The sequence below is a fragment of the Nocardioides sp. NPDC127514 genome (assembly GCF_040302125.1).
GTDB lineage: Bacteria > Actinomycetota > Actinomycetes > Propionibacteriales > Nocardioidaceae > Nocardioides.
On sequence record NZ_JBEORF010000026.1, the window covers coordinates 1 to 56,769 of the forward strand.

52 protein-coding genes (1 of these 52 only partly in view) are annotated in these 56,769 nt (G+C 70.4%); 23 read left to right on the forward strand and 29 right to left on the reverse strand.

The genetic code is table 11. From position 1 onward, the window contains the following. Positions 1-167 precede the first annotated feature (167 nt). Both ABTX24_RS20290 and ABTX24_RS20295 read right to left on the reverse strand, forming a co-directional pair. A complete protein-coding gene (locus ABTX24_RS20290) occupies positions 168-1,379 on the reverse strand; it encodes a multidrug effflux MFS transporter (RefSeq protein WP_350842113.1) in 1,212 nt (403 codons plus the stop codon). Positions 1,380-1,449: 70 nt separating this feature from the next. Then, a complete protein-coding gene (locus ABTX24_RS20295; RefSeq protein ID WP_160021964.1) occupies positions 1,450-2,733 on the reverse strand; it encodes a hydroxyacid-oxoacid transhydrogenase in 1,284 nt (427 codons plus the stop codon). 140 nt (positions 2,734-2,873) lie between these two features. Here ABTX24_RS20295 and ABTX24_RS20300 point away from each other — a divergent pair, with 140 nt between their 5' ends. Continuing rightward, complete coding sequence (locus ABTX24_RS20300; protein WP_160021962.1) at positions 2,874-3,806, forward strand: TauD/TfdA dioxygenase family protein; 933 nt, start codon at positions 2,874-2,876, stop codon at positions 3,804-3,806. 19 nt (positions 3,807-3,825) lie between these two features. On the opposite strand, the gene ABTX24_RS20305 is transcribed toward ABTX24_RS20300, so the two are convergent. Then, positions 3,826-5,289, reverse strand: coding sequence for an RNB domain-containing ribonuclease (locus tag ABTX24_RS20305; protein ID WP_350842115.1), 1,464 nt, complete (start codon positions 5,287-5,289; stop codon positions 3,826-3,828). Between the two features lie 17 nt (positions 5,290-5,306). After that, complete coding sequence (locus ABTX24_RS20310; RefSeq protein WP_160021960.1) at positions 5,307-5,627, reverse strand: hypothetical protein; 321 nt, start codon at positions 5,625-5,627, stop codon at positions 5,307-5,309. A gap of 101 nt (positions 5,628-5,728) precedes the next feature. On the opposite strand from ABTX24_RS20310, the gene yaaA reads away from it, so the two are divergent. Next, entirely contained in the window at positions 5,729-6,505 is a 777-nt protein-coding gene (yaaA, locus tag ABTX24_RS20315; protein WP_350842117.1) for a peroxide stress protein YaaA, read from the forward strand. 103 nt (positions 6,506-6,608) lie between these two features. Here yaaA and ABTX24_RS20320 read toward each other — a convergent pair whose 3' ends face one another. Genes ABTX24_RS20320 through ABTX24_RS20330 form a run of 3 tightly spaced genes read right to left on the reverse strand, consistent with a single transcriptional unit; the run spans position 6,609 to position 8,846 of the window. Next, positions 6,609-7,295 (reverse strand): histidine phosphatase family protein, encoded by a 687-nt coding sequence (locus ABTX24_RS20320; RefSeq protein ID WP_350842119.1) that lies wholly within the window; start codon positions 7,293-7,295, stop codon positions 6,609-6,611. Beyond that, positions 7,292-8,008 (reverse strand): zinc ribbon domain-containing protein, encoded by a 717-nt coding sequence (locus ABTX24_RS20325; RefSeq protein ID WP_350721025.1) that lies wholly within the window; start codon positions 8,006-8,008, stop codon positions 7,292-7,294. Before ABTX24_RS20325 ends, ABTX24_RS20320 begins: the two co-directional genes overlap by 4 nt. Positions 8,009-8,042: 34 nt before the next feature. Next, positions 8,043-8,846: a Nif3-like dinuclear metal center hexameric protein gene (locus tag ABTX24_RS20330; protein ID WP_160021953.1), complete on the reverse strand. Its 804-nt coding sequence runs from the start codon at positions 8,844-8,846 to the stop codon at positions 8,043-8,045. Between the two features lie 155 nt (positions 8,847-9,001). On the opposite strand from ABTX24_RS20330, the gene ABTX24_RS20335 reads away from it, so the two are divergent. The 9 genes from ABTX24_RS20335 (at position 9,002) to ABTX24_RS20375 (ending at position 18,619) form a co-directional block, all read left to right on the forward strand. Then, the gene (locus ABTX24_RS20335; protein ID WP_350842121.1) at positions 9,002-10,144 is read left to right on the forward strand and encodes an ABC transporter ATP-binding protein; all 1,143 of its coding nucleotides are present in this window, start codon (positions 9,002-9,004) and stop codon (positions 10,142-10,144) included. Then, positions 10,141-11,349, forward strand: a complete 1,209-nt coding sequence (locus ABTX24_RS20340) for a polyamine ABC transporter substrate-binding protein (RefSeq protein ID WP_350721019.1) — start codon at positions 10,141-10,143, stop codon at positions 11,347-11,349. Before ABTX24_RS20335 ends, ABTX24_RS20340 begins: the two co-directional genes overlap by 4 nt. After that, on the forward strand, positions 11,342-12,286 hold the full coding sequence (locus ABTX24_RS20345) for an ABC transporter permease (RefSeq protein WP_350842123.1): 945 nt from the start codon (positions 11,342-11,344) through the stop codon (positions 12,284-12,286). Before ABTX24_RS20340 ends, ABTX24_RS20345 begins: the two co-directional genes overlap by 8 nt. Beyond that, positions 12,283-13,116, forward strand: a complete 834-nt coding sequence (locus ABTX24_RS20350; RefSeq protein WP_160021945.1) for an ABC transporter permease — start codon at positions 12,283-12,285, stop codon at positions 13,114-13,116. The genes ABTX24_RS20345 and ABTX24_RS20350 overlap by 4 nt, the downstream gene beginning before the upstream one ends. Then, on the forward strand, positions 13,116-14,759 hold the full coding sequence (locus ABTX24_RS20355; protein ID WP_350842125.1) for an amidohydrolase: 1,644 nt from the start codon (positions 13,116-13,118) through the stop codon (positions 14,757-14,759). The genes ABTX24_RS20350 and ABTX24_RS20355 overlap by 1 nt, the downstream gene beginning before the upstream one ends. 21 nt (positions 14,760-14,780) lie before the next feature. Continuing rightward, a complete protein-coding gene (locus ABTX24_RS20360; protein ID WP_160021941.1) occupies positions 14,781-15,029 on the forward strand; it encodes a zinc-ribbon domain-containing protein in 249 nt (82 codons plus the stop codon). Positions 15,030-15,132: 103 nt separating this feature from the next. Beyond that, positions 15,133-16,056 (forward strand): intradiol ring-cleavage dioxygenase, encoded by a 924-nt coding sequence (locus ABTX24_RS20365; RefSeq protein WP_350842127.1) that lies wholly within the window; start codon positions 15,133-15,135, stop codon positions 16,054-16,056. A gap of 120 nt (positions 16,057-16,176) precedes the next feature. Next, positions 16,177-16,839, forward strand: a complete 663-nt coding sequence (locus ABTX24_RS20370; RefSeq protein WP_350842129.1) for a TetR/AcrR family transcriptional regulator — start codon at positions 16,177-16,179, stop codon at positions 16,837-16,839. Positions 16,840-16,921: 82 nt separating this feature from the next. Further along, positions 16,922-18,619 carry a phytoene desaturase family protein gene (locus ABTX24_RS20375; RefSeq protein ID WP_350842131.1) on the forward strand — a complete coding sequence of 566 codons (1,698 nt, stop codon included), beginning with the start codon at positions 16,922-16,924 and terminating at the stop codon, positions 18,617-18,619. Between the two features lie 17 nt (positions 18,620-18,636). Here ABTX24_RS20375 and ABTX24_RS20380 read toward each other — a convergent pair whose 3' ends face one another. Then, a complete protein-coding gene (locus tag ABTX24_RS20380) occupies positions 18,637-20,178 on the reverse strand; it encodes an AMP-binding protein (protein WP_350842133.1) in 1,542 nt (513 codons plus the stop codon). A gap of 104 nt (positions 20,179-20,282) precedes the next feature. On the opposite strand from ABTX24_RS20380, the gene ABTX24_RS20385 reads away from it, so the two are divergent. Genes ABTX24_RS20385 through ABTX24_RS20395 form a run of 3 tightly spaced genes read left to right on the forward strand, consistent with a single transcriptional unit; the run spans position 20,283 to position 22,625 of the window. Next, a complete protein-coding gene (locus tag ABTX24_RS20385; protein ID WP_160021932.1) occupies positions 20,283-20,549 on the forward strand; it encodes a small secreted hydrophilic protein in 267 nt (88 codons plus the stop codon). After that, the gene (locus ABTX24_RS20390) at positions 20,518-21,975 is read left to right on the forward strand and encodes a sensor histidine kinase (protein WP_350842135.1); all 1,458 of its coding nucleotides are present in this window, start codon (positions 20,518-20,520) and stop codon (positions 21,973-21,975) included. Before ABTX24_RS20385 ends, ABTX24_RS20390 begins: the two co-directional genes overlap by 32 nt. After that, the gene (locus ABTX24_RS20395) at positions 21,960-22,625 is read left to right on the forward strand and encodes a response regulator transcription factor (protein ID WP_160021928.1); all 666 of its coding nucleotides are present in this window, start codon (positions 21,960-21,962) and stop codon (positions 22,623-22,625) included. Before ABTX24_RS20390 ends, ABTX24_RS20395 begins: the two co-directional genes overlap by 16 nt. 70 nt (positions 22,626-22,695) lie before the next feature. Here ABTX24_RS20395 and ABTX24_RS20400 read toward each other — a convergent pair whose 3' ends face one another. Continuing rightward, a complete protein-coding gene (locus tag ABTX24_RS20400; protein WP_350842137.1) occupies positions 22,696-23,568 on the reverse strand; it encodes a serine/threonine-protein kinase in 873 nt (290 codons plus the stop codon). Positions 23,569-23,575: 7 nt separating this feature from the next. Beyond that, positions 23,576-23,947, reverse strand: coding sequence for a hypothetical protein (locus ABTX24_RS20405; RefSeq protein WP_160021924.1), 372 nt, complete (start codon positions 23,945-23,947; stop codon positions 23,576-23,578). 150 nt (positions 23,948-24,097) lie between these two features. Here ABTX24_RS20405 and ABTX24_RS20410 point away from each other — a divergent pair, with 150 nt between their 5' ends. Together ABTX24_RS20410 and ABTX24_RS20415 are read left to right on the forward strand one after the other, a co-directional pair. After that, complete coding sequence (locus ABTX24_RS20410) at positions 24,098-24,532, forward strand: hypothetical protein (protein WP_350842139.1); 435 nt, start codon at positions 24,098-24,100, stop codon at positions 24,530-24,532. 43 nt (positions 24,533-24,575) lie between these two features. Continuing rightward, a complete protein-coding gene (locus tag ABTX24_RS20415) occupies positions 24,576-25,658 on the forward strand; it encodes a baeRF2 domain-containing protein (protein WP_160021920.1) in 1,083 nt (360 codons plus the stop codon). 3 nt (positions 25,659-25,661) lie between these two features. On the opposite strand, the gene ABTX24_RS20420 is transcribed toward ABTX24_RS20415, so the two are convergent. Genes ABTX24_RS20420 through ABTX24_RS20435 form a run of 4 tightly spaced genes read right to left on the reverse strand, consistent with a single transcriptional unit; the run spans position 25,662 to position 31,675 of the window. Then, positions 25,662-26,594 (reverse strand): lysophospholipid acyltransferase family protein, encoded by a 933-nt coding sequence (locus ABTX24_RS20420; RefSeq protein WP_350842141.1) that lies wholly within the window; start codon positions 26,592-26,594, stop codon positions 25,662-25,664. Then, a complete protein-coding gene (larAH, locus tag ABTX24_RS20425) occupies positions 26,591-28,171 on the reverse strand; it encodes an NPN-dependent hydroxyacid isomerase, LarAH14/15/16 family (RefSeq protein WP_350842143.1) in 1,581 nt (526 codons plus the stop codon). Before larAH ends, ABTX24_RS20420 begins: the two co-directional genes overlap by 4 nt. Positions 28,172-28,187: 16 nt before the next feature. Further along, positions 28,188-29,378: a zinc-dependent alcohol dehydrogenase gene (locus ABTX24_RS20430; protein WP_160021914.1), complete on the reverse strand. Its 1,191-nt coding sequence runs from the start codon at positions 29,376-29,378 to the stop codon at positions 28,188-28,190. Positions 29,379-29,389: 11 nt separating this feature from the next. Then, entirely contained in the window at positions 29,390-31,675 is a 2,286-nt protein-coding gene (locus tag ABTX24_RS20435) for an HAD-IB family hydrolase (protein ID WP_350842145.1), read from the reverse strand. 97 nt (positions 31,676-31,772) lie between these two features. On the opposite strand from ABTX24_RS20435, the gene ABTX24_RS20440 reads away from it, so the two are divergent. Continuing rightward, positions 31,773-32,267 (forward strand): hypothetical protein, encoded by a 495-nt coding sequence (locus ABTX24_RS20440; RefSeq protein ID WP_160021906.1) that lies wholly within the window; start codon positions 31,773-31,775, stop codon positions 32,265-32,267. A gap of 23 nt (positions 32,268-32,290) precedes the next feature. Here ABTX24_RS20440 and ABTX24_RS20445 read toward each other — a convergent pair whose 3' ends face one another. Beyond that, positions 32,291-32,623, reverse strand: a complete 333-nt coding sequence (locus ABTX24_RS20445) for a type II toxin-antitoxin system PemK/MazF family toxin (RefSeq protein WP_350842147.1) — start codon at positions 32,621-32,623, stop codon at positions 32,291-32,293. Between the two features lie 446 nt (positions 32,624-33,069). On the opposite strand from ABTX24_RS20445, the gene ABTX24_RS20450 reads away from it, so the two are divergent. Together ABTX24_RS20450 and ABTX24_RS20455 are read left to right on the forward strand one after the other, a co-directional pair. Beyond that, positions 33,070-34,365, forward strand: coding sequence for an HNH endonuclease (locus tag ABTX24_RS20450; RefSeq protein WP_350842149.1), 1,296 nt, complete (start codon positions 33,070-33,072; stop codon positions 34,363-34,365). Between the two features lie 142 nt (positions 34,366-34,507). Further along, on the forward strand, positions 34,508-34,843 hold the full coding sequence (locus tag ABTX24_RS20455) for a DUF1048 domain-containing protein (RefSeq protein ID WP_350842151.1): 336 nt from the start codon (positions 34,508-34,510) through the stop codon (positions 34,841-34,843). A gap of 1 nt (position 34,844) precedes the next feature. On the opposite strand, the gene ABTX24_RS20460 is transcribed toward ABTX24_RS20455, so the two are convergent. From ABTX24_RS20460 to ABTX24_RS20480, 5 genes are read right to left on the reverse strand one after another with little or no spacing between them, the layout of a single operon-like run. After that, a complete protein-coding gene (locus tag ABTX24_RS20460; RefSeq protein WP_350720871.1) occupies positions 34,845-35,342 on the reverse strand; it encodes a GNAT family N-acetyltransferase in 498 nt (165 codons plus the stop codon). Next, on the reverse strand, positions 35,333-37,321 hold the full coding sequence (locus ABTX24_RS20465) for a penicillin acylase family protein (protein ID WP_350842153.1): 1,989 nt from the start codon (positions 37,319-37,321) through the stop codon (positions 35,333-35,335). The genes ABTX24_RS20460 and ABTX24_RS20465 overlap by 10 nt, the downstream gene beginning before the upstream one ends. Beyond that, the gene (locus tag ABTX24_RS20470) at positions 37,318-39,570 is read right to left on the reverse strand and encodes a GNAT family N-acetyltransferase (RefSeq protein ID WP_350842155.1); all 2,253 of its coding nucleotides are present in this window, start codon (positions 39,568-39,570) and stop codon (positions 37,318-37,320) included. The genes ABTX24_RS20465 and ABTX24_RS20470 overlap by 4 nt, the downstream gene beginning before the upstream one ends. Beyond that, positions 39,567-40,913, reverse strand: a complete 1,347-nt coding sequence (locus tag ABTX24_RS20475; protein ID WP_350842157.1) for a lysine N(6)-hydroxylase/L-ornithine N(5)-oxygenase family protein — start codon at positions 40,911-40,913, stop codon at positions 39,567-39,569. The genes ABTX24_RS20470 and ABTX24_RS20475 overlap by 4 nt, the downstream gene beginning before the upstream one ends. Then, positions 40,910-42,349 (reverse strand): pyridoxal phosphate-dependent decarboxylase family protein, encoded by a 1,440-nt coding sequence (locus tag ABTX24_RS20480; RefSeq protein ID WP_350842159.1) that lies wholly within the window; start codon positions 42,347-42,349, stop codon positions 40,910-40,912. Before ABTX24_RS20480 ends, ABTX24_RS20475 begins: the two co-directional genes overlap by 4 nt. A gap of 104 nt (positions 42,350-42,453) precedes the next feature. On the opposite strand from ABTX24_RS20480, the gene ABTX24_RS20485 reads away from it, so the two are divergent. Then, complete coding sequence (locus ABTX24_RS20485) at positions 42,454-43,713, forward strand: MFS transporter (protein WP_350842160.1); 1,260 nt, start codon at positions 42,454-42,456, stop codon at positions 43,711-43,713. Here ABTX24_RS20485 and ABTX24_RS20490 read toward each other — a convergent pair. After that, positions 43,710-44,612: a CPBP family glutamic-type intramembrane protease gene (locus tag ABTX24_RS20490; RefSeq protein WP_350842162.1), complete on the reverse strand. Its 903-nt coding sequence runs from the start codon at positions 44,610-44,612 to the stop codon at positions 43,710-43,712. The genes ABTX24_RS20485 and ABTX24_RS20490 overlap by 4 nt on opposite strands. Positions 44,613-44,756: 144 nt before the next feature. Between ABTX24_RS20490 and ABTX24_RS20495 the strand changes: the two genes are divergently transcribed. Together ABTX24_RS20495 and ABTX24_RS20500 are read left to right on the forward strand one after the other, a co-directional pair. Then, entirely contained in the window at positions 44,757-46,004 is a 1,248-nt protein-coding gene (locus ABTX24_RS20495; protein WP_350842163.1) for a sensor histidine kinase, read from the forward strand. Further along, on the forward strand, positions 46,001-46,660 hold the full coding sequence (locus ABTX24_RS20500; protein WP_350842165.1) for a response regulator: 660 nt from the start codon (positions 46,001-46,003) through the stop codon (positions 46,658-46,660). The genes ABTX24_RS20495 and ABTX24_RS20500 overlap by 4 nt, the downstream gene beginning before the upstream one ends. 1 nt (position 46,661) lies before the next feature. On the opposite strand, the gene ABTX24_RS20505 is transcribed toward ABTX24_RS20500, so the two are convergent. The 7 genes from ABTX24_RS20505 to ABTX24_RS20535 form a co-directional block, all read right to left on the reverse strand. Then, positions 46,662-47,279, reverse strand: coding sequence for a response regulator (locus ABTX24_RS20505; RefSeq protein WP_160021882.1), 618 nt, complete (start codon positions 47,277-47,279; stop codon positions 46,662-46,664). After that, on the reverse strand, positions 47,276-48,526 hold the full coding sequence (locus tag ABTX24_RS20510) for a sensor histidine kinase (protein ID WP_350842167.1): 1,251 nt from the start codon (positions 48,524-48,526) through the stop codon (positions 47,276-47,278). The genes ABTX24_RS20505 and ABTX24_RS20510 overlap by 4 nt, the downstream gene beginning before the upstream one ends. Then, positions 48,523-50,529, reverse strand: a complete 2,007-nt coding sequence (locus tag ABTX24_RS20515; RefSeq protein ID WP_350842169.1) for an MMPL family transporter — start codon at positions 50,527-50,529, stop codon at positions 48,523-48,525. Before ABTX24_RS20515 ends, ABTX24_RS20510 begins: the two co-directional genes overlap by 4 nt. A gap of 175 nt (positions 50,530-50,704) precedes the next feature. Continuing rightward, positions 50,705-51,079 (reverse strand): universal stress protein, encoded by a 375-nt coding sequence (locus ABTX24_RS20520; RefSeq protein ID WP_350842171.1) that lies wholly within the window; start codon positions 51,077-51,079, stop codon positions 50,705-50,707. 43 nt (positions 51,080-51,122) lie between these two features. Then, the gene (locus ABTX24_RS20525; protein WP_350842173.1) at positions 51,123-53,186 is read right to left on the reverse strand and encodes a tripartite tricarboxylate transporter permease; all 2,064 of its coding nucleotides are present in this window, start codon (positions 53,184-53,186) and stop codon (positions 51,123-51,125) included. Positions 53,187-53,196: 10 nt separating this feature from the next. Next, positions 53,197-54,396 (reverse strand): Bug family tripartite tricarboxylate transporter substrate binding protein, encoded by a 1,200-nt coding sequence (locus ABTX24_RS20530; protein WP_350842175.1) that lies wholly within the window; start codon positions 54,394-54,396, stop codon positions 53,197-53,199. Between the two features lie 58 nt (positions 54,397-54,454). Further along, complete coding sequence (locus ABTX24_RS20535; RefSeq protein WP_350842177.1) at positions 54,455-55,564, reverse strand: PrpF domain-containing protein; 1,110 nt, start codon at positions 55,562-55,564, stop codon at positions 54,455-54,457. A gap of 207 nt (positions 55,565-55,771) precedes the next feature. On the opposite strand from ABTX24_RS20535, the gene ABTX24_RS20540 reads away from it, so the two are divergent. Further along, positions 55,772-56,689 carry a LysR family transcriptional regulator gene (locus ABTX24_RS20540; protein WP_350842179.1) on the forward strand — a complete coding sequence of 306 codons (918 nt, stop codon included), beginning with the start codon at positions 55,772-55,774 and terminating at the stop codon, positions 56,687-56,689. Here ABTX24_RS20540 and ABTX24_RS20545 read toward each other — a convergent pair whose 3' ends face one another. Next, positions 56,690-56,769, reverse strand: partial view of a LysR family transcriptional regulator gene (locus tag ABTX24_RS20545; protein WP_350842181.1) — the 3' portion only. 853 nt of this gene lie beyond the right edge of the window; the window shows 80 of its 933 coding nt (coding positions 854-933); the start codon falls outside the window, past its right edge; the stop codon is at positions 56,690-56,692. It lies immediately after the preceding gene.

The following is a 56,769-nucleotide window of genomic DNA, read 5'->3' on the forward strand; positions in this document are numbered from 1 at the left end:
ATCGCCGCCACCTGCCTGCGGATCTGCGACGTGCCGCAGGAGAAGATCGACGCCGCGGCACCCATCGCCATCGAGCTGCTCCCGCAGTTCATCGAGGGCACCCCCGTGCCCACTCGGCCGACCTGAGTGACGTTTCAGCCGACGGCGCCGACGCCTCGGCAGGGTTGCTAGGCGGCGGTCGCGAAGGCCGCCTCGGACTCCGGGTTGCGGGCTACGGAGCGGCGGGCGAGGGTGAACGCGACGGCGCCGAGGACCGAGGTGACGACCATGGTGATCGCCAGCGGAACCGCGGTGTGCTCGCCGGCGACGGCGCCGAGCGGGGAGGCGAGGCCGCCGCCGAGGAACATGATCCCGCCCATCAGCGCCGAGCCGGCGCCGACCGAGGGACGGGCCTGCTCGATGGCGAGAGCGCCGGTGTTGCCCATGATCAGGCCGACGCAGGTGGTGACGACCAGGATCGGCAGCAGGATGAGCGCCTTCGGCACCGGCAGCAGCGCGACGACGAGCACGAACAGTGCGCCGATGGCGAGCACCGGCTGCGCCGACCGGATGATCTGCGCCGGGTGCACCTGCCGCTTGGCCAACCGCGCCGAGAAGAGCCCGGCGACCGTCAGGAAAGCGGCGTTGACCGCGAACCCGATGCCGTAGACCGCCGCCGAGGTGCCGATCACCGATTGGTAGAGGAACGAGGAGGAGGAGACGTACGTCATCAGGGTGGCGAACGTGAGCGACTGCGTCAGCGTGTAGCCGAGGAAGGCGGGCTTGGCGAGGAGACGGCCGAGGTCGGCGTACTCGACCCGGCGGCTGCGGCGCTCGACGGGGAGCGACTCGCGGATCGCCAGCATCACGACGACGACCTGCGCGACGGCGATCGCGGCCACGATGCCGAGCACCCCGCGCCACGGCACGAACCCGGCGAGGGCGCCGCCGATCACCGGGGCCAGGATCGGCGCGATCCCGCTGATCGACATCATGATCGACATCGCCCGCGCGGCGGCAAAGCCGTGGAGTACGTCGGCCACGATCGCCCGTGCCATCACGATCCCCGCCGCGGCGGCGAGCGCCTGGATGAAGCGGGCCGTGATCAGCAGCTCGACGGTGGGTGCCAGGGCGGCCAGCACACCGGCCGCGGCGGCAACGACCGACCCGATCAGCAGCGGCTTGAGCCGTCCGAAGCGGTCGGAGATCGGCCCCCAGGCGATCTGTCCGAGCGCGAGCCCGATCAGGAAGGCGGTGAGGGTGAGCTGGACGTTGCTCGCCGCGGCCCCCAGATCGCTGCCGATCTGCGGGAAGGACGGTAGGTAGAAGTCGATCGCCAACGGCGCGGATGCCGAGAGCAGGGCGAGCGCGAGCAAGAGCCGCGGCGGGACTGACGTCACCGAGTGAACCTCCGGAGAGTTTGGTTGAAGAAGACAACCAACCGAACGCCGAAGTCCCGCCGGACATTCCTCACCAGAGCGTGATGGACCTCTCGAAGATCCCGGTCAGGTCCTCCGCCGACGGCTGCTTCGGCGCGGTGGCGAGCAGCCGCTGCTGCTTGAGCGCCCCTTCGACCAGGTCGGGGATATCGCCGGCGACGTAGCCGACCTCGCCGATCCCGGCCGGGATGCCGATGTCCCGCATCAGGTCGCTCAGCACCCGGGGCAGCAGGTCGCGCGGCTCCTCCTGAGACTCGTCGAAGCCGGGTGCCAGCAGCCGGGCCGCACGCAGGTGCCGCTCGGGGGCGGCGTCGAAGGTGTAGCGGAAGGCCTCCGGAGCGGTCAGCGAGACGGCCATCCCGTGCGGCACCAGCGCCTCGTCGCCGGGGTAGTCCTTGGGGTGGAAGTCGCGCACCCGCCCGGCGATCGGGTAGGCGCAGGCGTGCGGGATGTGCACGCCGGCGTTGCCGAAGCCCAGACCCGCGAAGGTCGCCGCGAACGCCATGTCACCGCGTGCGAGCGTGTCGTCGCCGTGCGCGACCGCCTGCCGGAACGAGCCCGCCAGCAGCGACAGCCCCTTCTCCGACCACATGTCGGAGATCGGGTTGGCGCCGCAGTAGGGAACACGCTGATCGGGCGACTTGCGATCGTAGGAGGTGTAGGGGCGCGCCGTGTAGCTCTCCAGCGCGTGGCACAGGATGTCCATCCCGGAGGCGGCGGTCACCCCGGCGGGCTGGGTCATCATCAGGTCGGGATCGACGACGGCCAGCGTGGGGCGCAGGCGCGCGTGCGAGATCCCGGTCTTCACCTTGAGCGACAGCACGTCGAGCACGCACACGGTCGTCGACTCCGCACCGGTGCCGGTGGTGGTCGGCACCGCGACCAGGGGCAGCAGCGGGTTGGCCGGCGCGAGCCCGCGACCCACCGGCGCGTTGAGGTAGTCCATCAGGTCGCCGTCGTTGGTGGTCAGCAGGTTGACCGCCTTCGCGGTGTCGATGCTCGACCCGCCCCCGACCGCCACGATCGCGTCGAACGGCCCGTGCTCGCGGGCGAACTCGACCGCCTCGCGCATGCTCTCGTCGGTCGGCTCGACATGGACGCCGTCGAAGACGACGGCAGTGACGTCGTACGCCTTCATCTGCTCGGCCACGCGCTGCGGCAGCCCGGTCGCGGAGATGCCGGGATCGGTCACCACGAGGGCGCGGCGGGCGCCCAGCGACGCGAGGTCGTAGCCGATCTCGGCCGAGGCGCCGGTGCCGAACTTGAGCTGCGGGGAGCCATAGGTGAACACGGTCTCAGGTGTGGCGTGCGTCATGAGGCGCACGATATCGACCGGCTGCCACTCGCATCACCGGTCGGAGTGCCCAAACGTCTCGTGAGACACCCGTGGTCTTAAGTCATGTATTTCACTAGACTTTATTCAGATCAAGCCGACGCCATCAGAGGAGACCACCCATGACCATCACCGAAGCATCCCCCGTCAACGAGCTCACCGTCCACAAGGTCGGCGGCCGGATCGGCGCCCGAATCGACGGCGTCACCCTCTCCGGCGACCTCCCCGCCGAGACGATCGCCGAGATCCGGTCCGCCGTCCTGACGAACAAGGTCGTCTTCTTCCGCGGCCAGGACCATCTCGACGACCGCGCGCAGATCGCGTTCGGCGAGCGTCTGGGTCCGCTGACGACCGCCCACCCGACCGTGAACACCGGCAGCGCCCGCGTCCTGACCCTCAAGGCCAACCGCGGCATGGCCGCCAACTCCTGGCACACCGACGTCACCTTCGTCGACCGGCCGCCGGCGTTCTCGATCCTGCGCGGTGCGGAGATCCCCGAGTACGGCGGCAACACCGTCTGGGCCAACACCGTCACCGCCTACGAGCGGCTCCACCCCCAGCTCAAGGCGCTGGTCGACAACCTGTGGGCGGTCCACTCCAACGACTACGACTACGTACGCCCCGACCAGGCCGACTCCACCGACGACGTGGCCGCGCGCAAGCGCGAGGAGTTCGTCTCCACGATCTACCGGACCGAGCACCCGGCGGTCCGGATCCACCCCGAGACCGGCGAGCGCGCGCTCGTCCTGGGCCACTTCGTCAAGCACTTCACCGGCCTGAACCAGAAGGAGAGCGCGATCCTCTTCAACCTCCTCCAGGACCGGGTCACCGCCCTGGAGAACACCGTCCGGTGGCACTGGCAGCAGGGCGACGTCGCGATCTGGGACAACCGCGCCACCCAGCACTACGCCGTCGCCGACTTCGACGAGCTGCCACGCGAGGTGCGGCGCATCACCGTCCAGGGGGACGTACCCGTCTCCATCGAGGGCGAGCACAGCCGGGTGCTCGAGGGCTCCGCCGAGGTCTACAACCGCCTCGACGAGCTGATCTCCTGACCGACGTACGTCCGGGAGGTCAGGCGAGCGTGAAGCCGACCTTCCGGGCGACGACGTCGGCCGTCTCCAGGCGTACCTCGACCTCCTCGCCGAGCGGGAGCGCCGTCGCGCCGGTGACCCGGGCCTCGATGGCAGGCTCCTCGACGGTGATCGAGCCCTTCTGCTTGTCCTCGTCGTCGATCTCGACCACCACCGCGGTGAAGGTCTCTCCGACCCGGTCGTGCAGCACCCCGGCCTCGACCAGGTCGACGACGCCGCGCTCGTACGCACCACTGGTGCGCGAGGAGGCACGCATCGTCTCCGGAAGGGTGGTGAACGCGCTCGTGACCCAGTCGGGGACCGGCTGGTCGGCGCAGAGCGCCAGGCAGACCTCGCCGGCGTAGCGGTCGATCAGCCGGCGCAGCGGCGCCGTCACGTGCATGTACTCGTTCGCCAGCGCCGAGTGCTCGGTCAGCGCGGGCAGCTCGCCGTTGAACGAGGCGTACCCACTCCCGCGCAGCAGCCGGGTGCACGCGATCGCCATCGCGGCGTGCTTGCCGTTCTTGCCGTCGAGCGAGCGGATGAAGTCGGGGTAGAGCATCTCCGCCGGCCACTCCAGCCCGAGCGCCCGAGCGGTGCGGTGCAGCCGCTGGACGTCTCGGGGGTCGGGTTCGGGAAGGGTCCTGAGGAGCCCGACACGGGCGTAGACCATCAGGTCGGCCGCCCCGAAGCCGGTGAGCAGCGAGATCTGCGCGTTCCAGTCCTCGACGGGGAGCAGGTCGCGGTACTCCAGCGACCACTGATCGCCCTGGACCGAGATCTCCTGGTCGCGCAGCGGCAGGTTGACCCCGCCGCGGGCCGCCTCGAGGGCGATCCGCTTCTCGCCGATCTCCTTCAACAGCTGGAGGGAGTCGGCGTAGTCGGTCTCGGCGAACCCGTCGCCGTCGAACATCTTCTGCACGCCCTCGTAGGAGAGCTTCGCGCGCGACCTGACCAGCGCGCGCTCGACGAAGGTGTCGGTCCCCTCGCCGGTCGCGTCGAGCCTGTGGGTCCACAGCAGGGCGGGGCGTACCTGGTCCGGGAGCAGCGAGGCGGCGTCCTCGGAGAGCACCTTGGGGTGGAGCGGGATCTTCGCATCGGCGGCGTAGAGCGTCTCGCCGCGCCTGTTGGCCTCCAGGTCGACCGGGTCGCCGGGCGCCACGAAGGCGGCCACGTCGGCGATCGCGTAGTGCACCACGTAGCCGTCGCCATCACGCTCCAGGTGAAGCGCCTGGTCGAGGTCCATCGACGTCTCGGGGTCGATCGTGACGAACGGCAGGTCGGTGCGGTCGAGCTCCGGGAGCCTGGGGTTGGCCGCGGCGGCGGCCGCCGCCTCCTCCACCTCAGGCGGGAACTCGGCGGTCACCCCCAGCTCGGCCTGGAGCGCGGCGATCCCATCGCGGAGCGTGGTGGCGGCGACACCGTTGTCGGCACTGGCGACCCGGATGATGCGTGCGGAGCCCATGGCCAGAACTGTAGTGGCTACTTCTTCTTCGAAGCCTTGTACGTCTTGTGCAGCGCGGCGGCTTCCTTGCCGAACGCCTTCGGGTTGCCCTTGAAGGCGTCGAACTGCCCCCACAGACCCTTCGTGGACCTGCTGTGCGCCTTCGCCGTCCTGTCGATCTTGGCCACCGCCCGGCGCTGGGAGGAGGTCAGCGAGCGCTTCGCCCGGAGGTGCTCCGAGCGCGCCCGAGCCTTCTTCGAGACATCCTGGATCAGCCAGAACAGCCCGACGATGATGATCACGACGAGGAAGCCGGCAAGGTTGGGCCCGGAGGCGGACTCGGCGGCCAGAACGATCATGACTGGAACGTAAGCTCGCACGTTCCCGCAGGTCACAGGCGCTTTGAAAGATACCCAATCCTCGATTCGGCCATCCTGGCCCCGGGCGGCACGATAGTCCCGTGCTGATCCTGCTGCCGCCCTCGGAGGGCAAGACCGCGGCCGTACGCGGCAACCCGCTCGCGCTCGACGACCTCCGCCTCCCGGGGCTCAACCCGGCCCGAGCCAAGGTCATCGACGCGCTGGTCGAGCTCTGCACCACGCGCCCGGACGAGGCCGTCGACATCCTCGGCATCCCGAAGACCCAGCCCGAGCTCGTCACCCTGAACGCCGGGCTGGCCGATGCCCCCACCGCCCGCGCCGACCGGATCTACACCGGCGTCCTCTACGACGCCCTCTCCCCCGCCACCCTGTCCCCGGCTGCCAAGCGCCGCGCGACCAGCCGGGTCATGGTGACCAGCTCCGTGTTCGGCCTCGTCGGCCTCGCCGACCGCATCCCGGCGTACCGCCTCTCGGGCGACACCACCCTCCCCGGCATCGGCGGCGTCCAGGCCCACTGGCGCTCACACCTCGGCGCCGGCGTGTCCGAGGCCCTCGGCGACGGCCTCCTCGTGGACCTGCGGTCCGGGACGTACGCCGCATTCTGGCGCCCAGAGGACGTTGCCGCCCGCACCGCCACCGTCCGTGTCCTCCACGAGCACAACGGCCAGCGCAAGGTGGTCAGCCACTTCAACAAGGCCACCAAGGGCCGCCTCGTCCGCGCCCTCCTCGAGTCCGGCGCCAACCCCCGCACCCCCACCAAGCTCGCCCACGCCTTCCACGACCTCGGCTGGACCGTCGAGACCGGCCCCGCCACCAAGACCGGCACCCAGCTCGACATCATCGTCTCCGAGATCTGACCCCGCGCCGAGTCGGCTCGTCCTGACCGAAAACCTCGCCGAGTCGGCTCGTCCTGACGAGCCGACTCGGCGAGAAATCAGGTCAGGATGCGCCGACTCGGCGTCAGAAGAGGCCGGAGGCGAAGGGGTCGCGGGAGACGGGGAGACCGTTGAAGAGGCGCATCGAGGCGCGGTCGTCGGCGAAGAACGAGACGACGGTGACGGAGGCGGGCGAGAGCTCCATGCTGAAGACTCCGGCGATCGGGGCGCCCAGGGCGTGGGCGACGATCAGCTTGATCGGCGAGACGTGGGAGGTGACCACGACGGTCTCGCCGGCGTGGGCCTCGAGGACCCGAGAGAGGCCGTCGAGCACGCGGGCCTGAGCGGAGTCGAAGGACTCACCGCCCGGGGGCGCGACCTCGGTGGCCCCCATCCACGCCTTCATCTCGTCGGGGAAACGTTGGGCGACCTCACCGAAGGTGAGCCCCTCCCACTCCCCGAACTCGATCTCGGCGAACGCGGGCTCCTCGACCAGCCGGGCACCGAGCGCACCGGCGACGAGCTCACCGGTCTCGACGGTGCGCAGGACCGGCGAGGTCACGACGGTCGAGACCGAGGACGCGAGCGGCTTGAGCCACTCGGCGGTGAGCATCACCTGCTCGCGGCCTTCCTGGGTCAGCGGCGGGTTGTCGCCGCCGAGGCCTCCGGAGAACGCCTTGGCGGCGGTGTGCTTGGTGACCCCGTGACGTACGAGAACCAGCGTCGTCGCCGCCGCGCCGGCTCCCCACCCGCGCGCGGTCTTCTCGGTCACAGCCCCGACTCGGCGGTGCGGACCAGGATGCGGGAGCACTCCTCGCAGCGCACGACCTCGTCGGCAGCGAGCCCGCGGATGCGGGAGATCTCGGCGGGGTCGAGCTGGAGGTTGCAGCCGCCGCAGCGGCGGGCACGCAGCTCGGCAGCGCCGACACCCATCTTCTCGCTGAGCCGCGAGTAGAGGGCGAGCAGGTCGTCGGGGATGCCCTCGAGCGCGGGCGCCCGCTCCTCGGCGACCGCGGCGAGCTCGCCGTCGATCTTCGAGGTCTCGACATCAACGGAGTCGACCGCGACCGCGAGCTTCTCGGTGATCTCGGCCAGCTCGGCCTCGAGCCGGGTCACGGCCGTCTGAGCCTCCTCGAGCTGCTCCATGACCTCGAGCTCCTCGTCCTCGAGCACCGAGATCCGGCGGTCGAGGGTGGCCAGCTCGTGCTGCATGCGCTCGAGGTCCTTGGCGCTGCTGATCGCCCCGGAGTCCATCCGCTCCTGGTCGCGCCGGCGGCGGGTCTTGACCGCCTCGACGTCGGCGTCGGCCTTCTTCTGCACCCGCTCGAGGTCGTCGCGCGTGATCCGGGCGTCGCGTACGGCATCGTCGGTGGTCTTCTTCGATGCCTGCAGCTCCGCCACGACGGCGGCCTGCGGCAGGTGCGCACGGCGGTGGCGCAGCTGGAGCGCACGCGAGTCCAGCTCACAGACGTCGAGCAGCTTCACCTGGGCGAACGGGTCGGCTTTCAGCGGATTCTCCTCAGCTATTCACGATCAAGGTCCACGGGTCGGTGACGATCTCCGAGACCCGGGTCTCCACCGTATCTCCGAATGCCTCCCGAAGTCGCCTCGCCAGGACTGGCAGCCAGGTCCACTCCGCCGCCCAGTGCGGGATGTCGATCAGCGCACCGCCCTTCTCGAGGAACTCCGAGGCCGGGTGGTGGCGCAGATCGCTGGTCACATAGACGTCGTACGCAGCCACCTGATCGAGCAGGAAGTCACCCGCGCCTCCGCACAGCGCCACCGAGGAGACCGGCCGGTCGAGGTCGCCGGCGACCCGGATCCCGGCCGCGGTCGCGGGCAGCGCGGCCGCCACGGACTCGGCGAAGGCGCCCAGCGTGGTCGGCGCCACCGTCCCGGCCCGGCCGGTCCCGACATCCTCGGTCAGCCCCGGCACCAGCGGCCGCAGCGAGCTCAGCCCGAGCGCGAGCGCCAACGACTCCGAGACTCCGCCGAGAGCCTGGTCGGCGTTGGTGTGCGCGGTGAGCAGCGCGCACCGCGCGGAGACCAGCGTCGAGAGCGTACGCCCTTTGGGGGTCGTCGCGGCGAAGCCGTGCACACCCTTCAGGAACAGCGGATGATGGACCACGACCAGGTCCGCACCCCACGCGGCCGCCTCCTCGGCGACCGGGAGGGTCGGGTCGACGGCGAGAAGCACCTTCGAGACGGGCTGCGAGGGCTCGCCCCAGACCAGCCCGACAGCATCCCATTCGTCGGCGGTCGCGGGCGGGTACCAGTCGTCCAGCAACGAGGTGACGGTGGACAGAGTGGGCGGGGTCGACATGGGGTAAACCCTAGATCCCGGAACCGGGGCCGCACTCAGCGGCGGCGACGTACACGAAATCAAGTTCGTAACCGTTCTTTTACAACTGATTCCGTACTTTTCCCCGGATCTTGTGGTGGAATGCAGCGCTAAGTGAACAATCGACTGGAGCAGCGATGACCACGACAGCTACCCCGGACCAGACCTCCGGCTCGGTAACCATCACCGGCCTGACCAAGACCTATGGCCAGGCCACGGCGGTCGACGGCCTGGACCTGGAGATCCGGGCCGGCGAGTTCATCTCGCTGCTCGGTCCTTCGGGCTGCGGCAAGACCACGACGCTACGCATGATCGCCGGGTTCGAGAAGCCCGACTCGGGCAGCATCGTCATCGGCGGCAAGGACGTGGTCAGGCTCGCGCCCTACCAGCGCGACGTGAACACGGTCTTCCAGGCGTACGCGCTGTTTCCGCACAAGTCCGTCGCGGAGAACGTCGCCTACGGCCTGCAGCAGCGCAAGACACCCAGGGCCGAGGTCCGAGAACGGGTCGTCGAGGCGCTGCGGATGGTGCGGATGCTCGACTACGCCGACCGCGGCCCGGCTCAGCTCTCCGGCGGCCAGCAGCAGCGGGTGGCGCTCGCCCGGGCGCTGGTCAACCGCCCCGGCGTCCTCCTCCTCGACGAGCCGCTGGGCGCCCTGGACCGCCAGCTGCGCGAGGAGATGCAGCTCGAGCTCAAGCTCCTCCAGTCCCGCCTCGGGATCACCTTCGTCTTCGTCACCCACGACCAGCACGAGGCGCTCGCGATGAGCGACCGGATCGCGATCATGCGCGCCGGGCGGATCGAGCAGCTCGCCGACGCCGAGACCGTCTACAACCAGCCCGCCAGCGCGTACGTCGCCGGCTTCGTCGGCCAGCAGAACTTCCTGCACGGTGAGGTCAGCGCCGACGGCACCACCGTCGAGACCCCCTTCGTGGTCGTCGAGGGTCCCGCCAAGCCCGACGGGAAGCCCGGCGAGGCCCACCAGGCCGCGATCCGCCCCGAGATGATCTCGATCGAGCCCCGGGCCGAGTCCGGGACCGTGACCGAGGGCCTCAACTCCGTCGCCGGCGAGGTCCTCCAGGTCTCCCCTCTCGGCGAGGTGATCCAGTACCTCGTCAAGGTCACCGACGAGCTCAGCCTGCTGATCCGCCGCCCCACCCACGGCGCCGCTCGGCTCTCCCCCGGCGACCCGGTCCTCTGCGGCTGGGCCGCCGAGGACGTACGTCTCTTCCCCCTCGACACCCCGCTCGAACAGTCCACCGCTAGGAGCCCACAGTGAACAAGCCTGTCAACAAGAACGGCAACGTACGGATCCTGGCCAGCCATGCCGGCGCGCGAGCGATCCGCCAGGAGCTCTCGCGGCGCCACTTTCTGAGCCTGGCCGCTCTCGCCGGTGCCGGCGTCGCTCTGAGCGCCTGCGGCTCGGACGGCGGTGGCGGGGCGTCCAGCGCCGTCGAGCCCGGCGGCGGCGCGACCGGTGGACCGGTCGAGAAGTCGCTGTCGATCTACACCTGGGGTGACTACGACTCCCCCGAGGTGATCGACGCGTTCAGCAAGACCGGCCCGAAGGTGACGCTCGACTCCTACGGCTCCAACGAGGAGCTGATCTCGAAGCTGGTCGCGGCCGAGGGCACCAGCGGCTACGACATCGTCGTGCCGACCGGGGTCTACATCCCGCAGCTGATCGAGAACGAGATCATCGTCCCGCTCAACAAGGACCTGATCCCCAACATGGCCAAGGTCGACCCGAAGTTCCTCGGCCAGGACTGGGACCCGGAGAACGAATACTCGGTGTGCAAGTGCTGGGGCACCACCGGTTTCGTCTACGACACCACCGTGATCAAGCGCGACCTGGCGACGTGGAACGACTTCATCGACGCGATGCAGAACGAGGCCTCGGGCAAGACCTCGCTGCTCGACGACCCGCAGGGTGTCTCCGGCCTCTACTTCTGGGCCAACGACATCGACTGGAACACCGAGGACATGGCCGACTACGACGCCTACGAGGCCGAGGCGGTCGAGAAGTGGGCGCCGCACATCGCCGGCTTCGACTCCTACCCGGCCACCGGCGCGATGCAGCAGAACACCTTCGCGCTGATGCAGAACTGGAACGGCGACTCCCGCCTCGGGATCCTCGAGCACAAGCAGCCCGACCGCTGGAAGTGGGTCCTGCCCGGCCCGACGACCGAGCTGTGGATGGACAACTGGTGCATCCCGACCGGCGCGCCCCACCCCGAGGCCGCGCACGCGTTCCTCGACTACGTGCTGGAGCCGGAGAACTCGTTCCTGGAGATGGACTACATCGGCTACAACACCGGCGCGCTCGGCATCGAGGAGATGGCCAAGGAGCGCAAGGTCGAGCTGCCCGAGATGATCTTCTTCACCGACGAGCAGCTCGCGACCATGAAGAACGGTGCCGTCAACGAGGCTCAGGACCGGCGTACGGAGGTCTACGACAAGCTGAAGGCCGCCGCCAGTGCGTGACCGAGCGGCGAAGCGCCTCCCGGGTTTCGTCCTCGCCGTCCCGGCGTGGCTGTGGCTGACGGTCTTCTTCGTGGTGCCGTTCCTGCAGATCGCCTGGTTCAGCTTCGGCGAGAAGCCCGGGATGTTCGGCACCCACAGCAACGCGGTGATGTCGCTGGACCGCTACGCCGAGGCGTTCAGCCCGACCTTCTTCACGATCTTCCGGGCGACGCTGTGGATGAGCGTGCTGGGCACAATCGCCTGCCTGCTGATCGCGTTGCCGGCTGCGTACTTCATGGCGGTGAAGGTCCCCGCACACCGCCGCGGGCTGCTGGTCGCCCTGGTGATGGTCCCGTACTGGACCTCCTTCCTGATCCGGACGATCGGCTGGAAGGTGATCCTGTCCTCGGAGGGAGCGCTGGCCGGGTTCCTGACCGACGTCGGCCTGGTCGCCGACCCGCACGACCTGCTCAACACCCGCGGTGCGGTGCTGCTGGGTCTGATCTACAACTATCTGCCGCTGATGATCCTGCCGATGTACGTCGCCTTCGACCGCGTCGACAACGCCCTCGGTGAGGCGTCCAAGGATCTCGGCGCCGACCGGGTGCGGACGTTCTTCCAGGTCACCCTGCCGTTGGCGCGGCCCGGGATCATCGCCGGCATCGTCCTGGTCTTCATCCCGATGATGGGCGACTACGTCACCCCGGCGGTCCTCGGCGGCGCGAAGGGCACGATGGTCGGGTCCCTGATCGCCAGCCAGTTCCTGACCGCGCAGAACTGGGCACTGGGCTCGGCCATGGCCGTCGTCCTCATCCTGCTCACCATGCTCATCGTCGTCCTGGCCATCACGCTGATGTGGGCCGTGGGATGGCTCCTGCACAGGCGCAGCAAGCTGGTCATCGGAACCGTCCCGCCTCCGGACACGAGGCTGCACACCAAGGAGGTGGTGACCGCATGAGCAGACCCTCCGGCACCAATCTCGCGCTCGGCGCGTGGACGACCCTGGTCTTCCTCTTCCTCTTCGCCCCGATCATCGTGATCGGCATCTACTCCTTCAACGGCGGCCGACTGCTCACCGCCTGGGACGGCTTCAGCCTGGAGCCGTTCACGGCGATCATCGAGCGCCCGACCGTACGCCACACCGTCGCCGTCTCCCTGCAGACCGCCGTCGTCGCCGCCCTCCTGGCGAGCGTGCTCGGCACCCTGGCCGGGATGGCGATGGCCCGGTTCCCGGGCCGCTGGGCGGGCCCGTTCACGCTGCTGTTGCTGCTCGTCTCGGTGACGCCCGAGATCGTCGACGGCATCGCGCTGCTCCCCTGGTTCGTGACGCTCGGGCAGGACTGGTCGCTGCTGCCGTTCAACAACGGCTACGTACGCCTCGTGGTCGGCCACTCGCTCTTCGCGACCGCGGTCGTCACCTACATCGTCCGGGCCCGCCTCGTCGGGCTGGACGCGTCGCTGGAGGAGGCCTCGGCGGACCTGTATGCGCGGCCGGTGGCGACGTTCTTCAAGGTCACGATCCCTCTCGTCGGACCGGCCGTGCTCGCCGGTGGGCTGCTGGCCTTCACGCTGAGCCTCGACAACACGGTGATCTCCTCGTTCATCAACGTCTCCGGCACGACCTCGTGGCCGGTCTACGTGCTCTCCTCGGTCCGCTCCGGTCTCAAGCCCGAGATCGCCGCGGTCTCCACGATCCTGCTGGTCTTCACGCTCCTGGTCCTCGGCCTGGTGGCGCTCGTGCTCAAGCGCTCGGGCTCCTCGGTCACCGACACCATGGCCGTCAACTGATGGGCTCTGGCGCCCTCGCAGCGGACGTGCTGCTGCGAGGTGGCCGCGTGCTGCGCAAGGGCCGGTGGGAGGAAGTTTCGCTGGCCGTGCGCGACGGCCGAATCGCGGCCATCGGCGCGGAGCTCGACGCTCTGGCCGGCCCCGAGACGGTGGTCGAGGAGCTCGACGGCCGATGGGTCCTGCCCGCCTTCCACGACTCCCATGTGCACCCGATCCAGGCCGGGCTGGAGATGAACCAGTGCGACCTGACCGGGCTCTCGACCCTCGAGGGCTACCTGGACGCCATCGGCTCCTACGCCGCGGCCGACCCGGGACGCACCTGGGTCACCGGCGGTGGCTGGTCGATGGACTCCTTCCCGGGAGGCGTGCCGACCGCGTCGCCTCTGGATCGCCTGCTTCCCGACCGGCCGGTCTTCCTGCCCAACCGCGACCACCACTCCGCCTGGGTGAACAGCCGCGCGCTCGAGATCGCCGGCATCGACGCCGGCACGCCAGACCCCGCCGACGGGCGCATCGAGCGCGACTCCGCCGGCCGGCCCACCGGTGCGCTGCACGAGGGGGCGATGGCGCTGGTCGGCTCGCTGGTCCCCGCCCCGACCTCGCGCGACCTGACCGAGGCGCTGCTCACCGCACAGCGCCATCTCCACTCCGTCGGCATCGTGGGCTGGCAGGACGCGCTGGTCGGCGACGGGCTCGGCATGCCCGACTCGCTGCCGACCTACATCGCCGCCAACGAGTCCGGCGCGCTCACCGCGAAGGTCGTCCTCGCCCAGTGGTGGGACCGGGACCGAGGCCTGGAGCAGCTCCCTGAGCTGATCTCGCGCCGCGCTCGTGCCGCACAGGCAGGGCTGGACGCGGCCAGCGTGAAGCTGATGCAGGACGGCGTCTGCGAGACGCACACGGCCGCCATGCTCGACCCCTACCTCGACTCCCACGGTGATCTCACCGACAACCGCGGGCTCTCCTTCATCCCGGCCGACGCTCTGGCGACGTACGTCGCGGCGCTGGACGCCAACGGGTTCCAGGCGCACATCCACGCGCTCGGGGACCGGGCGGTCCGCGACAGCCTGGACGCGATCGAGCACGCGCGGGCGACCAACGGGGCCACCGGGCTGCGGCACCATCTGGCCCACGTCCAGGTCGTCGCGGCATCCGACGTCCCTCGGTTCGCCGCGCTCGAGGTCACCGCCAACATCCAGCCGCTGTGGGCCTGCCTGGACGAGGCAGTGGAGGTGCTGACCCTGCCGTTCCTGTCACCGGCGGCGCGGGGCCAGCAGTATGTGTTCGGGTCGCTGCTGCGTACGGGTGCCCGGATCGCGTGCGGCAGCGACTGGCCGGTCTCCGACCCGGCGCCGCTGCTCGGCATGCACGTCGCGGTCAACCGCCGCTCCCCCGACCAGCCCGCCGACGCCACCCCGTTGCTGCCCGAGGAGGCGCTGCCGGTCGCCGAGGCCCTCGCCGGCTACACCACCGGCACCGCCTACCTGAACCGTCTCGAAGGGTCCACGGGCCGGATCGAGACCGGGTACGCGGCCGACCTGGTTGTCGTCGACCACGACATCCTCGGCGAGGACACGACCGTCCTCGCCCGGACCCGGGTCACCCACACGTACGCGGACGGTCGCGAGGTCCATCGGCGCTGACCGCGTGCAAGACTCGTCGGCATGATCATCTTCGGGCTCAAGACCTACACGCGACTGCTGGCCACGCTCTCGCTGGTCTGCCCACACTGCCGCCAGCAGGCAGCCCATCGCCTGTTCGAGGTCGTCAACAAGTTCACGCTCTTCTTCATCCCGCTCTTCCCGGTGAGCAAGTCGCGCCGGATGGACTGCACCTACTGCGGCTACGCCTCGAAGCTGTCCAAGGAGCAGGCGGACCAGCTCCAGTCCGCCCCGCGTCCGAGCCTCGGCTGATCCTCGGCTTTCACAGGAACCCCACAGCCGGGGCAGGAGGTCCTCACGGATCCGGACGTCAGAGTCAGGTCAACGCACCAGGACCGACGTCGAGGAGAACCAGATGAGCCGCGTACCCGAACCCGAGAACACCCCTGAAGGCCCGGCCTATGAGGGCCGCCTGCTGGCCCGCCCGGAGGAGGAGGTGGTCGACCAGGGCGCCGGCTTCGACATCTCGACGCTGCTGACCCGCCGCCGGGTCCTCGGGCTCGTCGGGGTCGGGGTCGGAGCGGCCGCCCTGGCCGCCTGTGGGGCGGGCTCCTCGGGCTCCTCCAGCACCTCCACGGGCGGCTCCGCCGCCACCACCTCCACGACCGCCGACGGCGAGATCCCGCAGGAGACCAACGGCCCCTACCCGGCCGACGGCACCAACGGCACCAACGTGCTGACCGAGTCCGGGATCGTACGCAGCGACATCACCTCCAGCCTCGACGGCGGCACCACCGTCGACGGTGTGCCGCTCACCTTCACCTTCACCGTGACCGACATGGCCAACGCCGACGTGCCGTTCGAGGGGGTCGCGGTCTACCTGTGGCAGTGCGACGCCGAGGGCCGCTACTCGATGTACTCCGAAGGCGTCGAGGACGAGACGTACCTCCGCGGGGTCCAGGTCGCCGACGCCAAGGGCCAGGTGACCTTCAAGACCATCGTCCCGGGCTGCTACGACGGCCGCTGGACGCACATGCACTTCGAGGTCTACCCCGACGCCGACTCGGCCACGACCGGCGAGAACGCGATCGCGACCTCGCAGGTCGCCTTCCCGGAGAAGATGCTGAGCAAGGTCTACCAGGACGACGCCTACGAGGGCTCGGCCGACAACCTCGCGAGGGTCAGCCTCGACACCGACAACGTCTTCAGCGACGGCTACGACCTGGAGATGGGCACGTTCACCGGCAGCCCGAGCGCCGGCTACAGGGGCTCGCTCGCCGTCGCCGTCGACACCACCACCGAGGCAGCCATGGGCGCCGCGCCCCCGACTCGGCGCTGATGCCCCGCCAGAACCGGCCGAGTCGGCGCAACTGTCCCACCAGATCCCTGGTCGAGCAGAAGGTCGGCCGCGCGCACCCACCTCCGGATGGCGACGCGGCCTGCGCCCTACCCTGATCGGGTGAACGACGCCCAGAAGCCGAAGGATCAGGCCGGCGACGCCGCGGCGCGCGGGACGCGTCGACGGGAGCGAACCCGCGCCCGGGTGCTCGAGGCCGCCGAGCAAATGTTGTCGCAGCATGCCCCTGAGGAGATCAGGATCGAAGACGTCGCCGCCCTGGCGGGGATCTCCCCGGCGTCGGTCTACGTGCACTTCGGCACCAAGGACGGGCTGATGGCAGCCGTCACCGAGCGAGTGCTGACGGTGGCCACCGAGACCCTCCGGTCGGCCTACGCCGCGCAGACCACGCCGCTCGAGCGCTTCGCCGGCGTCGGGTCGGCCTACCTGAAGCTGCTGCTGGAGCACCCGACGGTCGTGAAGTACCTGATGGTCACCGGCGAACGCGGCCCCGGGTCGGCGGTGGAGGATCTGGTCGTCGAGCGGTTCAGCGAGCTGCGGGGCGAGTTCGAGCAGAGCATCCGTGATGCGGTGGACTCCGGCGCGATCCGGGCAGTGGATCCGGAGCTGTTGTCCTACTTCCTCTTCGGGTCCTGGAACGGGGTGGCCGCACTGGCGTTGCGCCGGGACGCACTGGCGCTGGAGCCTGACCGCGTCGAGCTGGCCGTGATCGAGGCCGGCCTGGTGTTGCTCGAGGGTCTGATCAAGGCTCCGCCTTCATCCTGACGGACAGCGGGACTTGGCGGAACGGGTCAGAACGAGTTAACTGGAGTCCGACTCCAAATCACTGCTCCGAAAGCGGCCGGCGATGACCCAGACTGCAGCACCCCCCACTCCGGGCCACGAGGCCGACGACCACACCTGGGATGCCGTGGTGGTGGGCGCCGGGCCGGGCGGCCTCACCTGCGGGGCCTACCTCGCCGCCAACGGCAAGCGGGTCCTGGTGCTCGAGGCCAACCAGGTCGTCGGCGGCAGCACCCAGGTCTTCCGCCGGGCAGGCAACAAGTTCGAGTTCGACGTCGGCACCCACTACGTCGGCGAGTGCGGCCCCGGCGGTCGGATGCAGACCGCGCTGTCCGGCCTCGCACTGACCGAACGGATCAAGTGGCTGCGCCAGCGACCCGAGGGCCACTGTCAGGTGATGATCCCCGGCACCACCTTCCAGACACCGACGGGCTGGGACACCTACCTCGACCGGCTCATCGCGGCCTTCCCCAGCGAGGAGGCCGGGCTCCGCCGCTGCGTACGGATCATGCGGATCATCGCCGCCGGGGAGCAGCCGCGGCTGCGCCCCTATCACCTGCTGCGCTGGGGCATCCGGCCGATCACGAAGCTGATGGACGCCTGCGGCCTGAGCGCGGACGCGCAGGCCGTGATCCTCGCCGAGAACGGCGACTACACCTGGCCGCCCTACCGCACGCCCACCGCGATGCACGCCGGCTTCCTCCACCACTACCTCCAGGCCGGCGCCTACTACCCGCGCGGCGGCGGGCAGGTCATCGGCGCCCACCTCACCGACGTGATCACCACGCACGGTGGCCGGGTGCGCACCAAGGCCCGGGTCGAGAGGATCCTCATCGAGGACGGACGGGCGGTCGGCGCACGTCTGGCCGACGGTGAGGAGATCCGCGCCGAGGTCGTCGTCTCCGCCGCGGATTTCAAGAGGACCTGGGCCGACCTGGTCGGCGACGAGCACCTGACCCGCCGCCTGCGCCGCCGGCTGAAGGACCTCGAGATGACGCTGCCGATGTTCGCGGTCTACGTCGCTCTCGACGTCGACCTGCGCGAACGCGGCACGCCGCCGCTGGCGTGGGTGTGGCCCACCAACGACGTCGACGCCTACTACCGCGAGGTCGAGGCGGGCCGCTGCCCGGAGCAGATGCCCGTCGGGATCAGCTGCCCCACCGCCAAGGATCCAGAGGGTACGCACTCGGCGCCGGCGGGGTACTCCACGCTCGAGCTGGTCAGCTGGGCACCGAAGGGACACGAGTTCTGGAACGTCTCCGAGGACCCCACCGACGGAGCGTCGTACGGCCGTGACGAGCGCTACCTCCAGCTCAAGGAGCAGCTGACCCAGCGGGTGCTCGACACCGCCGAGCTGATGATCCCGGACATCCGCGAGCGGATGGTCTTCTGCGAGGCCTCCACGCCGATCACCCAGGAGCGCTTCACGTTGACCAGCGACGGCTCCTGCTACGGCATCGCGCCGCTGATCAAGAACCTCGGCCCCTTCCGGCCGCGGGTCACCACCCACATCCCCGGGCTGTTCCTCGCCGGCGGCAGCACGGAGCACATGTTCGGCATCAACGCCACGATCTGGGGCGGCATGGGCACAGCCGGCGCCGTGCTCGGTCGCGACCTCGTCGCAGAGGTACGCGACGGCGCGGTCTTCGTGGACGAGGCCGACCTGACACCGATCACCGACGACTTCGACCCGCTCCTGGCCTCGAAGCCGGGCTCGGTGATCCGTCGGGCCGCCCGGCGTCGCCCCAGGGCGACGGCCTGAGCGACCCGCCAGCTCGTCTAGTTGACCTTGCGCTCGCGGTCACCCCAGTAGGGCTCACGGAGCTTGAACTTCTGCAGCTTGCCGGTGGCCGTACGCGCCAGGGAGTCGCGGAACTCGACGACCGTCGGCGCCTTGTAGCCGGCGGCTCGCTCCTTGCACCAGGCGATCAGCTCCTCCTGGGTCGCCTGGGCGCCCTCGGCGAGGACGACGAGGGCGAGGATGGTCTCGCCCCACTTCTCGCTCGGGATGCCGATGACGGCCACCTCAGCGACCGAGGGGTGCAGGAAGAGGACGTCCTCCACCTCGGCCGAGCTGACGTTCTCGCCGCCGGTGATGATGACGTCCTTGATGCGGTCGGAGATGGTGAGATAGCCGTCGTCGCCGAGGCTGCCGCCGTCGCCGGTGTGGAACCAGCCGTCGGCGAGAGCCTTCTCGGTCTCCTCCGGCTTCTCCCAGTAGCCCTCGAGCACGACGTTGGAGCGGGCCAGGACCTCCTTGTCGGGCGAGATGTCGAGGCTCACGCCGATCGCCGGCGCGCCGGCGCGGGTCAGCTTCGCGGCGCGCTCCATCGGGTCGAGGTCGTCCCACTCGGCACGGGTGCGGTTGATGGTCAGCAGCGGCGAGGTCTCGGTGAGGCCGTAGATCTGGATGAACTCCCAGCCGAGCTCCTCCTGGACGCGGACGACCGTCTTCGTGGGCGGCGGAGCGCCGGCCATGATGATCCGGACCTTGTCCCGTCCTGGGATCTCGCCCTCGGTGGCCTGCCACTGCGGGAGCGCGTCGAGCACGGCGGCCGCCACCGCCGGCGCGGCGCACATGTAGGTGACTCCGTGGTCGCGTACGCGGCGCAGGATCTCCATCCCGTCGACCTTGCGCAGCACGATGTGCTTGATGCCGAGGCCGGTCGCCGCGAACGGCATCCCCCAGCCGTTGGCGTGGAACATCGGCAGGGTGTGCAGGTAGACGTCACGATCGGTCAGCCCGGCGTGGAGCCCGAACGTCAGCGCGTTGGTCCAGATGTTGCGGTGGGTGATCTGCACGCCCTTGGGCCGGGCGGTGGTGCCGGAGGTGTAGTTGATCGCCGCGGTCGCGTTCTCGTCCGGCTCCCACGGCGTCGGCTCGACCCCCTCCTCGGCGTAGAGGTTGGCGTCGTCGCCGAGCACGAAGCGATGCTTGGCAGTCACGTCCTTCAGCGCCTCGTCGACCTCCGGGTCGACCCAGAGCACCGAGGCGCCCGACTGCTCCACGATGTAGGAGACCTCGTCGGGACGGAGACGGAAGTTAACAGGCACCAAGATGCGGCCGTAGCCGGAGACGCCGTAGAACGCGGTCAGCAGTCGCGCCGAGTTGTGGGAGACGATCGCGACCCGCTCCCCCACCCCGATGCCGAGCTCGTCGAGCCTCGCGGCCATCCGCTTCGCGAGCAACTTCATCTCGGCGTACGTCACCTCCCCGAGGGAGGCCGCCGGCTGGTCGGGCTCGTCGACGATGCCCACCCGCTCGCCGTAGACGGATGCGGCACGGTCGATGAAGTCGTTGACGCTGAACGGGACGAACACGGGCGTTACCTCCAGGTGCAAGTGGTGACCCGGATCACTGTATCGATGAGAGGTCTCTCATGGACCCCCACTTCGGACAGGTGGTCAGGCACTATCGGAGGGTCATGTCGCGCACCCTGAAGATCCTTCTCCCGCTGGTCGTCCTCGTGGCTGTCGGCGTCTATCTGGCCGGCTCCTTGGCCGGAGCCTCCGAGAACGACCCGCCGCCCCGCGAGCCCGTCGTACTGCCTTCGCAGTCGGTCTCGCCGTCCGCGCCGAGCACGGGATCGTCTCCGAGCACAGATCCTTCGAGTGTCCCGGTCGTCACTCCTGGTCCCGTCGACGATGATGATGACGACGATGACCGCGACGACCGACATGACGACGACTGACCCACGCCGGGGGCTGTCCGTACGCACCCGGATCACCGCCTCGGTGGCCCTCCTGGTCACCCTCGCCCTGGCCGGCGCCGGTCTCATCGTCTACGCCGTCGAGCTCAGCCGGGTCGACGCCGCGACCACGCGCGAGATGGAGCAGGAGCTCGACGAGTTCTCCAGGCTGCGCACCGAGGGCATCGACCCCGAGACCAGGGCACCGTACGACGTGGAGGGCCTGCTGCGGACGTTCCTGAGCCGCAACGTCCCCGACGACGACGAGCTCCTCGTCGCCTGGGTCGACGGCCGGCCGCGTGCGCACTTCCCCGAGGACCCGCTGGTCGAGTCGCCACGGTTCCGCAGCGCCGTACGCGACGTGGTCCGCGACGGCGGGACGACCTATCTCGACACCGCGGACGGCGAGGTACGCATCACCAGCCAGCCAGTGCGGCAGGACAACGCCCAGGGCACCACCGAGGGCGCCCTGCTGGTCGTCTCCTACCTCGACGAGGACCGTGCCGAGCTGCGCAGCACGATGCGGACCTACACGATCGTGGCCGCCCTCCTCGCCCTGCTCGTCACCGTGGTCGCGGCCTGGCAGTCCGGGCGACTGCTGGCCCCGCTGACCAGGCTTCGGCAGGCGACAGGTGCGGTCAACGCCAGCGACCTCTCGGCCCGGCTGCCCGAGTCGGGCAACGACGACATCTCAGCTCTGACCAGGAACTTCAACGACATGCTGGCCCGCCTGGAGCAGGCGTTCTCCGACCAGCGTCAGTTCCTCGACGACGCCGGTCACGAGCTGCGTACGCCGTTGACGATCATCGGGGGCCACCTCGAGCTCCTCGACGAGTCCGACCCGGCCGAGGTCGAGCAGACCCGGCGGCTGGCGCTCGACGAGGTCGACCGGATGGGCCGTCTGGTCGGCGACCTGATCCTGCTGGCCAAGCACGACCGGCCCGACTTCCTCACCCTGGAGGAGGTCGACGTCGACACCCTCACCGAGGACATCCTGGCCAAGGCCAGCGCGCTGGCCGACCGCGACTGGCACCTCGACGCGGCCACTCCAGGCACCTGGCGCCTGGACCCGCAGCGGGTCACCCAGGCGATGCTGCAGCTGTGCGACAACGCCGCCGGACACACCGCGCCCGGCGACCGGATCGCGGTCGGCTCGGCGACCGTCGACGGCACCCTGCGGCTGTGGGTGCGCGACACCGGGCCGGGCGTGCCCGCCGAGGACAGGGACCGGATCTTCGAGCGGTTCGCGCGCGGCGCCGAGACCGGCTCCGGCGACCGGCCGGGCCTCGGGCTCGGCCTCGCCATCGTCTCGGCCATCGCCACCGCCCACGGCGGCACCGTAGGCGTCGAGGACGCGACACCCTCCGGCGCCCGCTTCACGATCACCCTGCCCGCACGCACCGAAGGAGAGGCATGGCCCGCATCCTGATCGTCGAGGACGAGGACCGCATCGCGGCCTTCCTCGCCAAGGGCCTGAGCGCCGACGGCCACCAGGTCAGCACCGTCGCCGACGGGCTGGAGGGACTCGAGGAGGCGCTGAGCGGCGCCTTCGACCTGATGGTGCTCGACATCGGTCTGCCGACCATCGACGGCTTCGAGGTCCTCGACCAACTCCGCGCCCAGGGCTCCCGGATGCCGGTGGTCGTGCTGACCGCCCGCGACTCGGTGCACGACACCGTCTCCGCGCTCGAGGGCGGCGCCGACGACTACCTCGCCAAGCCGTTCCGCTTCGCCGAGCTGCGGGCCCGGATCAACGTACGCCTGCGCCAGCAGGACAACACCGACGCCGAGGTCGGCGAGCTCCGCTCCGGCTCGGTGGCGCTGGACCTGCGTACCCGGCGGCTGCGGGTCGACGGGCGCGAGACCGACCTCTCCGCGCGGGAGTTCGCACTGGCGGAGGTGCTGCTGCGGCATCCGGGGCAGGTCCTCTCCCGGGCGCAGCTGCTCGACCTGGCCTGGGGCATGGACTTCGACCCGGGCTCCAACGTCGTCGACGTCTACGTCGGCTACCTGCGCAAGAAGCTGGGCTCGTCCCGGGTCGAGACCGTACGCGGCATGGGCTACCGCTTCCAGCCCTGAGCTCGGTGCCGGGAACGGCTGAGGACCCGGCAAGCGCCGGGCCCTCAGCCGCAGGGGATATCGAGAAGGGTCAGTGGATCCGCAGGCCGCCCAGCGAGGCTCGCGGGAGCCGCTCCAGCGCGGGCGAGACCGTCTCGGCGATCTCCGCCGGTGCCGGCCGGTCGCCGGCGGCCGGGGCGAGGCACGCCTCGATGACCTTGACGATCTCGGGCGGCGTACGCCTGGGGAGGTCGCCGGGCCCGGAGACGAGCTGCGGGTAGCGCTCGGTGCGGTCCGCGGCCTCCGGGTCACCGGCAGGGAACGGCCGCTCGCCGGTGACAGCGTGGAAAAGGGTCGCGCCGAGCGCCCACACGTCGCTGGCCGGGCCGACCTCGCCGCGCTCGCCGGGCAGGCACTGCTCGGGCGCCATGTAGGCGTCGGTGCCGATCTCGTGGCGTAGGGCGGCGGCCGCGGCGGTCGGCCGGGCCACGGAGAGGTCGATCAGCCGGGCCGGCGAGCCCATGATCAGGTTGCTCGGCTTGATGTCGAGGTGCACCCAGCCGGAGCGCCGCAGATAGTGCAGTGCCGAGGCGAGGTCGAGCGCCAGCGGCAGGTACTGCTGCTCCGGGAGGCGCCCGTGGCGGCGGATCAGCGTCGAGAGCCGGGGGCCCTCGACGTGCTCCATCACGACGTATGGGCGCTCGCCGTCGAGGTCCTCGCGCAGGCCGCGGACGAGGACCGGATGACGCAGCTGCGTCAGTGCGTCGGTCTCGCGCCGCAGCGCGTTGCGGCTGGTCTCGCTCTCGATCAGGTTCGGTCGCAGGACCTTGGCGACGACCGGCCCGTAGGTGATCTCGTCGAAGGCCAGGAAGGCCTCGTACGACGAGCCGCCCCCGAGCAGCCGCATCGCGGTCAGCTCGGGGGTGATCGCGTCACCCTGGACCAGGTCCCAGGTGTCGGTCATCTTCGACTCAGCCCTGGGTCCGGTCGTTGGTGTTGTTGTCGCGCGTGTTGTTGTCCCGCGTGTTGTCCTTGGTGTTGTCGTCCTTGGTCTGGACGTCGCGGGTGACGTTGTCGCGGGTGTTGTTGTCCCGGGTGTTGTCCTTGGTCGCCCGGGTCACACCGGTGCCGTTGGTCGCGGTGTCGTTGCCGGCGGCGTCGCGGGTGACGTCGTCGGCGTCGTTGTCGTCGTCATCGTCGACGGTGGTCACCTGGGTGTTGGACTTCTCCTCACGCTTGGCATAGCCGTCGTCGTCGACAGCGGCAGCGCTCTGGTAGCTGAACACAGCGGCCGCGACCACGCCGACCAGGCCGGTGCCGAGGATCATCGGAAGCTTCTTCATCATTCGTCCCTTCAGGTTCTGCCCCGGGTGTTCCCGGCGCCATGCAAGAACCATCTCGACCCGCGGTGAGGTGATCGTGAGACGACCATGAGAGCTCTCTCATCCGCGAGCCGGTTCGGGTCCTGGGGCCGGTGGTGATAGGAACGTCCCGTGCAGAGCAGCGAGCGGCGCGAGATCGCGATCAAGGTCGGTGTGCTGCTGCTGGTCGGGGTGCTGATCTCGGTGGCCGGCTACGGCTACTCGCGCTCGCGCTTCCGCGAGCACGCCACCGAGCAGTCCGAGACGGCCGCCAGTCGGTTCGCGCGGACCACGAGCTGGACCACGGTCGAGGCGAAGCCGGAGCTGGTGGCGCAGTGGGCGCGCGCCTGTCCCTCCGTCCAGACCCCGCCCACCGAGAAGACGGCTGACGCGCGCGGTCACCTGGAGAAGGTACGCATCACCTCCACCGACCTCACCGAGACCGGCGCCACGGTGAAGCTGACCCCCGACGGCGGCCGGTCCGTGTTCACCTTCGTGGTCACCCGCTCCGGCGAGGGCAAGGACGAGGAGTGGCACGTCACCGAGGTCACCTGCGCAGCCGGTTGATCCGACCCGTGTGACGTCGCCTGTGGCTGGGTACCACACCGATATGGACACCGCTGGATTCACCAATCTGTTGACCCGACCCGGGCCGTACGCCACCGTGCTGGCCGATGTCAGCCAGAACTCGGAGGACGCGGCCCATGCCAAGGAGCTCCGGGTGCGAGCCGCCTGCGAGAAGCTCTCCGCCCAGGGCGCTCCCCCGGGCGTCGTCGCCCAGGTCTCCGACCGGCTGGAGGCGAACGTACGCCAGCCGGCCCCGCTCGCGCGGGTCGTCGTCGCGACGCCTGAGGGGATCGCCTACGACGAGGTCGCCGTAGCCGAGGTCCCGAACCCGGTCGCGACCTGGGACGCGCTCCCCGACCTCGGCTCCTGGATCGCCGCGCGCGAGGCCTCGATGCCGTTCGTGCTGGTCCTGGCCGACCACACCGGCGGCGACATCTCGCTGTGGGACTCCGGACTGCCGCAGCCCACGAGCACGACCACCGTGGCGGGCGACGAGCTCGAGCACGTCCACAAGGTCCACGACAACGTCGGCTGGGCGGCCTTCCGCATGCAGCAGACCACCGACAACGTCTGGCGGCACAACGCCGACAAGGTCGCCGAGGAGGTGACCAGACTGGTCCGCGACCACGGCCACGAGCTCGTGCTCATCGGCGGCGACCCGACGACGGTCGGCAGGCTCCGTGAGGACCTGGCCGGCCTTCCGGCCGAGGTGGTCGAACTGGCGAGCGGTCAGCGCGCCGAGGACGGCGGCGACCACGCTCGCGACGAGGCGATCCGCACCGCGGTGCTGGACCAGGTCGTACGCCGCCGAACCGCGCTGGTGCGGCGGCTCGAGGAGGCCTGGGGCAAGGGCGAGCGTGCGGCCACCGGCGTACGCGACGTCGCCGACGCCTTCGTCACCGGCCGTGTCGAGACGTTGTTGATCGATCCCGGCGCACTGGCCGGGCACACCCTCGACCCGGCGGACCATCCCGGCCTCACCTTCGGCGAGGCCCCGGTCTCCGGTCCGGTCCCGGCCGGCGAGGCGCTCGTCGCCGCCGCGGTCCTCACCGACGCGGAGGTGTGCGTGCTGCCCGCCAGCGTGCTCGGCGACGCGCCCGTCGCCGCGCTGCTGCGCTGGGCCTGAGTGTCAGCGGCGCCAGGCCCTGATCCGGTCCGGCTCGGGGTCGGGTGACTCCGTGGCCGCCCAGACCTTGCGCCACTCGGCGATCTCCTCGCCGGCGGGGTCGGGCGTGCGCTCCTCGGCGGCGCGGCGCATCGAGGCGTACCAGTCGGTGGCGTCCTCGTCCAGCAGCCTCGCCACCGCCGTCCGGATCCGGGGCGCGAACTCGCGGATCGACTCGCCCTCGGCGGGGCGGAGCGGCTCCCCGAAGCGTACGGTCAGCTGACGGCGGCCCCCGGCCTTGTCCTTGCCGGGCCAGTTCACCCCGCGCGGCATCGCCGCGTAGGTGCCGCGGTGGGCGATCGGAACGACCGGGACGCCGTACTCGATGGCCAGGTAGGCGGCACCGGACCGGAACCGGCCGACGGTGCCGTCCTTGGACCGGGTGCCCTCGGGGAAGACGACCAGCGACCAGCCGTCGGCGAGCACCTCACCGGGCGCGTTCGCGAGCGCGCCCCCGCGACGGTCGATCGGCAGCGTGTTGAAGACCAGCGAGGAGCCCACCGCCCGCCACCAGGTGTCGAAGAAGTAGTCGGCCGCGGCCGCCACCGCCGTACGCCGCCGCCACCGGTCCGGAAGGCTCAGCAGGATCAGCGGGGTGTCCAGGTGGGAGGCGTGGTTGGCCACGAAGATCACCGGCCCGTCGAGCCTCTCGAGCACGTCCAGCCCCTCGACCTGGGTCTTCACCTGCGACCGGAAGACCGCCTCGAGCCCAGCCTGGGCGACCTCTCTGACCGCCCGCGCGGCCGGCTTGCGCGACCACTCGTTGTCGAAGACCGTCGTCGTCGCCGGTGGTACGAACGGCTCCGCCGACCGCGGCACCTGCGCCCGGTGACCCCATCGCCAGCCCCGCTGGAAGAGCCGTACGTCGCGGGCCGTCTCCTTCCAGAATCCGCTCATCGGACGTCCGCCAGCAGGTGCGGAGGGTTGCGCAGGTAGGTGATCGACGGCGACGGGCCGACGGTCGAGCTCGCCATCTCGAGCGCATCGCGCAGGGTCGTTGCCGAGCGGAACCCCATCCGCGCCGCGGCCTTGGGGTTGCCGCCGACCCAGATCACGTCGCCGAGGTGGTCGAGGGCGTGCGCGATCCAGTACCACATGTAGAACGGGTGGACGCCGTGGTAGGCGTTCGAGGTGCGGTAGAGGTGGACGTACCAGGGGTCCGTGGCGAACTGCTCCTCGAACTTCGGCCCGATCAGCGCCGGATCGGTCGTGTCGGCCAGCACCTCCTCGTAGAAGTCGACGTAGGAGGGGTGGGTGAGGGTGTTGAAGCCCTCGTCGAGCGGGTGGTAGAGGATCGCCACACCGCCCTCGCGCACGACCGGCTGCCGAAGGTAGGAGTTGAAGTAGTAGCCCAGCCCCATGCAGGCGGCCAGGATCGGGTTCATGGTCGAGTTGACGTTGTAGGGGCCCAGATAGGGCACCCCCATCACCATCACATCCGACTGCCCCTCGACCTTGACCCGCTGCTGCTGGTGGACGCGCTGCACGGTCAGCTCGTGCACCGGCTCGACGGCGCCGGCGGTGATCCCGGTCAGCCCGTAGTTGGACCGCAGGTCGTGGAACATCTTGTGGCGCATCTTCTGCGGCGCGACCGCCAGCCCGCGGCGCAGGCCGAGCACGGTGGCCTGGTCGCGCAGCGACCACTCCCACTCGCGCTTGAGCAGGGTGTCGTACGGCTTCCCGAACACCTCGTTGTCGAGCGTCGTCTCGATCTGGAAGACCTTGACGTGCTCCCCGATCAGCCGGCCCATCCGCCAGGCCGAGGAGTGCATCTCGGAGTGCTTGTGGTCCATGAAGCTGCGCGAGTGGACCATGGTCTTGGCGTTGTGGTGGTGCTTGATCGACTTGTAGGACGCCAGCCCGATGCCGACCGACTTGTGGCCGCCGTCCATCGCGACGAGGTTGACGTTGACGTAGATCAGCAGGTCGGAGGTGGCCGCCCGCTTGTTGATCTCGACGTCCTCACCCTTCTCGGTGACGCCCATGTGCTCGAGATTGGCGCGGTCCTCGGCGTCGTGGTTGTAGAGCAGCCCCTGCGGGGCGAAGCTCCGGAAGACGCGCTCGCCGACGATGTGCTTCATCTCCGCGTCGGTCATCCGGCGGTGCAGGGCCAGCGCGGCGATGATCTCGACGTCGTCGACGCCCTTCTCGGCCGCGATCGTGAGCACCTGCTCGATGATCCGGCCCCGGATGTCGGGCGCCTTCATGGTCGGCAGCGGCAGGGAGAGATCGTCGAAGGCGATCGTCAGCCGCATCCCCGGGAACATCAGCTCCCGCAACGGCTCGGAGTCGACCGGGTTCTCCAGCGACTCCTTGATCGCCGCTTCCACGTCCGGCACCGTCGGCAGCGACTCGGGCGGGTAGACCACCCGAGTGCCCTGCGGGAACTCCTCCAGCCGGAACCCGAGCCCCTCGTGGACGAGCAGGGGCGGCGTACGGTCGTCGACCTCCAGCACGAAACCTGGCCGTGTCATCGATGACTCTCCTTCTTCAAGACGTACGTCTGGGGTCGAACGCCACCTTGACGGTGCCGAGCCGACCGGCTGAATGGGCATGGTCGAGGGCCTCGCGCCAGCGGTGGAGCGGGTAGGGCGCGACGGTCTTGGCCAGCCGGCACATGGCGTCGTGGCCGACCAGGTCGAGGGCGGTGGCGAAGTCGCCGGAGCCGCGCGAGGAGGCGTACGTCCCGACCACCTCGAGCTCTCGGAACCAGGCCGCGGACAGATCGGCGGAGGCGGGCATCCCGGAGAGCACCACGCGTCCACCCGCGCGGGTGGCGTGCAGGCAGGTCTGCAGCGACTCCTTCGAGCCGACCGCATCGACGGTCACGTCCACGCCACCGAGCAGGTAGGGCGAGGAGAGCATCTCCGGCTCGAGCATGAACGCGCTGGTCGCGCGCCTGATCCTGCGCAGCGTCTCCGACGGCGCGACGACCTCGGTGGCGCCGAACTCGAGCGCCAGCTCGCGCTGATGAGCGTGTTTGGCGACGACCAGGATCTCACCGGCGTCGGTGAGCTCGCGCAGGGCCAGCGTGGCCAGCAGCCCGACCGCCCCGGCGCCCGAGACGAGCACCCGGTCACCGGGCTTGACCGCGGCCCTTCGCGCCGTGTGGACCGCGCAGGCGACCGGCTCGGCGAGCAGCGCCTGCTCGTCGGAGTAGCCGTCGGGCACCACGTGGAGCTGGGAGCGGTGCACCGAGAGCTGCTGGGACCAGCCGCCGCCGGTGTCGTGGCAGAACCCGGTCTGCAGCCCGGAGGAGATGTCGCCGACGGTGATCCGGGAGCACCGGTTGGTCTCGCCCCGCGCACACGCCTCGCACGCCTCCAGCCCGCGCGCGGCGCAGGTCAGGACCGGGTCGACGACCACGCGGGTCCCGGCCGCCAGGTCGCCGCAGGGATCGAGCAGCTCGCCCACGATCTCGTGGCCGGGCACGAACGGAAGGCTCACCAGCGGCTGGAAGTAGAGGCTCGTTCTGCCCGACAGCATCCCCAGGTCGGAGCCGCAGATGCCGGACAGCGAGACCCGCAGCCGAGCCCATCCGTCGTGCTCGACCCTCGGCGGATCGAGCGTCACCATCCGCAGCGGCGCCGCGGCCCCGGTCAGCAGCAGCGGCAGCCGCCCGCCGGCGACCTTCCCCAGCGCCGTCTTGGCGACGCTGCGGTACATCTCGAGCGCAAGCATTCAGGCCCTCCTCATCGGTGCAGCCCGGCCGGGTCGAGCGTCCTGCTCGCATGGCCCGGCGACTCCCAGTCGACGATCGACCAGTGCGACTTCTTGGCGTGGCGGAAGAGAGGTACGTCGGGCCGGACCGCCACCGGGTGCCCCACCGCCGCGAGCAGCGGCAGGTCGGAGTGGGAGTCGGCGTAGGCGAAGCAGTCGGACGGTGAGATGCCCTCGCGGCGCGACCACTCGCGGACGAACGCTCCTCGCGACTCCCCGACCAACGGCGACGCGGCCAGGTGGCCGGTGCAGAACCCGCGGTCGTCGACGGCCAGGTCGGCGGCCTCGATGTGGTCGAAGAGCGGCATCAGCGGCCGGGTCAGCGGCCGGATCGCACCGGTGACCAGCACCGTCACGTGTCCCGCCGCCCGGTGCTCCCGGATCCGCCGGACCGCGTCCGGGGCCAGCCGCCCGAGGATGTGCGTGGTCAGGTGCTCGTCGACGATCTGGTCGAGCTCGGAGAGCCGGGCACCGGCGTACTCCTTGTAGACCGTACGCAGCAGCGTGCCGCGCTCGGTGCGGTCCGCCCACACGTAGCCGGGCACCTTGCTCGCCATCCGGGCGATCTCGGCTGCCTTCTGGGTGCCGGAGAGCTCACCGAGCCGCAGCCACAGGTAGGTCTCGATCACGTTGGAGGACATCAGGGTGCCGTCGAGGTCGAAGAAGGCCGCGACCCGCCCGTCCCTGAGCTGCGGCAGCCGGCCGGAGTCCGGCCTCTTCCGCAGCTTGCGCAGCTCGTCGAGCTCACGGACCGGCTTGGTCACCGACGGCACGTGGATGTCGTAGAGGTATTCGTGCCAGTCGATCACGCCGGTGTCGAAGGCGAAGGTCTCCTGGTCGGCCGGCGACAGCGACCGGTAGAGCGCGAGCGTGTTGGTGTCGACGAAGCGCAGGTCGGCCTGGGCGTACTCCTTGTAGAGGTCCAGGTAGCGACGGAGGAACTGCAGCCGCCGACCCTGCCGGTCGAGGTCGCGCGCCCAGCTGCGGGTGCGGTCGCTGCGCGGGGCCAGCCCGAGCAGCCGGTCGGCGATCTTGTGCACCCGCTCCCCGGTCACCATCATCCGCTCGACCGAGGCGCCTCCGGGGAACGTCCACTCCGGCAGCCGGGCCGCGCCGCGGTCTCCCGCCGCGAACGGCTCCTTGGAGAAGTAGGCCCGCACGGTCTCATAGAGCATCCCGAAGGTCACCGGGTTGCGGTCGCCGGAGGCGAGATGGAAGTAGGCCGGGTCGCCGGGCTCGGGCGGGTGCGCCAGGCACGCCACGATCGAGGCGACGACGTGGTCGACCGGCACGATGTCGACGGGGGTGTCCGCGGCCGCCGGGAAGAGCGGCAGCTCGCCGCGCCCGTAGGCGAGGATCAGCGGCTCGGCCATCTTGAAGCCCTCGATCCAGCCCGGATGCGGGCGGGAGACGGCCGACTCGATGATCGCCGGGCGGTAGATCGTGGCCCGGTGCCCGGCTGCGGCGTGGGCTTCGACCACCCGCTCGCCCAGCGCCTTGGTGAACGTGTAGGCATCGGTCCAGCCCAGCGACCGCGCCCGCTCGGTGCCGAGGCGTACGAGCTCGTCCTTCACCCACTTCTTGCGCGCCTCCTCTGCGGCAGCGGCGGCGGTCATCAGACCGGCACGTCCGTGCTCCCGCTCCGCCTGCTTGCGCAGCCTGGAGATCACCTCGACGCTGCGCGAGCGCTCCTCGACGGCCGCGCGCTGCGCCAGCCCCCAGGCGAGCTCGGCGTCCACGTCGACGGCGTGGTCGACCGGCCCCTCGGGGATGTGGCCCCTTCGCCGCCCGGACACATAGGCCGTCGAGACATGCAGATAGTGGATGTCGCGCCCGGTCTCCTCGACCCGCTTGAGCAGCTCGCGGACGCCGACGACGTTGGTGACGAACCCTTCGTCGACCGGCGGGTCGAAGGAGACATCGCCCGCGGAGTGCACCACGGCGTCGAGATCGTCCGGCAGCTCCGGCGGTGCGGAGAGATCGCCCTCGACGACGTTCACCTCCGCGTCCGAGACGGACGCGAAGATCGGCTTGGTCAGCATCTTCGCGATCCGGTCCGCCCCCGACGTCGACCCCTTGCGCCGGACCAGGACGCTGAGACGTACGTCCGGCACCTCGGTCAGCATCAGATGCAGCAGCGCCTCGCCGACAAACCCGGTCACTCCCGTGAGCAGCACATGCTGCCCCGCGAGCCGTTCCCGAATGGAGGCCCGAGTGTCGTCGCGATGATGGTTTCCCTGCGCCAGGTCAGAGGTCACGGATGCGATTGTGCCCGGTCGAGGCAACCCCCGTGACTCCTTTTCCGGGCTCGACCTGAGAAACTGCGTGGAACCCCCGAAACCCGAGGAGCCGTACGTGTCGAGGAAGCTGCTGAGCGTCGCAGCCGTCCTCTCGGCGACCGCTCTCACCGGCTGCGGCTCGGGGGAGCCCACCACCAGCAGTCCTGGCCCGAGTCCCTCGACCTCCTCCCCCGTCGAAGCCTCCGGACCCTGTCTCTTCGAGCCCGGTCAGGTCGCCAGCGCCATCCCCGGCTCCTGGTCGCATACCGCCGACGAGGACGTCTGCACCTACACCAGCGACCGGGGCGCGATCTTCGTGACGACTCTGGTCGACACCTCCGTCTCCGCTGGGCTCTCCGCCAGCAGGGAGGACTGCATCGCCTCTCCGGCGCCGGTCGAGATCGGGGACCGGGCGTTCGTGTGTATCGAGTCGCACGACGACGGGGATCTCGTGGTCGGCAATGTTGCTGTCGGGAGTCGGCTGTGGTCGCTCGTCATCGTTCCTGATGAAGGGGTTCACGACGCCGAGCTCGGTGCGATGGGACGGCTCGTCGAGATGGTTGCGGACTGACTCCGCTGTTCGAGAACCGCCGTCTACCCGAGGCCACCGAGACGGAGGGCGTCGTCGAGCTCATCGAGCTTCGCGGCGGACAGGGCGCCTGCTCGTTCGATCAGGTCGTCGCGGGACAACGTCGTCAGCCATGTGCAAGGGGTGACACCCGGGCGCGGGAGCGCGAACCGGAGCACGCCTTCACTGGGCAGTCCTTCCGTGGCGCCTACTGCCACTTCGACGGCCAGACCGGTGATGTCGACACCTGCCGGATCGACGACCTGCATCACCTGGATCCCGGACGCATCCTCGTCCGACAGCAGCACCACCGGGCGTCGCTCGTCGAACTCCACCCACCAGACTTCGCCACGTTGCACATGTCCTCCTGACGTACGACGGCATGCCGCAGGTCTTGGCGTGACCCTATCTGCTGGGACTAGGTGGCCGGTCCGCTGGTTGAGCCGGCTTGCTCCGCTGGTCGAGCCGCCGGAGCCGCTAGGCGGAGGCGTGTCGAGACCAACACGGTCGCTTCTCGGGGAAGGCTCGCTTAGCGACTGTTCTTCGTTTCAAAGGTTCGCCGCCGACCCTTGCTTTGAGTGTTTCTCGATCGTGCGCCGCGTCAAGGACGCCCTTCGGGCGCCGCTGCGCGGTGGCCTTCGGCCATCCTTGACTCGGCACTCGATCGAGAAAGATTTCGCCTGTATCGGGGCGGCGGCGAGAGAGTGGCGCGGAGTTCACAGTACTTGTTCGCTGACCGCTTAACATGGGTTTGAACTGCTTAAATAGGTCGCTGGCTGATGCTCGTTCGCATATAATAAGGACTATGTACGAGACCATCGACCGCCTCCTTGCTGGGCCGCCTACGGGTGCGTCCGAGGGTGAGCTGGTCGACTGGATCGCGCGTCTCGAAGCCGTCAAGTGCACCGCCGAGGCCGTCCAAGCCGAAGCAGCGGTACGTCTCGACGAGGCCGTCCGGGTCCGCCGGGCCGAGGCCGGCCTTCCCGCCCGCAAGCTCGGTGAAGGGGTCGCTTCGCAGGTTGCGTTGGCGCGGCGGGTCTCGCCGGAGAGGGGCGCCAAGCTGCTGGGGTTGGCGAAGGTCTTGATCGCGGAGATGCCGCACACTTTCGCGTTGATGAAGGCGGGGCTGTTCTCCCAATGGCAAGCCACCATCCTGGCCCGCGAAACCGCCTGCCTCTCCCTCGACGACCGCATGGTCATCGACCACCAGCTCTGTGCCACCGGGCCGGGCGGTGAACCTGCTCGGGCGGTGTCGATGGGGCTACGCCAGCTCGAGAACGCCGCCAAGAAGCTCGCCATCACCCTCGACCAAGCCTCCGTCGTCGCCCGCGCCGCCAACGCGGAGAAAGACCGTCGGGTCAGCCTGCGGCCGGCACCGGACACGATGACCTGGCTCGGGGCGTTGTTGCCGGTCAAGGACGGGGTCGCGGTCTTCGCTGCACTCGATCAGGCCGCCAAGGCTGCTGCGGCTGCCGGGGACGAACGCACCCGGGGTCAGGTCATGGCCGACACCCTGGTCGACCGGATCACCGGCCGCGCTGAGGCCGGCGGCAAGCCGAGGATCGAGGTCAAGATCGTGATGACCGCCGACTCCCTCGCCAACACCAACGATCAGCCCGCCATGGTCGAGGGCTACGGACCCGTCCCCGCGACCTGGGCCCGCGAAGCGCTCGCCGGTGCCGAGGTGTTCGTGCGGCGGTTGTTCACCGACCCGGTCGGGCGGCTGGTCGCGATGGAGTCCCGCTCCAGGAAAGCACCCGAGGGGTTGGCCGAGTTCATCACGACTCGCGACGGTGGGATCTGCCGGACCAACGGCTGTGATGCCCCGATCCGCAACATCGACCACGTCGAACGCCACGCGGACGGCGGTGAAACCAGCGCAGAGAACCTGCAGGGTCTGTGTGAGAGGTGCAACCAGGCCAAGGAAGCCCTCGGCTGGCAGGCCAGACCAGGACCCGACGGCAGCATCATCACCACCACACCCACTGGGCACACCTACACCAGCCCGCCACCCGACACCTGGGCACAACCCCCACCAACCTGGTCCCGAGCCGAGTTCGGACTGCGCGACGTACTCCTCGAACACACCCTCGCCGCCTGAAGCAGCACCCAGGGTCCCGGGCACGGCAGAACTTTCTTCGGAGCGGTGCTTGACCTTGACGCTACGTCAGGGCTGCACGCTTCTTCCACGGCCCCAAACAAGGCCGGGAAACACACCGAACCGACCCAAAGGGAGCATCACCATGAACAACATCCTCAGCCGCCTCGTAGGTGACAAGAAGGACTGGAAGCGGATGGAAGCCCGCGCCGCCGCACTGCCCGCGGACTACCGCACCGTCTATGGGGAGATGAAGAGCTACATGTGGCGCTTCACCGCCGGCGACGGCATGGACATCGTCGAGGTCCTGCGCGAGATCCTCGACCTGTTCGAGACCGAGGCCGCCGCCGGACGTCCGGTCATCGAGGTCACCGGGACCGACCTGGCCGCTTTCTGCGACGCCCGGCTGCCCGAGCAGCACGACGCCTACCGCGCCAAGCTCCGCGCGAATCTCAACGAGGTCGCCTCGAAGCTGGCATGAGTCAGGGAAGGTCGAGGAATGCGTACTGGGCGACCTTGTGCGGAAGCTGAACGACAGGGCCGCGTTTGAAACCGAAGTCGTCGAGCCTGGCGAGGGAGGCCTCGTTGGAGGCGTCGGGCTCGACGACGGCGCGGCGGGCGCCGGACTTGGAGATGACCTCTTCGATGAAGAACTCGAGGACCTCCTCCGTCCGGCCCTTCCGGATCGGGGTGTCGGCCAAGAAGAGGTGGACGCCGATGTCGCCGGGGCGGCGATCGTAGAAGGTGCCGAGCTCGTCGACCTCGGGATCCCAGGTCTGGAAGAGCGCGACCGGATCGCCGTCGACCTCGACGATGTACGCAGCCAGATGGGGCTGCTCCTGCAGCCACGTGTAGATCTCCTCGATTTCCTCGCGCGGCTTCTCGACCATGCCCCAGAACCGGGCCCGATCGTCGTGCAGCCAGCCGCACAACAGGTCGATGTCGGCCGACGGCTCCAGGTCACGAATGGTCAGGGGCATGTCTTCTCCTCGGTGAGCAGGGACCAGTCGGTGACGACGCGGACCGCGCCTCCCCTGGCCCAGGCGTCGTGCTGATCGATGTGGTGGGGGCTGTCCGGGGATCCGCTGACACCGAGGGGTACGACCCAACGGCTGTTTTCGCGGTCAGCCAGATCCCAGGCGTAGCGCGCCACCGAGCCCCGGACGGTCACGGTGGTGCCCGGGATCCAGGCGTTGCAGCGCACCGTGTCGGTGTCGCCGGACAGAGGGGTGGCCGGGGCGGTCCGCGTGTGCGGGAGGTCGAACTGCTCCAGCGCGTGCAGCGGCCAGAAGCGGTGTTCCTCCGGCCAGGGCGTCGGCTCGCTGCCGGCGTCGCGTACGGCCTTCGCCGCCTCGGCGACGAGGGCTCGCGGGTCCAGACCGAAGGGCTTCTCCGCGGCCAGGATGATGTGCAGGGCGCCGGCCACCCGCGCGGGCAGGCTGAACCACGGCTCGTAGAGGGGCCCGTGCTCCGACGGCTCCCGCAGCGGCGCGAGCACCGGCGCCGCGCAGACGCGGTCGACGACCTCGGCACGCAGCGCGGCGTACCAGGCCGCGCCCGGCGAGCCGTCCATCGCGCCGTCCCACCCGGCCAGTGCCTGGGGTCGCAGATCGGCCGGGACCAGCCCGAGCAGCGGCGCGCCGGCGGTCTGGATCGTGTCGGCGAGGACCGCGACCGCCTGCTCAGTGTCGAGGGGTCCAGCTTCGTCGAGGAGCTGCGCGATCCGGTGCGCCCGGAACGGCGGCGCGAAGCCGGTCGCGAGCACGTCGAACTCCGGCATGCACCGGTCGTTGGCGGTCACGACAGAACCATCCGCCGAGGCGGTACGCCGCGGAAGCGGGTCGACCCAGCCGGTCCACTCCCCCGCCTCGTCCCGCCGCGGGACCCGGCCGCCGACGGTGTGGACGACGTCGCCGGCCACATCGGCGATCACCCAGTTGTTGACCGGCTCGACCCAGTGCTCCACCGCGGCCTCGACATCGGCGACCGAACGGGCCCGCAGCAGCGGCAGCAGCGCCCCGAAGCCGAGGTCGGCGAGCTCGTGACCGGGTGAGCGCAGCACCTCTCCCCAGCCCTCGTCGAAACCGCCAAGGACCACCGGTCCGCGGTCGGTCTCCAGGATCTCGACCTCGACCGGCTCCTGGTCGCGGACGAGCACCGTCTCCACGCTGCGACGCACCACATCGCCGCCCGAGCGCAGGTCGACGCGGTAGAGATCCTGATAGTCGGCCATCGCGTTGGTGATCCCCCACGCGACCTGACCGGCGTGCGCGAAGTGCTGCACGCCGGGTACGCCGGGGAAGGTCATCCCGACGACATCGAAAGGGTCGTCGGGATCGGTGCAGGCCAGCCGCACCTGGAGATAGACGTTGGGCGCCTCGAAGACGCGATGCGGGTCACCGGCCACGAGCGGCAGACCGGACCGGGTGCGGCCGCCGCCGACGGCGTACGCGTTGGAGCCACCGGACAGCCCCTCGGTGTGGAACAGCTCGGCGTCGGCCCCGAGCACCCGCGCCGCTCGGGCGCCGAAGAGCTTCGAGGGGAACGACCCGAAGAGGATCTGCTGCACCCAGAAGACCGCCAGCGGCGTCCACGGCTGCCAGGTCCCCGGCGCGGGCCCGAGCCCGTCAGGCCCGTCGAGCTCCGGGCAGGACGCCCCCTCCAGGCCGGAGCGGACGCCCTCGACGTACGCCGTCAGGAACCCCTGCGTCTCCGCGTCGAGCCGCTCGTAGGCCGCCTGCGCCACCGCCGCCAGCCGAGCGCGGCGGGCGAAGGCGTCCCACTCGAGCCCGGCCGGGCCGAGCAGCTCGGCGGTGCGGCCCTCGCCGCGCAGCCGCTCGATCTCGAGCTGCCACGCGCGGTCCCGCGCGGTGGCCCAGCCCTGCAGCCGGGCCACCTCGGCGAGCGAGGCACCCCGCACATGCGGGATGCCCCACTCGTCCCGAAGGAGACAGCTCATGCGATCGGGTTGGCCAGCGTGCCGGCGAACATGAGCGACTCGGCCTGGTCGGTGATGTCGACCATCTGCAGGGTGTTGCGCAGCTGGAGCCGGTTGAGGCAGGAGTGCCGGAAGCGCGGGCGGAGGAAGTCGTAGCGCGCGACCGCGTCGGCCAGCTCGGGGTGGTCGGCAGCGTGGTCGACGATGCACGCCCGGGCCTCGGCCCAGAACTCGGTCTCCGGCAGCACCCCCTCATCATCGAGGATCGCGGCGACGTAGCGCAGCACCCCGTCGAAGATGTCGGTGTGGACGGCCAGCGCCTTGACGTCGTCGGGGAAGGATCCGCGGATCCGGGAGACCTCCTCGGGCAGCGGCAGGTCACCCATCACCGCCACCTCCTCGCCGATGTCCTTCATGAACATCCGCACCGGGACGTGGTCGCGCAGCACCATCACCAGGTTCTCGCCGTGCGGCATGAACGCCAGGTCGTACGCCAGCAGGCAATGCACCAGCGGGCGCAGGTAGGCGTCTAGGTAGCTGCGCACCCACTCCCGGGCGGGCAGCCCGGAGGCACGGACCAGCTCGGCCGCGTACGAGGCACCGGCGGCGTCGCGGTGGAGCAGCGCCGCCATCGTCGCGCACCGCTCCCCCTCGGAGAGTCGCGGCACCGGCGACTCCCGCCACAGAGCGGCGATCATCTTCCGGTAGGGCGACGGGTTGGGCAGGGAGTGGAACACGTCGCCGGTCCAGCCGATCGAGGCGAGCTCGCGAAGCACCCCGAAACCGCGCTCCTTCAGCTCCGCGTCGCCCTCCACCAGGTCGGCGACCCAGTCGTTGATGACCGGGGTCGCCGCCATGTACGCCGGCGAGAGCCCCCGCATGAAGCCCATGTTCTGGATCGACAGCGCGGTCTTGACGTAGTGCCGCTCCGGACGACTGGTGTTGAAGTACGTCCGGATCGACTGCTGCGGGCGGTGGACGTCCTCGCCCTCGCCGACCAGCACGATCCGGCGCGCGGCGACGTCGGTGGCGAACGTGACCGCGAGCTTGTGGCGCCACTGCCACGGGTGGACCGGCAGGTAGCGGAACCCGTCCGGGTCCAGCCCGAGTCCGCGCAGCTTCGCCGCGAACCGGGCCAGCGTCGCCTCGCCGAGCTCGGCCTCGTAGAGCGCCTGCTCGTCCTCGCCGCGGCCCAGGGCCAGGTGGGACTGGTCCCGGGAGACGGCGACCCACAGCAGGCTCAGGTCGTTGCTCGTCTCCGGCGCCCAGCGCGCGTGGTCGTCGATGTCGAAGCCGATCCGGCCGTTGTTGGCGACGAAGGCCGGGTGTCCCTCGCTCATCGCACCTTCGACGCTCTGGTGGTCCGCGTCGACCAGGTCGGCGGCGGTCAGCGTCTGGTGCTCGAGCTTCCAGCAGGCCGAGGCGATCGTGGCCGCCAGCTCCTCCAGATAGGTCGGCAGCAGCTTGTCCGGGATCCCGAGATCGGGCGCGAACTCGGCGACGAACGCCTGCGCGTCGACCTCGGCCTCCTCACCTCCGCTCGTCCGGACGATCGAGGCCGGGTCCACCACCCAGTGCTCGAGCTGGAAGCGGCGCCCGGTGAACGCGTACGTCGAGGACGGCCCCTGCAGCTCCCAGCCCGTGTCGGTGGCCACGGGCGCGATCATCCGTTCGTGGCTGAACTCCGCGATCGCCTTGGCGACCAGGTGACGGTGCGCGACGCGCAGGTTCTCCGGGCGCAGGTGGGCGGCCGCGTACATCTCCCGGGTGCAGACCGAGAGCATCGCGGTCTTCTCCCCGATGCTGATCTCGCGCAGCTCTACGAAGCCGGCCTCGGTGTTCTTGCGCCGGATCGGCTCGTTGCGTACGTCCGGCTCGACCACCACGCGACGCACGCCGGGGTCCGCGAAGCAGTGCCGCATGACCGCCCGGAAGACCCGAGTGGTGTAGCCGGAGACGGGCTCGCCGGAGGTCGGCGCGACCAGGACGTGCATGCCCAGGTCGCCGGCGGCGAGGTCGGGCACGTGGGTGATCCCGGCGAGCTCGCTGCGGGCGGGGTCGTAGGTCTCGACCAGGAACGCCGGCACGCCGTCGACCCGGCCGAGCCAGGCGTCGTGGTGCGGGTGGCCGGCGATCCGCGCGTACTCCGCGGCGACGTCCTCCAGCGTGGCGTCCAGCATCATCCAGTACGCCGAGCGCGGGTGGGTCACCCAGGAGTGGACGGTGGCGAGGTGGGCCTCGATCTCGAGGGGCTCGATCGTGATCCTCATCGGTTCTCCTCCGTGGGCTGAAGCTTGAATCTGTCGGGGACGCCGAACTCCTGGAAGGCGACCCGCTTCTCGACGGGGTACGGCTCCCGGCCGAGGATCGCGGCGAGGATCACCGAGCTGCGATACGCCCCCATGCCGAGGTCGGGTGCGACGAAGCCGTGGGTGTGCTCCTCGCCGTTCTGGACCCAGATCTCGCGGTCGGCGGTGTCGACCGAGAAGGTCGAGCTGGCGGCGTAGCGCCCCTGCTCGTCCAGGCGGAGCCGGTCACGGACGGGCTCCAGGAACGCCGGGATGCCGGCGCGGTAGCCGGTGGCGAGGACGAGCGCCTCGGTCGCCATCTCGTAGTCCTCCTCCTGCTCCACGTGGTGCAGTGCGAGGTGGTAGCCGCTCTCGGTCCGGGTCACGCCGCGCACCTCGGTGTTGGTCAGCAGCGTGGTCTCGGCCGCCTCGGTGACCGACCGGGTGTAGAGCGCCTCGTGGATCGCGTCGATGGTGTCGCCCGAGATGCCCTTGTAGAGGCTCTGCTGCGCCTTCAGCAGCCGCTCGCGCTTCTCGCTCGGAAGCGCCTGGAAGTAGGCGGAGTACTCCGGGGAGGTCAGCTCGAGGGTGAGCTTGGTGTACTCCATCGAGAAGAACCGCGGGCTGCGGGTCAGCCAGGCCAGCTGGTAGTCGTGGTCGGGCTGGGCGGTCAGCAGGTCGAGGTAGACCTCGGCGGCCGACTGGCCGCTGCCGACGACGGTGATGCTGCGCCGGGTGACGAGCTCGTCCTTGCGGGCCAGGTACTCGGCGCTGTGCAGCGCCGGCCCCTCCGCGGCCACGGCCTCGGCCGCACACTCCGGGACGCGTGGGGTCGTCCCGGTCCCGAGCACCAGCCGCCTGGTCCGATGCGTCTCGCCGGAGGCGGTGGTCACGACGTACGTCTCCCCGTCGTGCTCCACCGAGATGACCTGCTGGCCGAAGCGCACCGAGTCGAGCCGCTCGGCGACCCACTGGCAGTACTGGTTGTACTCGCGCCGGTGGGGCAGGAAGTTCTCGCGGATGTAGAACGGGTAGATCCGGCCGGTCTGCTTGAGGAAGTTGAGGAAGCTGAACCGCGAGGTCGGGTCGGCCATCGTCACCAGGTCGGCGAGGAACGGCACCTGCAGGGTGGCCTCGTCGAGCATCATCCCGGGGTGCCAGTCGAACCGGTCGCGGCCCTCGAGGAACAGGCAGTCGAGCTCGTCGATCGGGTCGGCGAGGGCGGCCAGACCGAGGTTGAACGGTCCGAGCCCGATGCCGATCAGGTCATGGACGCGGGAATCGGTGGCTGTGAACACCGTTGCGGGGGCGGTGGGTGTGGTCATCGGGCGACCTCCGGAACAGCGCGGCCCAGCGTACGGACCTGCTCGATGATCTCGAGTACGTCCTGCACGGAGGCCTTGGGGTTGAGCAGCGTCAGCTTGAGGAACTGCCGGCCGTCGACCTTGGTCGCGGCGACGACGCCGCGGCCGCCGCTCCACATCTCGGCGCGGATGCGCCGGTTGAGATCTCCCAGAGCCTCCTCGTCCAGGTGCGGGTCGGCGTAGCGGAAGACGACCGTGGAGAGCTGGGAGGGGGTGATGACCTCGATGTCGGGCTGCACGCTGAGGATGTCGTAGACCTCGCGCGCGAGATCGATCACGGTCTCCAGGTAGGCGCCGATCTGGTCGGGGCCCATCGTGCGCAGCGTGAGCCACAGCTTGAGCGCGTCGAAGCGGCGGGTGGTCTGCAGGGACTTGTCGACCTGGTTGGGGTTCTCCGACTCGCGCGGGTTGAGGTAGTCGGCGTACCAGGAGGCGTGCTGCATGGTCGCCAGGTCGCGGACCAGGAGCGCGCTGGAGGAGACCGGCTGGAACCAGGTCTTGTGGTAGTCGATCGTGATCGAGTTCGACCGCTCGATGCCGTCGAGCAGCTGGCGATACTTCGGCGAGGCGAGCAGCCCGCCGCCGTACGCCGCGTCGACGTGGAACCAGACGTTGAAGTCCTGGCAGGCGTCGGCGATGGCGTGCAGGGGGTCGATGACGCCGAAGTCGGTGGTCCCGGCGGTGGCCACGACGGCGGCCGGGACGAGACCGTCGACGACGCACTCGTCGAGCGCCTCGCGCAGGGCGACGACGTCCATCCGGTGCTCGGCGTCGGTCGGGATCGCGATCGCGGCCGCGTCGCCCATGCCGAGCAGGCGAGCCGACTTGGCGATGGAGAAGTGGCTGTCCGCGGAGGTCAGGAAGCGCAGCCGGTCCAGAGGTACGCCGCGGCGCTCCGCCTCACCACGGGCCAGGAGCAGCGCCTGCAGGTTGGACTGGCTGCCGCCGCTGGTGAAGATGCCGTCGCGGGTCGCCTCCGGGTAGCCCGCGCGGGCCGCGGTCCAGTCGATGAGACGACGTTCCATGAACGTACCGCCCACGGACTGGTCGAAGGTGTCCATCGAGGTGTTGACGGCGGCGATCAGCAGCTCCCCGACGAGGGAGGGGATCACGACCGGACAGTTGAGGTGGGCGGCATAGGAGGGGTCGTGGAACCAGACCGCATCCTGGAGCCACAGCTTGCTGACCTCGGCCAGCGCTGCGGCGCCGTCGACGAGGGGGTTGTCCAGGTCGACCTCGGCGACCGGTACTGCTGCCTCCTCGGGCGAGATTCCGGTGGTGGGACCCTCGAGAGTGGCGAGCTGGTCGACGAGCAGCCGGATTGCTTCGGTGATGCCGCTGGTGTACTCACGAGCATTGTCGGGGTGGAACAGATGCTCCAAGTGCGGTGCGCTCACTGGTCTCCTTCGACACGGGGGGATTAGGTTAGGCGAACCTAAGTGAGGCTACCCTAAACGCGTCCCCGCCAGACAGGTGGGCCAGAGAGAGGACGATCACACCCGTGCCGCACTCCCCCACCCAGGCTCGTCGCGTGCTCGCCGGCTTCGCCTTCGCCTCCCTCGGCAACGGTCTGACCCTTCCGTTCCTGTACGTCTACATGGCCCAGGTCCAGGATCTCGGGTCGTCGACCGCCGGCTGGATGTTCGCGTGGATGGGCCTGGTCGGCCTGGCGGCCGCCCCCGGTGTCGGAGCGCTCCTCGACCGCTTCGGGCCTCGCGCGGTCCTGATCGCCGCGCTGATCGTGGAGTCCGTCTCGATCGGGTCGCTCGGCTTCGTCGACGGGACCGTGCCGACGATGGCGGTGCTGGCCGGCGTGGTCGTGGGCGCCTCTCCCCTGTGGCCGGGCACGACGACTCTGCTGGCCGGGATGGTCTCGGCCGAGGACCGCGAGCGGGCCTACGGGTTCGCCTTCCTGGGGCTGAACGCGGGCATCGGCGTGGGTGGTCTGGTCAGCGCGTTCCTCATCGACGTCGCGCGTCCGGAGACGTTCCAGGTGCTCTACCTGTGCGACGCCGTCGCCTATCTCGTCTACGCCGCGGTGCTGGCCTTCCTGGTCCGCTCCCCCGCCCGGGCCGGGGAGGACGAGGCCGACAACCCGGCCGGCGGATCCTGGGGCGAGGTGCTGCGCGACCGGCGTGCGGTGGCCCTGGTCGCCTGTGGCGTGCTTGCGGTGACCTTCGGCTACGGACAGCTCGAGGCCGGCGCGACCGCCTACGCCGTCGATGTGGCCGGGGTGCCCGCGACCGCGCTCGGCTGGGCCTTCGCCGCCAACGCCGCCGTGATCGTGTGCGGGCAGGTGATCCTGCTGCGGCTCACCTCCCGGTGGCGGCGTACGACTGCACTGGCGTGCGCCGTGCTGACCTGGTCCCTGGCCTGGAGCGTGCTGGCGGCCGCCGACCTGATGCCCGTCGCCGGCGCGATCGCCGCCGTGGTGGTCGGCCTCGCGATCTTCGGCCTGGGCGAGACGCTGTGGGCGCCGATCGTGACCGGGCTGGCGAACACCATCGCCCCCGACCACCTGCGCGGCCGCTACAACGCCTCCCTCGGTCTCACCCTGACCCTCGGCCAGATCCTCGGACCGGCGCTGGCCGGCTCGCTCATCGGCAGCGGCCTCGGCCACCTGTGGGCGGTCGTCGTGATCGGCGGCACCCTCACCGCGGGCCTGGTGCTGACCCGGCTCCGGTTCCTGCTCACCGCGGCCGAGGACGGCGCCCCGGAGGCCGAGACCCTCCGGGAGCCCGTCCAGGTGGCCGGCGACTAGCCTGCCGAGCGGTATCCCAGCCGGCCGCGGGTGGCGACGATGACGATGGCGGCGCCGATCCCCGCGGCGAGCAGCACCGCGAGCTGGAACCGGTCGGCGTCGACGCCCGGGAAGAGCTCGGTGGAGGCGACCGATGCGTAGTTGTTGACGCTGGTGTGCAGCAGCATCGCCAGCGGCAGGCTCTGTCCGGTGCGGTTGAAGACCCAGGTCATCACGATCCCGAAGGTGACGCAGAAGGCCGTGAAGACGAGCGGGGCGTACCAGCGCACGTCCGGCCAGCCGGCCCAGTCGGTGAGGAAGAGCGGCATGTGCCACAGCGCCCAGATCGGGCCGAGCACGAACGCGGACCCGAGCGGTCCGACCTTCCGCTGCAGCCGGGGCAGGGCGAAGTCGCGCCAGCCCGGCTCCTCGGCGAGGCCGGTGGTGATCATCTGCAGGATGAGGCCGGGGACGTACGCCACCAGCACGATCAGCCACGCCTGCGACGGCGCCGCCATCTGCCCGCCGACGGCCTGGGTCGCGACGATGATCGTGGCCGGCACGCCGATCAGGATCCCGGCGTACCAGCGCCAGCTCGCCCGCCAGCGCCACATCCCGACGACCCAGGCCCGCAGGCCGGCCCGGCCGCCGACGAGCCCGGTGACCAGCGCGGCGCTGCCGATCGGACCGAGGTACGCGCCCGGGAGCATCCCGAGGAGCTGGCCGCCGATCATGCCGCCGGGGAAGGTGAGGTCCCAGACGCCGAGGCCGCTGTTGGACAGGACGTACGGTGTCCAGGCCAGCCAGCTCGCGGCGAGGGCCAGCACGAAGAAGGTGGAGAGCTGGTGGCGGGTGACAAAGGCTCGTAGGCCGTGATCCGGTTCGGTGACGGGCCGGGTCACGGGCTGGGTTGTGGTCATGGTCGTTCCTTTCGGCGTTGGGTCGCTTTGCTGACCTGAACCTAGGAACGGGGCCGGTCCCGTCGCGCCGGGCAAAAGAGCGAACCTCCGCACTTGCATCGAAAGATGCTGGCGACCGGGACCGGTTGCGGAAAGGATGATGGCGTGAGCGACGAGACGACCCGGATGGTGCCGCGACTGATCCCACCCGTGGTGGTCTGGCTGGTCACCACCGCACTGCTGGTGGCCGCGCCCGGCCTCGACTCGGCCGACGCCGAGATCGGCGGGAGCCCCGCGCTCGGCAGCGCGGGCTGGTGGGTGGCGCTGGTGGTGCTCACCGCCCAGGCGGTGGTGCTCCTCGAGCGGCGCTCCCGGCCACTGGCGGTGCTGCTGGTCGTGGCCGCCGCCTCGGTCGTGCTCGCGGTCAGCGGCGCGGGCGACGCCACCAGCCTCGCCTCCGCGGCCGTTCTGGTCGCGGTGTGGTCGGCGGTGACCTCGACTCCGCTCCCCCGCCGGATCCGGGCCCTGACCGGGGCGCTGACCGGGGCCGGGCTGCTGGTCGCGCTCGGCACCTGCCTGAGCCAGACGAGCATCGGCCTTCCGGTCGGCACCGCGGTCCTGGCCGGTCTCGTCCAGGGTGCGGGCGTGATCGCCGCTCCGGCGCTGCTCGCCGCCACCGTACGCGCACGCCGCGACGCACGGTCGGCCCGGACCGATCTCGCGGACGCCGTCGACCGGGAGCAGTCCGCCCAGATCGCCGCGGCGATCGCGGAGGAGCGTACGGCGATGGCCCGCGAGCTCCACGACATCGCCGCCCACCACCTGACCGGCATCGCGGTGATGACCGGCGCGGTCGAGCGGCAGATCGACACCGACCCGGCCGGCGCGAAGGAGTCCGTACGCCAGGTCCGCACCCAGAGCACTGCGATGCTGCGCGAGCTGCGTGGCCTGGTCACGCTGTTGCGGAGCCCGGGGCAGGCCGGTGAGGTGAGCGGGCACGAGCGCCTGTCCCAGCTGGGCTCGCTCGTCGACGACGCCCGTCGTGCCGGTCTCGAGGTGTCGCTCTCCCTCCTGGGGGCCGGTTCCGTCACCGAGAGCGTCGGGCCGCTCGCCCAGCTCTCCGCCTATCGCACCGTGCAGGAGTGCCTCGCCAACGCCGCCCGGCACGCGCCGGGCGCCCGTTGCGAGGTGGTCCTGGACGCCCGGGATCCGGCCGAGGTGGTGGTGACGGTGCGCAACGGGCCGTCACCGATCCCCGCTGAACCGCCGCGTCGGCGTGGCCTGGGCCTGGTCGGCATGCAGGAGCGCGCCGACCTGACCGACTCGACGCTCGAGGCCGGACCGACCACCGAGGGCGGCTGGCAGACGCGGCTGCGGATCCCCGCCACCGCGACCGCGGAGGTCGCCGGATGATCCGGGTCGTGGTCGCCGACGACCAGCCGCTGGTGCGTGCCGGGCTGCGTACGCTGCTGGAGACCGAGCCCGACATCGAGGTCGTCGCCGTGGCCGAGGACGGTGCCGCCGCGGTCGAGCGGGCGCTGGCGCTGCGGCCCGACGTGGTCTGCATGGACATCCGCATGCCCGGCCGCGACGGCATCAGCGCCACCCGCGAACTGTGCGGCCCGGACGTCGCCGACCCGATCCCGGTGCTCGTCCTGACCACCTTCGACATCGACGACTACGTCTTCGGTGCCCTCGAGGCCGGCGCCTCCGGCTTCCTCCTCAAGGACGCCGACCCCGATGCCATCGTCGCCGCCGTACGCTCCGTCGCCGCCGGCCACGGCACCCTCGACACCTCGCTGACACGGCGGGTCCTCCGCGAGGTCGTCACCCGCAGGCGTACGCAGCCCGTGACCGCAGCGCGCGCCAGCGAGTTCCTCACCACCCGCGAGCTCGACATCCTTCTCCACCTGGCTGAGGGCATGTCCAACGAGGAGATCGCCCAGGCGCTCGTCCTCGAGGTCTCCACGGTCAAGTCCCACCTGGCCCGGATGATGCCCAAGCTCGGCGTCAAGTCGCGCCTTCAGGCCGCGGTGTGGGCCTACCAGTCGGGGCTCGTCGAGCACTGACTCAGATCAGACCGGTCTCCTGCGCGACATGGATGGCGCGGGAGCGGCTGTCGACGTCGAGCTTGGTGAAGATGTGCGCAAGGTGGCTCTTCACGGTGGCCTCGGTGACGAAGAGCGTGCGCGCGATCTCCTTGTTGGTCGCGCCCCTGGCCAGGTGCCGCAGCACCTCGATCTCGCGATCGGTGAGCCGCGGCAGCGGGCTGCGCATACCCTTCAGCACCCGGGTGGCCAGGTCCGGGGCGAGGACCATGTCGCCGGCGGCGGCGCGGTGGATGCCCTGGACGATGACCTCGGGGTCGACGTCCTTGAGCAGGTAGCCGGCGGCCCCGGCCTCGATCGCACCGAGCACCTCGGCGTCGCGGTCGAAGGTGGTCAGGATCAGCACGGCCGGCGCCGGATCGAGGGCGCGGAGCGCGATCGTGGTCCGGATGCCGTCGATCCCGCTTCCCAGACGCAGGTCGCACAGCACGACGTCGGGATGGAGGTGACCGGCCAGCGTGATCGCCTCCTCGCCGGTGGCGGCCTCCCCGACGACCGTCAGGGCGTCGCCCGCCTCGATCACCGCCCGCAGGCCGCTGCGTACGACCGGGTGGTCGTCGACGAGGAGCACCGTGGTCATCGCGACCCCTCGATGTGGATCGGGAGATGCGCGGAGACGGCGGTGCCTTCACCGGGCGTGCTCTCCACGTCGAGTCCACCTCCGAGCTCACGAAGACGGGCCCGCATGAAACGCAGGCCATAGCTGGACGAGCCGGCATCGGCGTCCTGCTCCCAGGCGGCGACATCGAACCCGTCGCCGTCGTCGCTGATGTCCATACGCACCGAGTCACCGTCGTCGATCAGCGTGACCACGACCCGCGTCGCCGCGGCGTGGAGACGTACGTTCGAGAGGGCCGACTGAGCAGTGCGAAGCAGCGCGACCTCGACCTCGGTCCGCAGCAGCGGGAGCGTGTCGTCGACATGGAGCTCGGCGTGCAGCCCGGTCTCGTCCTTCGTGCGGTCGAGCATCCGCCGAAGCGCCGAGGCGAGGGCGGCGTCCTCGAGCTCGGCCGGTGCCAGGGCCTCGACGATCCGGCGTACGTCCGCGAGGCTGTCGCCCGCCAGCGCCTCGACCTGCGCGAAGGTACGTGAGGACTCCGGGTCGGTGGTGCGGTTGCCTCCGGCGTGGGTGAGGAGCCGTATCGAGGAGAGCGCCTGCGCGATGGTGTCGTGGATGTCTCGCGAGATCCGGGTGCGTTCGGCGATCGCTCCGGAGTGGCGCTGGGCGAGCAGCAGCTCGTCCTGCAGCTCGGCCATCTCCTGCTGGGCGCTCCGCAGGGACGTCACCAGCCGTTCGCGCTCGGCGGCGTCGCGGAGGAGCTGCAGGTATCCGCGGGAGATGCCGAACGCGAAGATGCCGCCGATGAGCGGGCCGAAGACGTCCGCGTAGCTGGTCGTGCCACGGTGCAGGATCGGGGCCACGACCACCACCACGAGGATCGCCGCCGAGAAGACCAGTCCCCAGCGCAGCGGCAGCAGGTGCCCGGCGAGCAGCCACAGCAGGAATGCGAGCCAGACGAACTCGTCCGAGACCGCGACCGCGGCGACCCAGATCACCGCGAAGCCGAGCAGCCACCACACCGGCAGCCGCGGCGAGCCCGTCCTGGCCGGCAGGATCGTGCCGGCGGTGTGCCACCCGAGGATCGCGAGCCCGGTGATGACCGCGGCAGGAGGCGCCACCCCCTCGCCGATCGCTCTGCTGACGCCGATCGCCGTCAGCACGACCGCGATCACGTGCTGCCCGATCTCCATCGCCCGCACCGTCGAGGCGGCGGGGGTCGGGTGCGAGGCGCCGGGCCGCCTCAGCGGCGCGTGTACGACACTCATGTGCTCGATTCTCCCCCGGCCCTCTGCAGTCGTCCCGGCCACCAGATGCGGTCGCCCACCAGGGCGAAGATCGCCGGCACGATCACCGTACGCACCACCAGGGTGTCCACGAGCACGCCCACACCGACGATCAGGCCCAGCTGTCCGAGAGTGACCAGCGGCAGCACCCCGAGAGCGGCGAAGACCCCGGCGAGGACGATGCCGGCGCTGGTGATCACACCGCCGGTGTGGGCGACCGCCTCGACCACGCCCGCCCGGGTGCCGAGCTGCCCCGCGTCCGCGCGCGCCCGGTGGACGAGGAAGATCGTGTAGTCGATCCCCAGCGCGACCAGGAACAGGAACGCCAGGATCGGCACCTGCAGGTCGAGCGCCTGCTGATCGAAGAGGACGCGGCTCAGCCAGGCCCCGGCGCCGATCGCGGCGACCGCGCTGGCGAGGTTCACCAGGAGCAGCAGACCGGGCGCCACCAGCGAACGCAGCAGGACCAGGAGCACGAGGAAGCTCACCGCGAGCACCAGCGGCGCGATCAGCAGCAGGTCGTCCTCGCTCCCCTCGGCGGCGTCCAGCTCGGTCGCGACCGCGCCGCCGACGAGTGCCTCCGCGCCCTCGATCGGGTGGACCGCCTCCCGCAGGTCGGTGATCTGGTCGAGGCTCCGCTCGGTTCCGGGCGAGAACTCGCTGGTCGCCATGATCTTCGTCGACGCCCCGTCACCGGTGACTCCGGCCGGCTGGGCGCGCACCACGCCCTCCACGTCACCCGCGACCGAGGCCACCTCAGCGGCGGCCTCGGTGTCGGCGAGGATGTAGATCGGCTGGGCCTCTCCGGGCGGGAAATGCGCCGAGAGCGTCTTCAGACCGGCGGCTGACTCGGACTGCACCCGGAACTTCTCGATCTGATCGAGCCCGACCGACGTACCGGCAAGGCCGGAGGCCATCACCGCGAGCAGCACGAGCCCACCCAGCAGGCTCGCGACCGGGCGCTTCACCACCCGCGACGCGATCGCGCGCCATGCCCGGCCCTGGTCACGCGAGTCACCCGGGCGAGGTACGAACGGCCAGAACAGTCGTCGTCCACACACCGCCAGGGCCGGTGGCAGCACGAACAGCACCGCGACCAGGGCGATCAGCAGACCGATCGCCGCGGGCACCCCCAGCCCACGGGTCATCGGGATCGTGGCCAGGACCAGGGTCAGCAGAGCGAGCACCACCGTCAGGTTGGAGGCGAGGATCGCGAGCACCGTCTTCCGCCAGGCCGTGCTCAGCGCCAGCCGGTCGTCCTCGGTCCGCTGCAGCTCCTCCCGGTACCGCGAGATCAGCAGCAGCGCGTAGTTGGTCCCCGCACCGAACACGAGGACGCTGACGACGCCGGCGTCGAACCCGAAGCCCCACAGCGCTCCCGCTGCCGCGGTGACCCGCCCGGCGAGCGCATCGGCGAGGGCGACCACGACCAGCGGGACCAGCCACAGCACCGGCGAGCGGTAGGTGATGATCAGCAGCACCGCCACGATCAGGACCGTCACCAGCAGCAGCGTGAGGTCGGCGCCGTCGAAGGCCGCGGCCGCATCAGCCCCGAACGCCGGCCCGCCGGTCACCTGCAGCACCAGCCCGTCGGGAGCCTGCGCCGCGACGTCGGCTCGCAGCGCCTTGATCACCCCCGACGTCTCGGCGTTGTCGGCCCCGACCGTGATCGGCACGGCGAGAGCCGCGGCCTCCCCGTCCTCGCTGAGCATCGGACCGGCGGAGCCCGGCGCGGCCTGCGCACCGACCTCGACGCTGAGCCGCTCGAGGTCGTCGAGATCACCGCTGGAGAGAGCGCCCCCGTCCTCCCGGGAGGCGACGACGAGCACGGACTCACGGTCGGCACCGGGGAACTCCTCCAGCAGCGCGCTCACCCGCGTCGACTCCGAGCCCGCCGGCGCCTGCCCGGTCTGCGCCGGGGCCTCCGCACCGGCGAAGGCCCCGAAGAGCACCCCCATCACGACCACCGCGAGGCCGAGCGCCACCCAAGCCCCACGGCGGGAGGTCAACCTGTCTGCGAGATGCGGACGAGCACCCGACCGCGTACGAACCAGAGAATCTGCCATGCCGACAACTCCACCAGCGGCGTCGTCCCAGATCATCGCGAGCAGGACTGAACCAGGAATCATCCATTTGGCTGATGCCGGCGGGCCGGAGCGGTCAAGGACCTGCCACGGAAGGCTTGACCGCGAGCACCGGAGAGGTGGCGTCGAGCAGGATCCGCTGGGCGGTGCTGCCGAAGACCAGCTTGCCCACCGGCGTCCGTGCGCGCAGGCCCAGGACGATCAGCCGCGCGTCGAGCCGCTGGGAGACCTGGATGACGGTGTCGCTGGGGTCACCCAGGTCTCCTCGTTCGACCTCGACCCGGCCGGCGAGCTCCGGCCACCGACCTTCGAGCTCCTCGGCGTCGGGGACCCGCTCGCCGCGCACGGCTGGCACGATGACCACGGCCTCTCCCTCTCGGGACTCGGTGACCGCGGCCGTGACGGCGGCGTGTCCGGGCGGGGTGTCGGCGTAGGCGACCACGATGGTCATCGGCGTTCCTTTCGGTTCGTGGAAGGGCGAGAGGTCGGCGCGGTCACTGCAGCAGGCCCATCGGCAGGTCGACCGGCAGCAGCGACGGCAGGGCGAGCAGCACGGCGCCCAGGACGAGGGTGTAGATGATCGCCGTACGTGGCCGGGTGCGGGCTGCGTACAGGAGGAACACCGGGGTGAACACCAGGGTCGCCGCGAGGTAGCCGCCGAGCATGACGAGGACCAGGAACGCGGCCATCGCGACAAAGGTGCGCATGGCGATCACCAGGTCGTGACGCCGGGCCAGGGCCTTGGCGTCGACCGCCTGGTCCACTCGGGTGGCGACCATCGTGGCGCCAGACCCACCCGTGGGTTCGAGGCTGTCGTCGAGCGTGTCGCGGCGGGTGTCCTGCCGCCTCGCGCGCAGCTCCTGCCAGGACAGGATGAGTGCCGCGGCGAGACCGCCGATCGCCACGAGCCGCGGCATCAGCGCGGCCTCTGCGGAGAAGGACCCACTCACCCACAGCGCGCCGGCGAAGACCAGCACCGCGACGATCGCGACGGCGAGGGACCAGGGCGTACGGGCCAGCGAACCCTCGAGCTCGTCGCCGTGCTCGTCATCGCTCTCGTGCTCGTCTCGGTGACCGTCGTCGGCAGCCCCCGAGGCTCGCCGAACCTTCTTGATCAGGGACCAGGCCAGCGGCACGATCAGCAGCGCGGCGAAGACGAGCACGCCGGGTCGCGCGACCCAGGAGGCGCCGTCGTACAGGCTGGCGGTCAGGTAGTAGTAGCGCTCCATCGGGATGGCCAGGACGAAGCCGATCAGGAACGGGGCCCGCGGCATCCCGGTGGCCTTGAGGAAGAAGCCGACCACGCCGAGGGCGACCATCACCCACAGGTCGCCGATCTGGCCACCCTCCTGGAACGCGCCCAGGAGCATCACCACGAGGAGGCCGGGCCCGAGCACGGCGAAGGGCACCTTGGTGAGCTTGGCGAGCGAGCCGGTGGCCAGGAAGCAGAGGAAGGCTCCGGCGACCGAGGCGATCGCGAACGCCCACACGATCAGGTACATGAGGTCGAGATGGTCGGTGACGATCGCCGGCCCCGGCTGGATGCCGTACGTCAGCAGCATCCCGAGCAGCATCGCCGACGGCACGCCGCCGGGGATGCCGAAGAGGAAGGTCGGGATCAGGTCACCGGCCTCGACGGAGTTGTTGGCGCTCTCCGGGCCGACGATGCCACGGGGGTCGCCCTTGCCGAACTTCCGCTTGTCCTTGGCGGTGGCCACAGCCTGCCCGTAGGCGAGCCAGGTGCCGGCGGTGGCGCCGACGCCGGGCAGCACACCGGCCCAGATGCCGATCAGCGCGCCTCGGATGACATGTGTCCAGTGGGTGAGCCACTCTCGGATGCCGGATCCCCAACCGCCGGTGAGCTCCACCGGCTTCTCGGTGACTCGTCGCTGTCCGACCCGGCTGGCGATCTCGGCGAGCCCGAACACACCCAGCGCGACCGCGACCAGGGAGATGCCGTCGCTGAGGAACAGCGAGCCGAAGGAGAACCGCTCTTCGGCGGTCGTGGGCGAGGTGCCGACGAGACCGAGCAGGAGCCCGAGCAGACCGGCGGTCAGGCCCTTGACGACGTTGCCGCGCGAGAGCACGGCGGCGAGCGAGACCCCGAGAATGGTCAGCATGAAGAGCTCCGGGCTGCCGAAGGACAGCACCAGGGGCCGAGCCAGCGGAATCGCGAGGGTGAGCCCGACCGCTCCGATCAGGCCGCCGGCCATCGAGGACAGGAAGGCGAGCGACAGGGCGCGTTTGGCCTGTCCTTGTCGCGCCATCGAGTAGCCGTCGAGCATCGTCACGCTCGCCGAGGCGGAGCCGGGCGCGCCGAGCAGGACGGCGGCGACCGTGTCTGAGGTGTGCACCACCGCCAGTGCTCCGATGAGCATCGCGAGTGCGGGTTCGGGTTCCATGCCGAACGTGATCGGAAGGAGGATCGCCACCGCGCCGGTGCCGCCGAGCCCCGGGATCAGGCCGATGACCAGACCGGCGACCACGCCGACGGCGAGCATGATGAGGAGCGAGGGATCGGCCAGGGAGGCCAGGGCAGAGAAGGCTGCGTCAGTCATGTGTCTGCCCTCAGTCGATCGTGATGTCGTAGTCGGTCTCGAGCAGCTCGAGGACGTCCTGGCGGACGCTCTCGTCCACCTGGTACGCCTCGCCGATCCGGTCGGCGAGGTCGGGTGAGGCATCGAGCGGATAGCCACCGAGCACCTCGGCGGCGGACTTCTGGAACGCGGGATCGGCACCCATCTCATCGGCCGTCGAGCGCAGCAGCTCGACCGCCTCGTCCGGTGTGTCCTCAGGCACCCAGAGCGCCTTCTGGTAGGTGTAGGTCAGCGCCAGGATGGCGCGGTAGGTCTCCAGCGCCTCGGGATCCGGCTGCTTGCCATGGAGCGTCTCGTACGCCTCCACGACGGTCGGCAGGTCCGGGAAGTTGGGATCGCGCACGATCTTCCCATCCTCGTTGACCTGCCCGAGCGAGAAGAGCGGCACCGCGGTGCCGTCCTCGACGAGCGGCTCGACCGCGGGCTCGTACGACGAGGTCGTCTGGTAGTCGATGTCGACCTCGCCGCGCTGGAGCGCGAGGTTGACCGGTCCGCGGCCCTCGAACCCGAAGGTCGAGTCGATGTCGGCCGAGAGCAGGTCGAAGGCCAGCATCGTGGTGAGGTCGAGGCTGGTCGCCGCGATGCCACCGAAGATGAGCGGCTTGTCCCGGTCGACGAGGTCCTCGATGCCGTTCACCCCGGCGCCGGTCCGGGCGTAGACCACCGCTCCGGTGCCGTTGGCCAGGACCGGCCGCAGCTTGTTGAAGTCGTAGCGCACCGCCGGCATGTCGAGGAGGTAGGGCACCACCGTCGAGGCGGTGCTGACCAGCACCTCGGTGCCGTCGGTCTTCGCCGAGGTCATGAAGTGGTTGGTGCCCAGGATCCCCTCGCCGCCGTCGTCGTTGACCGGAGCCAGGCCCGGCGAGCCGGGCACCGCCTCGGTCAGCTCGGCTCCGACGAACCGGGCCCAGGTGTCCGTGCCGCCACCCTCGGCCAGCGGGATCATCATCTCGACGGTCTCACCCGAGTAGTCGCCGTCGGCCGTGGAGGCGGCCGGGTTCAGGAAGTCCCCGCCCAGGACGGAGACGCCCACCGCCAACGCGGTGAATCCGGCGAGGACGGCTCCGGCGAGTCGTGGGGTCGGCGCAGGTCGCTCCGGCGGGTCCTGCGTCGGGCCGGCATCCTCGTCTGCGGTCGTGGCCACGTCCTCTTCTTCGACGTGCTGGGTCATGAGTTCCTCCAGGTGTAGCGAGCCTCACACGGGCATCCCGTGTCAAGGGGTCAGATGGTCAAGCCGACGCGGACGGCAGCAAGGGCGGGTCCGGCAGGACTACGGCTCCGTGGGCGAGACGGCGGTAGGTGCGTACGACGCCGACGACAGGGACGCCGTCGTGCTCCTCAGCGAAGGTGCTGACGTTGCCCGCGGGCGTACCGAGCCGCAGGCCGGTGGCGGGTCGCCCAGCCGGGACGAGGTCGTGCACCACCGTGCCGGGGGCGTCGGCGGCCAAGGTCAGCGCCACCGACCCGGTCACCGGAACAGCCGGATGGAAGCGCCCCATCGACAGCATGCGCACGGTCAGGTCGGTGCGCTCCTCGCTCGCCGGGTCGGGGGCGGCGACGAGCGCGAGCTTGGGAACCGCCCGGGCGACGGACTCCGGCGTCGGGGCGAGCCCCATCAGGACACCGGCTTCCCGACGTACGGCATCGAGGCGGGCCAGGAGGCCGGGCACCAGATCGAGGTCGGCGATGTCCTCCTCGCCGCGCACACCGAAGTCGGCAGCGTTGGCCGCGACGACCGGCGCGCCCGCGTCGATGAGCGTGACGGTCACCCCGCCCACGGTCTCCGGCAGGACATCGCGCTGATGACCCGTCGGGAAGAGCTGTCCGGTGCTCCGACCCGCCGGATCGACGAAGCCCATCCGCACCGGCGCGCCGAGGAAGGGAACGCCGGGGATCGCCTCGGAGGCCTCCTCGTCGAGTACGCCTCCGGGGGTCGGCACGCGCTGCACGATGAGCTGGTCGGTGTTGGTGTTGAGGACCCGGACGGCCGTCTCCGGCGTGCCCGTGCTCACCCACCCTTCGCGGATCGCGAACGACGCGACCACCGCGGAGCAGTTGCCGCAGTTGCTCCCCCAGTCGACCTTGGCCTCCTCGATGCCGACCTGGGCGAACGTGTACTCCACATCCACCCCGGGCGTCGCCGAGGGCGCGAGGATGACCGCCTTGCTCGTGGTGGACGTACCGCCGCCGACGCCATCGACCTGGCGATGGTCGGGGCTGCCGTAGATCCTCAGCAGCACCTCGTCGACGGACAGGTCCGGGACGTTCAGGTCGTCGCGACGGAAGACCCAGCACTTGCTGGTGCCACCCCGCATCCATGTCGCGGCGATCTCGCGCATATTGCCTCCTCAGCCGAGTCGTCCGGGCTGTCCGGACCCACACAGACTGGAGCGAGGTGACTTGTAGCACAATCACGAGTTCGAACATGATCGTGAAGCAAAACTGCACGCTTAACGGACGACTCCGGGACGCCTTCGCGTCCCGCCGCGCGTCGTCGCGGCTGAAGCAGCACTGCACGGCCCTACATGGCCATGTAGCACGACTTCATGCAGACTGGGGCCGTGCTCGACATCAAACGGCTGCAGATCCTGTTGGCGATCGTGGAGGAAGGATCAGTGACCAGCGCGGCCGCGGCGCTGGGCTACACGCCTTCGGCGATCTCGCAGCAGCTGCTCAGGCTCGAGCGCGAGGCCGGACAGCCGCTCCTCGACCGCCACGCCCGGGGCATGACCCCGACCGACGCGGGCCTGGTGCTCGCCACCCACGCGCGCAAGGTCCTGCGCCAGCTGGCGGCCGCCGAGTCGGACCTCGCCGACATCGCCGGCGTACGTCGCGGCAGCGTCACCCTGGGCACCTTCCCCACCATCGGCAGCTCGTTCCTACCCCTGGCGGTCCGGCGCTACAAGGAGCTCTACCCCAACATCGCGCTGACCATCCACAGCGGCCGCGAGGACGATCTCGTACGCATGCTGGAGGAGGGCAAGGTCGCCATGTCCCTGCTGTGGGACTACGCCTGGGAGCGGGTCGACAACGACGAGCTGGTGCTGACCGAGCTCTTCACCGACCCCACCGTGCTCCTCGTCGGCGCCACCCACCGCCTGGCCCGGCGGCGTACGGTCCGGATGGCCGACCTCGCCGAGGAGCCGTGGATCATCCGCGCGGGCGGCCACCCGGTCGTCGAGGTCCTGCAGCGCAGCGCCGTCGCCGCGGGCTTCACGCCGACCATCGCGTTCCAGGCCAACGACTACCAGGAGGCCCAGGCCATGGTCAGCGTCGGACTGGGCATCGCGCTCGCTCCCCGAACGGCCACCGTCAACCAGCACCCCGACGTACGCGTCATCTCCCTGGGCGACTCCGCGCCGCCCCGGCGCGTGCTCGTCGCGCACCGAACTGGCCGGGTCCGCAGCGCTGCCGAGCTCGCCCTGCACGACGTGCTCGTGGAGACCTCGTCGACCTACTCCTGATCAGCCACCCAGAGGGCGCAGGCCGATCTCGGTCAGTCGCCGGCCGCGCCGCCGGAGCAGGTCCTGGAAGGCGGCGGCGA

Bases quoted from the DNA above. Each gene is read 5' to 3' on its own strand.
- ABTX24_RS20295 (WP_160021964.1), bottom strand. From the start codon at position 2,733: ATGACGCACGCCACACCTGAGACCGTGTTCACCTATGGCTCCCCGCAG.
- ABTX24_RS20300 (WP_160021962.1), top strand. From the start codon at position 2,874: ATGACCATCACCGAAGCATCCCCCGTCAACGAGCTCACCGTCCACAAG.
- ABTX24_RS20305 (WP_350842115.1), bottom strand. From the start codon at position 5,289: ATGGGCTCCGCACGCATCATCCGGGTCGCCAGTGCCGACAACGGTGTC.
- ABTX24_RS20310 (WP_160021960.1), bottom strand. From the start codon at position 5,627: ATGATCGTTCTGGCCGCCGAGTCCGCCTCCGGGCCCAACCTTGCCGGC.
- ABTX24_RS20330 (WP_160021953.1), bottom strand. From the start codon at position 8,846: ATGTCGACCCCGCCCACTCTGTCCACCGTCACCTCGTTGCTGGACGAC.
- ABTX24_RS20335 (WP_350842121.1), top strand. From the start codon at position 9,002: ATGACCACGACAGCTACCCCGGACCAGACCTCCGGCTCGGTAACCATC.
- ABTX24_RS20350 (WP_160021945.1), top strand. From the start codon at position 12,283: ATGAGCAGACCCTCCGGCACCAATCTCGCGCTCGGCGCGTGGACGACC.
- ABTX24_RS20355 (WP_350842125.1), top strand. From the start codon at position 13,116: ATGGGCTCTGGCGCCCTCGCAGCGGACGTGCTGCTGCGAGGTGGCCGC.
- ABTX24_RS20360 (WP_160021941.1), top strand. From the start codon at position 14,781: ATGATCATCTTCGGGCTCAAGACCTACACGCGACTGCTGGCCACGCTC.
- ABTX24_RS20365 (WP_350842127.1), top strand. From the start codon at position 15,133: ATGAGCCGCGTACCCGAACCCGAGAACACCCCTGAAGGCCCGGCCTAT.
- ABTX24_RS20375 (WP_350842131.1), top strand. From the start codon at position 16,922: ATGACCCAGACTGCAGCACCCCCCACTCCGGGCCACGAGGCCGACGAC.
- ABTX24_RS20385 (WP_160021932.1), top strand. From the start codon at position 20,283: ATGTCGCGCACCCTGAAGATCCTTCTCCCGCTGGTCGTCCTCGTGGCT.
- ABTX24_RS20390 (WP_350842135.1), top strand. From the start codon at position 20,518: ATGACCGCGACGACCGACATGACGACGACTGACCCACGCCGGGGGCTG.
- ABTX24_RS20395 (WP_160021928.1), top strand. From the start codon at position 21,960: ATGGCCCGCATCCTGATCGTCGAGGACGAGGACCGCATCGCGGCCTTC.
- ABTX24_RS20400 (WP_350842137.1), bottom strand. From the start codon at position 23,568: ATGACCGACACCTGGGACCTGGTCCAGGGTGACGCGATCACCCCCGAG.
- ABTX24_RS20405 (WP_160021924.1), bottom strand. From the start codon at position 23,947: ATGAAGAAGCTTCCGATGATCCTCGGCACCGGCCTGGTCGGCGTGGTC.
- ABTX24_RS20415 (WP_160021920.1), top strand. From the start codon at position 24,576: ATGGACACCGCTGGATTCACCAATCTGTTGACCCGACCCGGGCCGTAC.
- ABTX24_RS20420 (WP_350842141.1), bottom strand. From the start codon at position 26,594: ATGAGCGGATTCTGGAAGGAGACGGCCCGCGACGTACGGCTCTTCCAG.
- larAH (WP_350842143.1), bottom strand. From the start codon at position 28,171: ATGACACGGCCAGGTTTCGTGCTGGAGGTCGACGACCGTACGCCGCCC.
- ABTX24_RS20430 (WP_160021914.1), bottom strand. From the start codon at position 29,378: ATGCTTGCGCTCGAGATGTACCGCAGCGTCGCCAAGACGGCGCTGGGG.
- ABTX24_RS20450 (WP_350842149.1), top strand. From the start codon at position 33,070: ATGTACGAGACCATCGACCGCCTCCTTGCTGGGCCGCCTACGGGTGCG.
- ABTX24_RS20455 (WP_350842151.1), top strand. From the start codon at position 34,508: ATGAACAACATCCTCAGCCGCCTCGTAGGTGACAAGAAGGACTGGAAG.
- ABTX24_RS20460 (WP_350720871.1), bottom strand. From the start codon at position 35,342: ATGCCCCTGACCATTCGTGACCTGGAGCCGTCGGCCGACATCGACCTG.
- ABTX24_RS20465 (WP_350842153.1), bottom strand. From the start codon at position 37,321: ATGAGCTGTCTCCTTCGGGACGAGTGGGGCATCCCGCATGTGCGGGGT.
- ABTX24_RS20470 (WP_350842155.1), bottom strand. From the start codon at position 39,570: ATGAGGATCACGATCGAGCCCCTCGAGATCGAGGCCCACCTCGCCACC.
- ABTX24_RS20475 (WP_350842157.1), bottom strand. From the start codon at position 40,913: ATGACCACACCCACCGCCCCCGCAACGGTGTTCACAGCCACCGATTCC.
- ABTX24_RS20490 (WP_350842162.1), bottom strand. From the start codon at position 44,612: ATGACCACAACCCAGCCCGTGACCCGGCCCGTCACCGAACCGGATCAC.
- ABTX24_RS20500 (WP_350842165.1), top strand. From the start codon at position 46,001: ATGATCCGGGTCGTGGTCGCCGACGACCAGCCGCTGGTGCGTGCCGGG.
- ABTX24_RS20505 (WP_160021882.1), bottom strand. From the start codon at position 47,279: ATGACCACGGTGCTCCTCGTCGACGACCACCCGGTCGTACGCAGCGGC.
- ABTX24_RS20510 (WP_350842167.1), bottom strand. From the start codon at position 48,526: ATGAGTGTCGTACACGCGCCGCTGAGGCGGCCCGGCGCCTCGCACCCG.
- ABTX24_RS20520 (WP_350842171.1), bottom strand. From the start codon at position 51,079: ATGACCATCGTGGTCGCCTACGCCGACACCCCGCCCGGACACGCCGCC.
- ABTX24_RS20525 (WP_350842173.1), bottom strand. From the start codon at position 53,186: ATGACTGACGCAGCCTTCTCTGCCCTGGCCTCCCTGGCCGATCCCTCG.
- ABTX24_RS20530 (WP_350842175.1), bottom strand. From the start codon at position 54,396: ATGACCCAGCACGTCGAAGAAGAGGACGTGGCCACGACCGCAGACGAG.
- ABTX24_RS20535 (WP_350842177.1), bottom strand. From the start codon at position 55,564: ATGCGCGAGATCGCCGCGACATGGATGCGGGGTGGCACCAGCAAGTGC.
- ABTX24_RS20540 (WP_350842179.1), top strand. From the start codon at position 55,772: ATGCAGACTGGGGCCGTGCTCGACATCAAACGGCTGCAGATCCTGTTG.